The sequence below is a fragment of the Salinibaculum sp. SYNS191 genome (assembly GCF_037338445.1).
GTDB classification, from domain to species: Archaea; Halobacteriota; Halobacteria; order Halobacteriales; family Haloarculaceae; genus Salinibaculum; species Salinibaculum marinum.
Genome location: NZ_CP147838.1, coordinates 3,306,691 through 3,358,602, shown reverse-complemented (window position 1 = coordinate 3,358,602; position 51,912 = coordinate 3,306,691). Strand labels below are relative to the sequence as shown.

Below are 51,912 nucleotides of genomic sequence, written 5' to 3'. Positions count from 1 at the left end.
CGCTCGGCGTGTTCCAGAGCCTCCTCGGTGTGGCCGAACTCCCACAGCGCGTACGCGAGGTTGGTCTCGGCCGTGGCGGCGTGTTCCGAGTCCTCGTCGATGGAAAGCGCTTCTTGGTACGCGCCGATGGCGGCGTCGTACTCCTCCAGTTCGGCGTGGGCCGCGCCCTTGTTCACCCAGGCCTCCTGCTCGACCAGGTCGTCCTCGGCGTAGCGGGCGGCCCGCTCGAAGGCCTCCGTGGCCTGCTCGTGGCGGTTGATGCGGATGTACTCCAGTCCCACGTCGACCAGCGAGTCGGCGTCGACGTCCTCCGCGCCGACGTTGTGCTCGTCGAGCATGTCCGTCAGCACGCGGGAGTCGACCGGGTCGACCTGGTCGGGGTCGACCTCCAGTTCCGGCGGGTCGATGTCGAAGGCGTCGTAGGGGTCGTTGAACCCCTGGCCCTCCGAGAACTTGTGGTCCTTGGGGTCGTCGGTCATGTCCACCGTTTCGCGGGCAGGAAGGTTAAGGGCTACGTCCCGCGGGCGCTGGATTCAAGCGACGAGAGCGGGAACGAAGGGTATGAGCAAACGGCTGTTCGTCAGCGTCGACCTCGACGGCCTCGCCGAGGAGGTCGCGGCCGTCCAGGAGCTCCTCGCGGACGCCAGCGGACTGAACGTCACCGACCCGGCACAGGCTCACGTCACGATGAAGTTCCTCGGCGACACCGACCCCGACCGCGTGCCGGAACTGGTCGAAGAACTCGAAGCCGCCGTCGCCGACAGCGGCGTCGACCCGTTCACCGCCAAGTTCGGCGGCCTCGGCGTCTTCCCCAGCCTGGACTACATCAGCGTGGTCTGGCTTGGCGTCCGCGAGGGCAGCGCGGAGTTGACCCGCCTGCACGAGGCCATCGAGGAGCGGACAGTTGCGATGGGCTTCGACGCGGAGGACCACGACTTCACGCCCCACGCCACGCTGGCGCGGATGCAACACGCCGGCGGGAAGGAACTCGTCCAGGACGTGGTGGGGAACCGCGACCCTACCGTCGGGACGCTGCGCGTCGAGGAGATCCGGCTCACCGAGAGCACCCTGACCGACGACGGACCGGTCTACTCGACGCTGCACGCCGTCCCCCTGTGACTGCTTTAGGGTCGCCAAAAACATCAGTTTCGTGATAGTTATATGGCGCGGCGAACCTACCCTCGTACATGGTCGCGCTGGACAACCTCGCTCTCGTCTTCGTCGCCGGACTCCTGACGGCGCTGGCGACGGGCGTCGGTGCCCTCCCCTTCTTCGTCTTCGACGACATCAGCACCCGCTGGAATGTCGTCCTCTGGGGGCTGGCGTCGGGCATCATGGTGTCGGCGTCGCTGTTCGGACTCGTGCTCGAAGGGCTCGCCGTCGTCGACGGGACGTGGGTCGACGCCGCCGTCGCCATCGGTCCCGGCGTCGTCGCGGGCGTCCTCCTCGTCGTCGTCGGACACGAGGTGCTGGAGGGGGCGGAGGTGGACCCCAGACAGTACGAGGAGGCCGACTTCAAGAAACTCGTGCTCGTCCTCGGTATCCTGACCGTCCACAGCTTCCCGGAGGGCGTCGCGGTGGGCGTCTCCTTCGCGGAACTGGGCCTCCAGAACGTGCCCGCCGCCGACACGCTCGTGGTGGGCGGGCTGACGCTGCCGATTCTGGCCGTCTTCATGACCATCGCCATCTCCATCCACAACGTCCCGGAGGGCGTCGCCATCTCGATTCCGCTCCGGTCGATGGGCGTCAGCGAGTGGCGGATGGTCTGGTGGGCGGTGTTCTCCAGTCTCCCCCAGCCCATCGGGGCGGTCATCGCCTACTACTTCGTCACGCTGGCCAAGCAGTTCCTGCCCTTCGGGTTCGGATTCGCGGCCGGGGCGATGGTGTACCTCGTCCTGACGGAGTTCATCCCCGAGGCGCTGGACGACGGACAGGGCCTCCCCCGGAACGGCCGGCCGGAACTGGCTGCGGGGCTGGTCACCGGACTCCTCGTGATGATCCCGCTCGCGTTCGTCTAGGGCGAGAGTTCCTCAGAGCGGCGACTGCTCCTCGATGACCTTCAGATCGACGAAGGCCTGCAGCGGGTCGCCGTACTGCTCGACGGGGACGCCCGCGCCGTAGTTGGAGTGGTCGACGGCGAAGTAGTGCTCGCCCTCCGTGTCGATGCTCTCTCGCCCGCCGTCGCGGGGGACCTGGACGCCGAACTCGCCGTCGCGCTCGACGGCCGCCTGGCTGAGCGTCCGGTGTCCCGGGGGCATCCGTGGGGGGTCGCCCCCTGTCACGTACGTCTCGTAGTGCCCGAACGAGTCCGCACCGGTGAAGTAGTAGACGTCGAAGGGCTGTTCGGCGCGGACGGTGAAGGAGAGGGCACCGTTGCCGCCGACGTCGGGGAGTTTCGCCCACCACCCCATCCCCGGCTGGATGGTGACCGACTTCTGACGGTCGAGTACCACCCGTCCATCGCCGATACAGCCACTCGTCGCCGCCACGACACCGGCGGCTGCCGACAGGAACGACCGACGGTCCATACGCGGGGGTACGGAGTCGGTGGTTTAGTTCCCGTCGGCAAAAATCTCAGGCGTGATAATCGGATTGTGGCACGCACCGGGCAGTCACGCGGCGGGACCGCAGGTCGGTCGCATCCGGGGACGGCGGGCCGCTCCGGTAAAAGGAACACACATTTAAGCGCCGACGGGAAAGACGTGCACACCATGGGTAAGAAATCGAAGGCCAAGAAGAAGCGGCTGGGCAAACTGGAGCGACAGAACAGCCGCGTGCCGGCGTGGGTCATCCTCAAGACCGACCGGGACGTGCAGCGAAACCCCAAGCGCCGACAGTGGCGCCGGAGTGACACGGACGAATGAGCGCCGGAGACTTCGAGGAGCGGGTCGTCACCGTTCCGCTGCGCGACGCCAAGCAGTCCTCGAACACGCAGGCCGCCGATGTCGCAATGCGACTCGTCCGGGAGCACCTCGCACGGCACTTCTCGGTCGAAGAGGACGCAGTCCGCCTGGACCCCTCCGTCAACGAGGCCATCTGGTCACACGGCCGCACCAACCCACCGAGCAAGCTTCGCGTGCGGGCAGCCCGCTTCGAGGAAGAGGGCGAGAGCATCGTCGAAGCAGAGCCGGCCGAGTAACGTTGCTTCGCGCGGCCTTCTCCGGTTCGTCCTACGTCGGGGTGTTCGCACGGGCGACCGACGGGTGTCTGCTCGTCCGCCCCGACATCGACGAATCGGTCCGCGACGCCTGCGGCGAAGAGCTCGACGTACCGGTCGTCCCCACGAACGTCGGCGGCTCCGGCACCGTCGGTGCGCTGGCCGTCGGCAACAGCCACGGCCTCCTCGTGAGCGCACGCATCACCGACCGCGAGCGCGAGCGCATCGGGCGCGTCGTGGACGTCCCCATCACCGAACTCCCGGGGCGCATCAACGCCGCCGGGAACGTCGTGCTCGCCAACGACACCGGCGCGTACGTCCACCCGGACCTGCCCCGAAAGGCCGTCCAGGCCGTCGAGGACGGCCTCGACGTGCCGGTCGAACGCGGCGACCTCGCCGGCGTCCAGACCGTCGGGACTGCAGCCGTCGCGACCAACAGGGGCGTGCTCTGTCACCCCAAATCCACCGACGCGGAACTCGACCGACTCGAAGAGATTCTGGGGGTCCCGGCCGACATCGGGACCATCAACTACGGCGCACCGCTGGTCGGGTCGGGCCTCATCGCCAACGACACCGGCTACATCGTCGGCGATGAAACCAGCGGCCCCGAACTGGGCCGCATCGACTCCGCGCTCGGCTACGCCTAGGCTTTTTGTCCCATCGCGGGGCCACCCCCGCACGTGACCTGACGGCGACCGGCACGCGACAAGCGGGTGTGCGACAGCACGCGTGCCGGAGCGGCCCCGCCGAGTGCTGTCGCCTGCCAGCCCCAACCCGACGGTGTCCTGAAGCAACAGGGAACTGCGAGTATAGGAAGATTCTTCCGGCGTGGTCCCCCACCGGTGAACATGAGTAAATTCACGGTCAGCGGTCGGTGGCAAGCCCGCGACGGCTGGCAGACCTTCGAGAAGGAGATCGAAGCCGAGAACGAGGACGTGGCACGGGAGCACACCTACGCCGAGTTCGGCTCGAAGCACGGCCTGAAGCGCACGCAGGTCGAAATCGAGGAGGTCGGAGCATGAGCATGGGCGGTGGGAATCCCCAGCTGCAGGAGCTCGCACAGCAACTCGAAGAGATCGAAGAGCAGCAGGAAGCCCTCGAAGGCGAAATCGAGCGGCTGCAGGACGAGAAACAGGAGATCAACGAGGCCATCGACGCCATCGAGGGCCTCGAATCTGGCTCGACGGTGCAGGTGCCGGTCGGCGGCGACGCCTACGTCCGCGCCGAAATCGCCGACATCGACGAGGTCGTCGTGAGCCTCGGCGGCGGCTACGCCGCGGAGCGCGACCAGGACGGGTCCATCGAGACCCTGGAGACCAAGCAGGAGACGCTCGACGACCGCATCGAGGACATCCGGTCGGACATCGCCGAACTGGAGACCGAGAGCGAGAAGCTGGAGGAACGCGCCCAGGAGATGCAGGCCCAGCAGCTCCAGCAGATGCAGCAACAGCAGCAACAAGACGAGTAGGCGATGTTCGACGGACTGAAGGACAAGCTCAACAGCTTCACCAGCGACGTCGAAGAAGACGCCGACGTCGAGGAGGCCGAAGCCGAAGACGTCGAAGCCGAAGACGTCGACGAAGCTGCAGACGAAGCGACTCCCGGAGACAAACGACCGGAAGCGACCGCCACGGCAGAGGCGTCTGCACCGGACGCGACGGCCGAACCCGTCGCGGACGAACCCGAGGCGGTCGAAGCCGAGGAGGTCGAAGCCGAGGAGGTCGAACCCGAGAAGGTCGACCCCGAGACGGTGGACGCGTCGGAAGCCGACGTGGACAGTGCTGAGACCGCCGAGCAGGCCGAACCGGCGGGAGAGAGCGCGGCCGACGAGGCAGCCACAGACGACGAGACCGAGGACGACGAGGAGGACCGGAGCCTGACCGAGCGCGCGAAACTGTTCGCGACAGGCAAGACGGTCATCGACGAGGACGACCTCCAGTCACACCTCGACGACCTGGAGTTCGCGTTGCTGGGCAGCGACGTGGAGATGAGTGTCACCCACGAGATTCTCGACGGCGTGGAGGAGAACCTCGTCGGGGAGACCCGCCGGCGGCTGTCGAGTACGGGCAGCATGGTGCAGGACGCGCTCCGGGAGGCGCTGTACGACGTCATCAGCGTCGGGCAGTTCGACTTCGAGGAGCGCATCGCCGCGGGCGACAAGCCCGTCACCATCATCTTCACCGGCGTCAACGGCGTCGGGAAGACGACGAGCATCGCCAAGCTCTCGCAGTACCTCGAAGACCGGGGCTACTCGTCGGTGCTGGCAAACGGCGACACCTACCGCGCCGGCGCGAACGAACAGCTCGAACAGCACGCCGACAACCTCGGCACGAAGATTATCTCCCACGAGCAGGGCTCGGACCCGGCGGCAGTCATCTACGACGCCGTCGAGTACGCCGAGGCCAACGACGTGGACGTGGTGCTGGGCGACACCGCCGGGCGGTTGCACACCAGCGACGGCCTGATGGACCAGCTCTCGAAAATCGACCGCGTCATCGACCCTGACATGACCCTGTTCGTCGACGAGGCCGTCGCGGGACAGGACGCCGTCAACCGCGCGCGGGAGTTCAACGACGCCGCCGCCATCGACGGTACCATCCTGACGAAGGCCGACGCCGACCAGCAGGGCGGCGCGGCCATCTCCATCGCACACGTCACCGGCAAGCCGATTCTGTTCCTCGGCACCGGCCAGGACTACGACGACCTCGAACGGTTCGACCCGGAGCGCATCGTCGACGCGCTCCTGGGCGAAGAGTAGAGAACAGTCGCTTTTTTAGAGGACGAAGCCGGCCTGCAGCGCTGCGACCAGCACCGTCAGCGCGCCGATGCTCGCGATGGTGGTGACGAAGATGGTCGTGCTGAGGTACTCCGGGGCAGATATCTCGCCGGGCGTGACGTCCTCGGCGTACTCGATAGTCAGCGCCAGCGGCGTGACCGCTGCGGGCGCGGCCGATTCGAGGACGAACACCTTCGCGACCGTGGGGTCGGCGAAGCCAAGCGCCAGCGCGATTGCGATGGCGATGACGGGCGCGGCCGCAATCTTCAGCGCGGCGGGGGCGACCGACCGCGTGACGGCGGTCACGTCGGTCTCGTGGAGCTGGATGCCCAGCACGAGCAGCATGACCGGAATCGAGGCGTTGCCGACGAGGCCCGCGGTCTCCATGAGTGCCGAGTCGGCACCGGGCGCGACGCCCAGGGCGCGGATGGCGACGCCGGCCATGACCGCGTAGATGAGCGGCAGCCGGAAGATTTCGACGAGGGCGTCCGTGAAGCCGCGGTCGGCACCGCTGGAGGCGATGTAGACGCCCAGCGTGTAGACGACCAGGCTCTGGACGGTCAGGTACAGGACTGCGGTGGTCCGGCCGACCGACCCGAAGGCGAACTCCGACAGCGGGATGCCGACGAACCCGGAGTTCGGGAAGGCCGCGGCCAGCATCAGCGCGCCCAGCAGCGCGCCGGACTCGCCGACGAGTTTGCCGACGCCCCACGCGACGGCGATCATCACGACGGCGTAGGCGACGACGCCGAGGGCGAGTTTCGCCACCGCGCCGCCGCCCAGCGTCGTCGTGACGATGCTGTGGAAGGCAAGCGCCGGCAGCAGGACGTACAGCCCGGCAGTGTTCAGCGGCTCGACGTCGAGGTCGGTCAGCATCGCGAGCAGGTAGCCCACGACCGCGATACCGAGAATCGGCCCCACGGCCGACGTGAATGCTGTCGTCAGTCCCATCGACTCGATTCCTCCTGCGACCGCCGGGACGACGACGCTCCGTCGGACCCGCGGCAGTTGTGTTGGCTCATACACCACTACAGGACCCACACCCACTAATATTATTTCAATAAATTTTTCACTGCACGAAAGTCGGTCGGCGGGGGGAACGCATACGCGGCGTGAAACCCTTTCGGCAGGCGAAACCGACTTGACCGCGCCCGATGAAAGCGGGATATGGCCGAGTCGGACCCCCTGTCGGAGATAGAGTTTCTCGCGCGGTCGCCGAACCGCATCGAGGTGCTTGCGGCCCTCGCCGAAGGACCCCACACCCGACGGGAACTGGCGGCAGCGGTAGACGTCTCCCAGCCGACGCTGGGTCGGATTCTGCGCGACCTCTCCGAGCGGAAGTGGGTCGAGAAGGGCGACGGCGACGACTACCGGGCGACGGCGACCGGCCGGCTGGTCGCGACGGGCATGACCGACCTCCGGGACCGGCTGGCGACCGAGACGGAGCTTCGCGAGGTCATCGAGTGGCTCCCGACCGAGTCGATAGACGTCGACCTCACCCGCTTCAGCGGGGCGACCATCACGACGCCGACGCAGACGCGGCCGAACGCGCCCATCCAGCGGATGCTCGAACTCCTGCGCGAGACCGACCACGCACTGCTACTCTCGCACGCGTTCAACGAACAGAAGCTCCGGCTCATCCACGACCGGACCGTCGACGGCGACCTGACGACGCGTGGCGTCTTCGGCGAGGAGGCCATCGACGCGATCGCGGCTACGCCGGAACTCCGGGACGTGCTCGCGGACATCCTCGCCGCGGAGGACGCCGAGATACGCGTCTCCGCCGACGAGATACCGGTGGCCGTGGAGGTCACCGACGACCGGACGCACCTCCTCCTTCGCAACGACGAGGGCATCGTCCGGGCGTCGCTGGACACGGCCGACCCCGCGGTCAGGGAGTGGGCCGAGCGCATCCACGAGCGGTACTGGCAGGGTGGCCGGCCGGTGACGACGGCCGACCTCGACGGCTGACCGGCACGGCCAGCCGCGCCCGTTGAGCATACCGGAGACTCTTTCCGCTACCGCCGACGCGAACGTGTCCAGGGGGTGGTACCTGACGGGGGAAACCACCGGACTGCGGTCCCGCGCCAGCCAGTGTCCCACAGTGTGAGCAGCCGAAAGAATCGGCAACATCCCCCGGCAGAGGCGAAGTGGGGCGGTTTTCACCGTATTGAGGACGGTAAAGGGAGTCCGGCGTCAGTGAGTGACAAGAGCGGCAGGCGTCCCCAGCACTGCCGGAGATACGGAGGCTACAATGAATACAGTCGAAGAATGGAAACAGGAGAAACACCCGCTGGAGATGATCGAGCTGGTGGAGGAGTTCGCGGAGGAAGGACTCTCGTTCGACGAGATAGAGGAACGCGAAGGCGAGGGCGTCTGGGAGCGCATGAAGTGGACCGGTATGTACACCCACGGCGTCCAGCGCGGCTACATCATGATGCGCACGAAGGTGCCGGGCGGGTATCTGACGCCCGAGCAGGCCGAGGTCATCGGTGACGTCGCCACGGAGTACGCCACCGCGCCCGAGGAGTACGGCGGCGAGGAGCAGAACGAACTGTGGGGCGACGCGTACCTCGACATCACGACCCGCCAGGACATCCAGAAACACTGGATCGAGATCGAGGACGTCCCCGAAATCTGGGACCGCTACGACGAGGTCGGCCTGACGACAATCGGCGGCTGTGGCGACGGCGCGCGCAACGTGCTCGGCTGCCCCGCCGCCGGCCTCGACGACCACGAGTGCTTCGACGCGCAGCCGGTCATCGACGCCGTCTCCGACTTCTTCACGAACAACCGCGAGTACGGCAACCTCCCGCGGAAGTTCAAGATGACTATCAGCGGCTGCAAGCACGACTGTGGCCAGTCCCAGATCAACGACATCGGGCTGACGCCCGCGAAGAAGGAACTGGACGGAAGCTGGAAGTACGGCTTCCACGCGAAGGTCGGCGGCGGCCTCTCCGACGGCCCGCGGATGGCCTCGCCGCTGGACGTCTTCATCCCACCGGAGGACGCCGTGGAGTTCTGCCGCGCCGTCGCCCAGACGTTCAAGGAACTGGGCGACCGCAACAACCGCGGCGTCTGCCGGATGCGCTACCTCGTCGAACAGATGGGGGCCGAGAAGTTCGAGGAGGCCGTCCGCGACCGGACCCGCATCGACTTCCCGACCCGCGGCGTCGACCTCACCGAGGGGTACACCGGCGACCACGTCGGCGTCCACGACATGAGAGAGGACGGCCTGACGTACGTCGGCTTCAACGTCATCACGGGCCGGATGGGCGGCGACGAGTTCGCCGAGGCGGCCCGCGCAGCGCGTAAGTACGGCACCGAGGACGCGAGCATCCGGCTTGCGACCGACCAGAACTTCCTGATCACCCACATTCCCGAGGAGAACGTCGACGACCTGCTCGCCGAGGACTTCGCCGCGGACTACCAGCCCGACCCCGGCCCGTTCTCGCGGGGCGCGGTCGGCTGCACCGGGTCGGAGTTTTGCAACTACGGCATCATCGAGACGAAAAACCGCGTCAAGCGGTGGGCGCGCGAACTCGACGACCGCATCGACACCCCCGACGACCTGGACGTGGTGCGGATGCACATGTCCGGCTGCTCGGCCTCGTGCGCCCAGCCCCAGATTGCCGACATCGGCTTCCGCGGCGAGACGGTGCAAGTGGACGACGAGGGGAACAGCGAGGTGCGGAGCACCTCGGATAGCGCGAGTAGCGCGGAGCAAGGCTCCGCGGACAGTCGAGCGGCGACGCCGCACGACGACGGCGACGAGCCGCGAGCGGAGGACATCCCCGACGATGCCGAGGCGAGCGACTACGAGAACCTCGTCGAGGGCATGGACTTCGGGCTCGGCGGCGCGCTGGGCACCGACAACGAGTTCCTCGACTGGGTGGAGAGCGCCGTCCCCGCTCACGCCGTGATTCCGGCGCTGGAACAACTGTTCGACGCCTACGCCGACGAACGCGCGGAGGGCGAGCGGTTCTACGAGTGGTGCCGCCGCGTCGACAACAGCCGGCTCCGGACGCTGATGCAACAGGCCGACGCCAACGTCTCCGGGGGTGTCGCCCATGGCGACTGACGAGGAACCCGAACTGGTCGAGGACGCACCCGGACTGGCCGCCGACCCCGCAGTCGGCGAACAGCCTGCCGAGACGGAGACATCGGAGCCACTCCCGGGCGTCCCCGAGTCGGGAAGCGACGGGACGAGCGTCCCGCCGATTTCGCAGGGGAGCAGGGACAGGACGACCGAGCAGACGGAGTCCATTCCCGACGGCGAGCGCGCCGGCGAACCGGCCTCGGACGGCGGCGTCCCCGTCGCCGACGACGGGTGCAGCGACGGACAGTGCACCTGCGGGAGCGCGGGGCGAGCCGTCGCGGACGGTGCCGGCGCGGAGGCAGTCGGCGAGACACCGACCAACGTCACCGAGGACGGCGAACTGCGGGACCTGGAGTTCACCGAACCCGAGGAAGGCGTCAGCCAGCCGTTGCCCGGCGAGGGCCGCGACGACGCCGAGCGACCGGACGAGCGCGTCGGCGTCCCGGAGGGCGTCGACCTGGACACGCCGACGTACTCCATCCGGTCGGAGATGAACGACATCGAGACGCCCGACGAGAAGACGTGGTTCATGGAACTGGACGAGGCGGTCATCGACGACGGCCGCTGTATCCAGTGTGGGACCTGTGTCGCCGCCTGCCCGTCGGACTCCATCGGCATCGGCGACGACGGCCTGCCGGAACTCGTCAAGATGTGCACCGGCTGTTCGCTGTGCTGGGACTTCTGTCCCCGCGGCGGGATGCGCTACGAGCGCCAGTGGGTCATCACCGGCGGCGAGGACAACGTCAAGGGTGCCGGCGACCCCATCACGGAGTTCTCCGCCCGCGTCGAGGAGGACTGGCGCGAGGGCTCCCAGGACGGCGGCGTCGTGACCGGCGTGCTGGCCCACTTGCTCGACGCCGGCGAGATAGACGGCGCGCTCATCGCAACCGAGTCCGACGAGGACCCCTGGAAGGCCGAGGGCTTCATCGCCACCTCCGTCGAGGAACTCGTCGAGAACACGGGCACCATCTACAACCAGACGATGGCGCTTGGCCACCTCGACTTCTCGAAGTGGGAGGACAAATTCGAGAAGGACTGGGAGGACATCTCTCTTGCCCTCGTGGGAACCCCGTGTGAGATCGAGGGTATCCGTGCCTTACAGGATTTCGACTGGGAGTACGGCTCCCAGGAGGAGGGGGTGCGTGCCATCGAGTATACCATCGCACTGATGTGTACGAAGAACTTCAACTACAAGTCGCTCATCGGCGAGGAACTGCAGGAAAAGCGAGACATCGACATCGACGAGGTGGGCAAGATGGACGTGCTCCACGGCAAGCTGATGGTCGACGACAGGGCGGGCAACCGCATCCTGGAGGAGGACATCGAGAACTTCCACGACGCGGCGCTGAAGGGCTGTAACGAGTGTGCGGACTTCACTGGGTTCTGTGCAGACCTCACTGTCGGGTCGGTCGGTTCCTCCGACGAGTACTCCTCAGTCATCGTCCGGACCGAGCAGGGACTGAAGGCGTGGAATCTCACGAAGGCAGACCTCGATTACCACGACCTGGAGGACAAATCAGCCGTCGGGAAACTTCAGGGATGGGATAAGAAGAAGGCGTTCGAATCACTCGAACGGCCGTTCGACCCCGACGCCCCCCGGTTCATCGACTACGAGGACCACGCCGAGAACTACGGCACGGTCCTGAACCCCCACGACGCTGACCACTGAGCGCCGCGTCGGTCCGCTCGAACGCCCCGTGAGAAACACCCACTTACGCGGACACACGGGTTGCTTTCCGAAAATTGAGGGGCTTCCTGAATGTAATATGCAGTTTATAACTAATGTGGTGTAGGCATTCGTTGCGCCTGGGTGGCACCCGGCAGGTGTGACGGCACCGGCATCACTCACGTCCGTCGCAACACGCGGCCGTCGCCGTCCGGCGTCGTGCCCGGAGGGCGTTCCCCACCCGCTGTGCGGGGTCGCCGTCGCTGTCGTTCACCCCCCAAGCGACCCCACTTTATCGACAGCAGCGAGAAAAAGCCTTTAACGCCGTCCCGTCGTACGTCTCGCCAATGGTACTCGACAATCTCGGGAGTTCCCTGCGGAGCACGCTCGACAACCTCCGCGGGAAGTCCCGTATCTCCGAGGAGGACGTCGACGAGGTCGTCAAGGAGATACAGCGCTCTCTCATCCAGGCCGACGTCGACATCTCCCTCGTCCAGCAGCTCTCGGACAGTATCAAGTCCAGGGCGCTGGACGAGGACCCGCCCGCGGGGACCTCGCCACGGGACTGGGTGCTGCGCATCGTCTACGAGGAACTGGTGGCACTGCTCGGGGAGTCGACCGAACTCCCACTCGAAGGGCAGACCATCATGCTCGCCGGCCTCTACGGGTCGGGGAAGACCACCACCGCCGCCAAGATGGCCTGGTGGTTCTCGAAGAAGGGACTGCGCCCCGCCATCATCCAGACCGACACCGACCGGCCGGGCGCCTACGACCAGGCCAAGCAGATGGCCGGCAACGCCGAAGTCGACTTCTACGGCGACCCCGACGCCGACGACCCGGTGAAAATCGCCGAGGAAGGACTGGAGGCAACGGCCGACGCCGACGTCCGCATCGTGGACACCGCGGGTCGGGACGGCCTGAACCGGGAACTTATCGACCAGATAGAGGAGATTGAATCGGTCGTTAATCCCGACCGGAACCTGCTCGTGCTGGACGCGGCGATGGGCCAGTCCGCGAAGGACCAGGCCCAGGAGTTCGAGGACTCCATCGGCATCGACGGCGTCATCATCACCAAACTGGACGGGACGGCGAAAGGTGGCGGTGCGCTGGCGGCGGTCAACGAGACGGACTCGACCATCGCCTTCCTGGGGACCGGCGAGACGGTCAAGGACATCGAGCGCTTCGAGGCCAGCGGCTTCGTCTCGCGGCTGCTCGGCATGGGCGACCTGGAACAGCTCACCGAGCGCGTCGAGCGCGCGATGGTCGAGGCCCAGGAGGAGGACGAGGACTGGGAGCCCGAGGACATCCTGGAGGGGCAGTTCACCCTCAAGGACATGCGCAAGCAGATGGACGCGATGAACCGGATGGGCCCGCTCGACCAGGTGATGGACATGATTCCCGGCATGGGCGGCGGCCTGAAAGACCAGCTTCCGGACGACGCGATGGACGTCACCGAGGAGCGCATGCGCGACTTCGACGTGGTGATGGACTCGATGACCGAGGACGAACTGGAGAACCCCCGGCAGATCGGCCAGAGCCGCATCGAGCGCATCGCACGCGGGTCGGGCAAGCCCGAGGAGCGCATCCGCGAACTGCTCCAGCAGCACAAGATGATGGAGCAGACGCTCAAGCAGTTCCAGGGCATGGGCGACGCCGACATGGAGCGGATGATGAAGCAGATGCAGGGCGGCGGCGGTCCGGGCGGCCCCGGCGGCATGGGCGGGATGGGCGGCGGTGGCGGCCCCTTCGGCTGATTACGCCAGTTTTTCCTCGTTGTAGGCGTCGACGAGTGCTGCCAGGTCCTCGGTCTCGTGGTCGCCGTGTTCTATCGAGAGCGGCGAGACGCTTATTTCGCCGTCGACCAGCGCGCGCCGGTCCGTCCCGCGGGGGTAGCGCCGGCGGTGTTCCTCGGTCGGCGGAAACGGGTTCTCGAAGCCGACGGCCCCCGGCCACACCTCGTCGCGCATCCGGATTATCGTGCCGTCGTCGTCGCCGTCGACCTCGCCGTCGCGGCCGATGGCCTCGATGGCGTCGATGTCGTCGGGGTCGGCGTCTTCCTCGACATCGAGGTCGTAGTCGGGCAGCGGGCGGGTCCGGCGCATCGTGGGGTCGGCCACGTCCAGCGGGACGTTCACGTTCAGCAGCGTCCCCTCGGAGAACAGGCCGGCGACCTCCGCACGCCGGCAGATGTCGACGGTCACCCGCGCCGGCCGGCCGAAGTCGTAGGCACTGGCCGGTTCCGGGAAGAAGTCCTCGTGGTGGTAAGCAGAGACTGCGACGGCCGGCGTCCCGAGGAAGGCGGCTTCGATGCCGGCACCGACGGTGCCCGAGCGGCCGGTGACGTAGTTGCCGGCGTTGGGACCGTGGTTACAGCCCGAGACCACCAGGTCGAAGTCGGTGTCGAGCCCGCGGAGGGCGTAGGCGACGCAGTCGGCGGGGGTGCCGGAGAGGGTGTAGCCCCACGGGTGGTCGCGGCGGACGGCGGCGTGGGAACGCGTGCGACCGACGCCGCTCTGATTCTCCGCGGGGGCGACGACAGTCACGTCCCCGATTGCAGTCAGTTCCTCGTAGAGGCGAACCAGGCCGGCGGCGTCGATACCGTCGTCGTTCGTCAGCAGAATCGTCGGGCGGCTCATAGCCGCCGTTGCCACTCGGCAGGTGAAACGGTTTTGGAACCGCCGTGGGCGGTGAAACCAGACAGCGGGACGGTGGCGTAGAATAATTCCCGAGGTCTTGCGTTTCCCGCGATTCGACGAACAATTGCGTCCTGCGTGCCGTCGAAACCGTTCGAAACCGGCAGACGAGCGCAGTCTACAGTTCGCTCTCGACGAGCGAGGTCACGAATTCCCGACCCTCCACGACACTCGCCTCGCACCCTTCTGCGGATAACACGTCAGCAATTGCCTGTTCGGCGAGACTATCACTGACCAGGACGCCGATGGACTGGTCGTTCTGTGCGAGTTGATAGGCGACCCCAGCGAGCACGGCATTGGTCTTTTCGATTTCGTCTTCGGTGACGTCGTCAGCAGAGAGAGCGGCCATGCGCTCACGGGTCCTGTCGATAACTGTGGACACGGCGGGGGCATCGAATTTCGCCGAAACTGGGTGGACCCAGCCAGCGTCTCGCGCGGCTCGGAGACTCTCGTGCTGGTACTGGTAGGCGTCTGGCGACTCCCCCAGTTCCGACGCAACGTAGTCTGGAACCCGGACGGTGACGTCGTGTCGCGTCACGTACTGTTCGAGAGCGCGGTACTTTTCGTTGGCTGGGCTGCCGATGGCGATGACAACACTGGTGTCTATCACGACGACGCTCCCTGGCGGAATTGGGGCGCCGGTCATTCTACTTCTCGGACAGATACGGGTCGTACTCTACAGCGCTCTCGATGACCTCCAGAAGCGCGTCGAAGACGGTCATCGCCTCGACGGGGTGAACGTCGAGGCGAGATGCGGCAGTTCGCTGTGTCAGTTCGCCTGCTCGCACCCGGAACGTGTAGTGAAGTGCAGCACCGAGTTTCGCGACGCCGTGGCGGTCGACGAACACCGCGATATCGTCGTTGTCAGTTTGCTCTCCGATGGCGATGATGAAAACCGGCGTCGCGGCAATTTCGCCCTCGCCGGTTTCCAGCACGAGGCGCACCGGCTCGACCGTCACCGTTGCGGGGGTGGTATCGTCGTCCCGGTCGAGGACTCCCATCTCCTCTAACCGACCCACGTATTTGTACGCAGTCGAGTGTGGGACGTCCAGTTCTTCTTTGAGTGTCTCGACGGTCACAGGCCCGCGTTGCAAGATTTCTGCGTACAGGCGAGCGAGTTCCGGATTGGTGAGTAACTCCGCGTACGCGAGCAGGCCCGAGTATGCCTCTTCCGGCCCGGCGTCGGCACCGTCGGCTGAAACCGGCGAGGTTCCCATACTCGTACATAATACATGTATTCTGTATAAATCTCGTGGTCGGGCTCCGAACGCTCGACGGGTGACAGGACAGGTCGCGAGCGCATCGGCTGGTGCAGCAGTCTTGACCGGGGAAAATCTTGACCGGTGTGACCTCTCGGTCGCGCGCTACGACCGGTCGGCGTCGGGGTTCCCGAGCGTTCCACCGAGCGCCTTCAGCAGGTTCAGGGCGACACCCATGCCGGCCTTGACCTCGGGGTCCCGCAGCGCCTTCGCGAGGCCCACGATGCCGACGGGTTCCGCCTCCTCGCTGGTGGCGTCACCGACGGCGTAGAGGACGTCCTCCAGCCCGCCGGCGACGTCGTCGTCCGCGGCGGTGTCGGCGAGTTCGCCCAGGCGCGACCCGGTCTCGGTCAGCTTCATCACCATCTCGTCGTCCATCGCGGCCTGGAGCAGTGAGACGGTGTTGGCGAAGGCGGCCAGGTCGTCGAGCGTGCCGGTCTCCTGGAGCTGGACCACCGTCTCGACGCCCTCGGCGAGGGAGTCGGCGTTGTCACCGACCGCCTCCCCCAGGTTCGCGAGTTCCGGCGTCGCCGCGTTGTCGGCGGCCGCGCCCAGCGCCGAGCCGTCCTCCGTCAGGCGCATCACCATGCCGTCGTCCATCGCGGCGGTGGCGACCGCGGAGGCGTCCAGCAGGTCGTTGACCTGGTCCAAGTTCTGGACGAGACGGGCGACCTCCTCGGGGTTCTCCTCGACCGCCTGCACCAGTTCCGGCGGGACTGCCGCCTGGCCGGCCGTCTCGGCGGCCGACTCGCCGTTGCCCTGTTCGTTCTCGGCGGCCGACTCGCCGTCGCCCTGTCCGTCCATCTGCTCGGGTGACTGTTCGTCGCTCATGCTACCACCTCAGAGCAGCCCCCGGGCGGTCAGCCAGTAGGACTCGTTGTATCCGAGTTTCGCCCAGTGGACCGGCGTCGAGGCGGGCCGGACGGTCGGTTCGTTCCCGTAGGCGAACTCCACGAACGTCGCCTCGTCCATGCCAGCCTCGATGAAGCACACTGTCTTCCCCTCGTAGGTCGCCGTGGGGACCTGCCCGCGGACTTTGCTGGCGATGCGGTCAGCCACCGTGCCGGCCTCGTAGTGGGCGACGCTGCCGGCCTTGCTGGTGGGGACGTCGGCCACGTCGCCGATGGCGTAGACGTCCTCCGCCGCGGTGGCTTCCAGCGTGTGCTTGTCGACGTCGACCCACCCGCCGTCGCCGAGTCCGGCCTCGGTGACGAGTTCGCTGCCGGTGTGGGGCGGGATGCCGACCAGCAGGTCGTAGTCGAGTTCCTTGCCCTCCATCGAGTGCAGCACCTTCTCTTCAGGGTCGACCTCGTCGGCGTTGAAGAACGTCTGGACGTTGATGTCCTTCTCCTCGAACTCCTCGGTCGCCCAGTCCGCGACGGACTGGATGCCGTGGGCGCGCTGGATGGGGTAGGTGTACGTTATCTCGACGTCGTCGCGGACGCCGCGCTTGCGCAGCCAGTCGTCGGCCATCAGCACGAACTCCACGGGTGCGGCCGGGCACATGTGGGGCACGCCGATGACGCTCAGGACGAGGTGGCCTTCGGTGAACTCGGCCATCGCGTCGCGGAGTTCGGTGGCACCGTCCTCGCCGTAGAAGTGGTGGCCGCCCTCTTTCAGGCCGGGAACCTCGTCGGGGACGAGTTCGACGCCCATCGCGAGCGTGAGGTGGTCGTAGGCCATCGCTGGGCCGTCGGCCAGCGAGAGCTGCTTGTCGTCCGTGTCGATGCCAGTGACGCGGTCGTAGGTGATGTCGACGCGACGGTCGACCAGTTCTGCGACCGGACGCCGTGCGTCGGCCGGGTCCTTCTTCCCGAAGGGGACGTACAGCCAGATTGGCTTGTAGACGTGGTCCTGGCTGTCCGTGACCATCGTCACCTGGACGTCACCGCTGTCTATCTCCGCGCCGAGTTTGTCTGCGAGTCGATTCGCCAGTACTGTGCCGCCGGTGCCGCCGCCGACGATGACGATGTGTTCACTCATGGTAATCTCCGGGAACGAGCCCGTCGCGGGCTCAGGCCGTCTCCACGTACACGCTCCAGTAGTCGCCCTGGTCGACGACTTCGAGCAGGTTGTGGCCCGCTTCGTCCAGCCAGTCCGGGACGTCGCTCTTCGAGGAGTCGTCGGACGTCTGTAGTTCGATGACCGTGCCCGGGTCGGACTGCTTGACCTTGCCGATGAGGTCCATCAGCGGACCGGGACAGGTTGCACCGCGCGAATCGACCGTGATGTCGGGTTCCATAGTTTCACTCATTGTAATCACCTCAGACGAACATGACCTGCTTGTCGCGTGCCTTCGAGAGGAACCCGGCCACGCCGAGCACCTCGTCGAAGACGTCCACGTAGTCGTCGAGGTCGGTGTCCATGACGTCCATCGCCAGGGAGCAGGCGTACACCGACATCGGTCCGATTTCCTTGGCCTGCGCCAGTTGCTCGGTGAAGATGGGCATCTCGTCGCCCTCCGAAGTGAGCATCGCCTGGCCGACCGGGCCGGCGACGTCGAAGTCGCCGCCCTCGACGCGTTCCTTCTCGAAGGCCGTCAGCCCGTTCATGGTCACGAAGACCTCCACCGGTGTGTCCGAGGAGGCCGCTATCGAACCGATCATACTGACCGCCTGTACCCGTTCTAGCTCGCTCGATGCGAGTACGATTGCGTATCCTGACATTGTCGTCTCCCAGGTAACCCTTGGCCCCCGGATGTTATAATAGTGTGCAATTGTTCCAAGTCTGTGAGAATCGAAGTGTGAAATTGTGAAGTATAGAGCGGTTAGGGACGTTTGGTTGTTTTTTATTTTCGAACAACCAAACTGACAACTCGTCGGGGTGGTCGCGTGACGGTGTCTGGCCCTTTTTTACATCGCGGGTACGTGGCTCGAACTGATGACCGTCCGCGAGGTCGCTGTCGCGGCCTACCGAGAGGGGCTCCCGGCACTGGCGGCCAGCGCAGTCGGCGGCCTGCTCGCGGGCGTCGTACTTGGCGGGATGCGCGCGGAGTTTCGCGCCGTGCCCGGCCTGCTGGTGCTCGTCCCGGCGCTTTTGGCGACGCGGGGCAACGTCTACGGCTCGCTGGGCGCGCGCCTCGCCACCGGCCTCCACCAGGGCCTGGTCGCCCCGGAACTCCGGGGCGCGGACGCGCGCCTCTATCGGGCAGTGGCCGCCGCAATCCTCAACGGACTGCTCGCCAGTTCGGTCGCCGCCGTGGCCGCGGTTGCAGCGCTGACTGCGCTCGGCGGCGAGGCGGCCCCGCTGTCGATACTGCTGGCCATCGCCCTGCTGGCCGGCCTGCTCTCCGGTATCGTGCTCTCTGTGACCGTCGTCGTCGTCGTCTTCGCCGGCTACCGCCGCGGGTACAACCCCGACACGCTGGTCGGTCCCATCGTGACGACGGCCGGCGACGTCTTCGGCGTGGCCTTCCTCCTCCTCGCCGTCCGCACCGTGCTCTTTGCAGCGGGGGTCGGATAGATGCAGACCGAGTGGACCATCCGCGCGATATCGCGAGCGATGCTGCCCGTCCTGCTCGTGCTCACGCTCGTCGAAATCGGCAGCGGGCTCGTCCTGAGCAGTTTCGAGGCCGAACTGTTGCGCTCGCCGTCGCTGCTCGTGCTCGTCCCCGTCACTATCGGCACCGCCGGCAACCTCGGCAGCATCCTCGCCGCGCGGCTCTCGACGGCCTTCCACCTCGGGACCCTCTCGTTCGACCCCGGCGACGACATCCTGCTCGGCAACGCCGCCGCAACCGTCGCGCTGGCGGCGACCGTCTTCCCGCTCATCGGGCTGGGGGCGTGGATACTGGCGGAACTGACCGCCGGGGCCGCGCTCTCGCCGCTGACCGTCGCCACCGTCGCAATCACCAGCGGGCTGGTTCTCGCGGTGCTGGCAGTCGTCGTGACATTCATCGCGACCTACGCCGCCTACCGGTTCGAACTCGACCCCGACGACGTGGTGATTCCCGTCGTCACGAACGTCTGTGACGTCCTCGGGGTGCTCGTGCTGTTCGGCGTCGTGATGTGGCAGGTTTAAAGGACCAAATCTATGCGGGACGGTCTTCAGGGCAGTCCAGTCCTAACCCGGAGTCGGATGGTCGACCCAGAGCGGCACGCGATTGCTGAGGCGCTCACCGAGCACGGGCCGGCGACCGGCCCGGAGCTCGCGGCACTGCTCGACGCACACCCGGCCGCCGTCGAGCGACAGTGCCGTCTGCTACAACAGCGGGGCCGGATTCGCCAGGTCACCGGCGGCATGTACGCGCTCGTCGACGAGGGCGGCGTCCAGCCCCCGTCGGCCTCGGACTGACTCACTCGGCGGGGGGAATCTCGTCGGAGATGACGACCGCCTCGCCGTCGACCACCGTCTCGCCGTCGCTCCGGACGACGGCGGTCGAGAGCCGGAAGCGGTTGTTGCCGATGTTCTCGACGACCTCACACTCGGCCGTGACGCGCTCGTCCAGCGGGACCGGTCCGAGGTAGCTCACGTCCTGTGAGAGGTAGATGATGAGTCCCGGCAGGCGCGCGAGCGCGGAGGAGATGACGCCGACGACGAGCGTGCCGTGGGCGATGCGCTCGCCGAAGCGGGTCGTCGCGGCGAAGTCGGCGTCCATGTGGAGGCGGTTGGTGTCGCCGCTGGCCTCCGCGAAGGCTTCGACGTCCGCCTCGGAGAGCGTCTTGGTGAACTTGACCGTGTCGCCGACGTCTATCTGCGCCTCGTCGCCCAGGTACTCGAACGCCCAGTCGTCGTTCTCGTAGGCGGTGTCGACGCGGATGCTCGTCCGCTCGCGGTCCTCGTCAGGCGTGTCGCGTCGTCCCATCCGAATCAGGTGTGGCAGGTAGTTCGAGAGGTCCGTCGTGGTGACGATACCGACCACCTCGCCGTCCTCAACGACGGGGAGACGGCGGTAGGTGTGGTCACGCATCGTCTGTGCGGCGTCCTGGATGGAGTCGTCCACCTTGATGGTGAGCAGGGGGCTGGACATGATGTCCGAGACCGTCGTCTCGGCGGGGTCGAGCCCCTCCGAGACCAGGTCGGTCACGTCGACGTCGGTGACGATGCCGACGGGCGAGCGGTTCTCGCAGACGACCAGCGAGCCGATACCGGCCTCGCGGAGACGGGTCGCGGCCGTGCGCGCCGAGGCGTCTGGCGGAATCGTCTCGACCGGTGTCTGCATGACGTCGCGGACGGCAATGGGGGCAAGCATCGATACGTTGGCTGTCGCTCCACGACGTAATGAAACCCGCGACGACTGGCCGAGAGGTCCGGGGCTACCGGAGGAGACGGTAGCGGACGGCCCGTCTGTCTACTCCGGGTCGACGGGCTTGCCGTCCTCCGTCGGCGGCGCGATGTGGTCGACGAAGGCCTCGACGCCCGGCTCCTCGACGCGGACCCGGACGGTGATGGCCCCGAGTTCGCCGGGGTCGTCGACGACGAAGTTGACCACGCCCTGGAAGGCCGCCTGCTTCTTCACGCGGAAGGTGAAGGTGTCGCCCCGCTGATTGTCGAAGAAGACGCCGCGGGCGGTGTCGAGAATCTCCTGGCGGTGTAGCAGTTCGGAGAACTGCGAGAGGTCGTGGACCGTTCCGCGGAGTTCGCCGTGGCTGTGTTCGAGGTCCGCGCCGGGAAAGAGGTTGGTGACAGCGTCGGCCACCCGGTCCGTTACCTCCGTCTCGCGGACCGGGACCGTAATCTCGGCGTCGATGCTGTATATCATGACGCACCGTCCACGAGGGCCTCCGGCCCCTCGGTCAGCAGCGTCCGGACGCGGTCGTGGAAAGCCGCCAGCGTCCCCGTGTTCTCGATGGTGAGGTCGGCCTGCTCCATCGCCGCGCCCATGCCGAAGCCGAGTTCGCGCTCGTCGCGGTCGGCCAGCGACTCGCCGCCCTCCTCGGCGCTGGCATCGCGTCCACGCAGGTCCAGCCGCTGTGCGCGGGCCTCGAAGGGGGCCTCGATGCTCACGAGCGTGAACGCGTCGCCGAAGGCCTCCGCGAAGATGTCGACCTCGGTGTCCGACCGGATGCCGTCGACGACGACGGTGTCGGCGTCTTCGAGCGCGTCCTCGATGACGGGCAGCGAGCGCTCGGCGATGGCGCCGGGGCCGTTCTCCTCGCGCAGCGCCTGTGCGACCTCGCCGTGGTGGGTCGCCGGGTCTAGCCCCCGGTCGCGGCACTCCTCGCGGATGACGTCGCCCATCGTGACGACGGGGATGTCGAGTTCGGCGGCGACGGTGGCCGCCTCGCTCTTGCCGCTGCCCGGCAGGCCGACGGTACCGATGACGGTCATTGCGCACCACTTTGCGGACGGGCGGAATAAGGACTGCGCTCGGCGGGCGCTCAGAGCGCCGCCAGCACGACGACGCCGCCAGCGAGCAACAGAAAGAGCGCGGAGACGCCCACGACGAAGTGCCGCCGCGCCCGGTCGAATTCGACGTCCGGGTCCAGCGCGTGCGTGGTGGGATTCATCGCGAAGCCACCGCCGACGAGGGCGACGCCGAGCAACAGCAACACGGGGCCGGTGAACGGGTCCGCGCCGCCGGCCAGGGTCGCACCGAGGCGGATGGCACCGGCGAGAAACGTCACCAGCCCCAGCCAGATTGCGACCGGCCGAAGGCGCGGCCGGAGGGAGTCGGGTCGGTCGACGAGCGCTTCGAGTCCGAGTTCCATACACGACTGTCCCGCAGCCACTCCAAAAGGTGTTGTGGCTACTGCTCGCGGACGACGACGAACTCCGCGAGGTCCTGGAGGTAGTCCATCGCCTGGGAGTCCTCGACGTCGAGCGAGGCCAGCGCGGCCAGCGCCGCCTCAGACGTCTCGTGGGCCCGCTGGTTGGCCTCCTCCGGGGTCAGGTCCGTGACCTCGACCAGCGACGGGCGGTCCATCGCGGCGTCGTGACCCGTCGGCTTGCCGAGTTGCTCGGCGTCCGCCGTCGCGTCGAGCACGTCGTCGCGCATCTGGAAGGCGACGCCGACCCGCTCGGCGTACTGGCCGAATGCCTCGACGGTGTAGGCGTCGCTGTCGGCGGCGATTGCACCGAGTTCGGCCGCCGCCCGGAACAGCGCGCCGGTCTTGCGCCGTGCCAGGTCCAGGTACTCCTCCTCGGAGACCGGCTGGTCGACGAGTTCGATGGCCTCGCCCTCGCCGAGTTCGACCATCGCCTCGGCGACGGCCTGCATCGCCCGCTCGCTGGCCGAAAAGAGGGCGAACGCCTCGCCGAGCAGGCCGTCGGAGGCGATAATCGCGGGCCCGTGGCCGTACTCCATCCACGCCGCCGAACTCCCCCGGCGGAGTTCCGACTCGTCGATGATGTCGTCGATGACGAGCGACGCGTTGTGAACCAGTTCGACGCCCACCGCGTAGTCCACGGCCCGGTCGACGTTGCCGTCGAGCACCTCGCAGACCAGCACCGTCACCGTCGGGCGGACGCGCTTGCCGCCAGCCAGCGCCACGTGTTCGACCTCCTCGCGGAGTTCGACCGGCTCGACCTCGTCGAGGACCTCCCGCAACCGGTCCTCGACCCGGTCACGTCGGCGCTTCAGATACTCCATCGGCACGGGGTAGGTGTTTCCCCGGCAAGAGGGTGACGGTACCCGTTCGTCGGAGCGCGTATCTGGCGACGGCGCGCCGACCAGCGGTCGCCCAGGTGCGTCGACAGCGACACGGGCGGGATGGCGTCGGCGGGCACGACGAGCGAGCCCCGTCGGGCGGGGCTGCTGACGGGGTGAGACAGCCGGCGTATTTTTAACCCTCCCTTACCTACTGTCTGGTCATCCGATGTATGGAAATACGCCGTTTGGAGACGAGCCAGCGAGCCTGGAACTCACCGCGGACCAGCGGAAGACGCTCCGGCGCGACCTCTCCAGCATCGCCGCACGAACCCGCGAACTCCTGCCCAGCGAGTTCGTCGTCGGTTCGGAGATAACCCAGGGCAACAGCGGCCCACGCGCGACAGTCGCAGTTCAGCCGCCCGTCGGGTCTGTCGTCTCGGCGGACTACACCCCGGAAGGCGACATCACCATCGAGGAGGCCGAGCGCGAGGACCTGGCGATGGGGCTGGCCGCGAGCGCCGCGCTCCAGATGAAGCAGGCGATGCCCGAAGACCCTTCGCCGACCGCACAGTAACTTACACTGGCGGATTGTAGAACAGCGCGTACCCGAGTCCACCCGTCGCCGGCACGCTTCCTGCGCCGAGTGCAACCACTGTCCCCACCGGCAACAGCGCGGCGGCTACCGAGGCGAGCAGCAACGGGAGGGCGATGACGAGGAGTGAGAGGTCGTGTCGCGAGAGCGACGCCGCTCGACTCATCCTGTTCGAACAGTCAGTCGCGAGGTAATTAAATATTATTACTGCCGCAATCACTTGCCCCAGAACGGGTCGCGCTCGCGGTGTTTCTCCAGGTACATCGAGAGGACTTCCCGCTCGTCGGCGGAGATGTCCTCGGTGAGTTCCTGTTCGAGAATCTTGGCGTGTTTCTCGGGGATCTCGACCCACAGTTCGTCGCCCTCCTCGATCTGGCGACCCACTGTGGGACCGTCGATGGAGACGGCGACGCGCTCGCCGGTGCGGGCCTCGTCGACGTCCTCGCCCTCGTCCTGGATGGTCTTGAGCATCCCGACGCGTTCGGGTTCCGCGCCGTCGAAGTTGACGATGCGGGAGTTCCGCCGCAGGAGCCCGCCGCGAATCTCCACGCCAACGACGGCAGGGTCGGACTGGCGGAAGGTGTGGTCCTGCAGAATCTCGAAGCGGGCGGGCCGGGTGATGTTCTCCAGCACCTGCTCCTGCTGGGCCTCCTGGATGGCCTCGACGTGGTCCTCGTAGCCCTCGATGAGCCGGTAGATGACGTCGTGTTCGAACAGTTCGACGTCCTCCTGCTTGGCCAGGCGGCGGGCGTCGTCGAGCACGTCGACGTTGAAGGCGAGGATAGCGCGGTGTTTGGGGTCGCCGGCCGTCTCGGCGACGCGGACGTCACGCGGCGCGACGTCGCCCACCTCGGCGCGCATGATGGGAATCTCGGCGTCTTCGAGCGTGCTCGCGAGCGCTTCCAGGCTGCCCAGCGTGTCCGCCTTGACGGTGACACCCTCCTCCGCGGTGGAGACCTCGATTTCGGCGAGTTCGGCCTCGACCTCCGCGATGACCTCGGCCTCGTCGCGGTCGCGGACGACGCGGATGGGTGCGCCGGCCATCGCGTCGTCCAGGTCCGGCGCGGCGATTTTCACGCCGTCGGCCGCGGTCACCTCGTCGACATTCTCGAACTGCTTGTCGGTGCGAATCTCCGAGAGGGGCTTGGGTTCGAGCAGTGCGCGCACCTCGGTGACGATGGAGCCGTTCAGCCCGCCGACGACGATCTTGTCGTCCTCGCGGACCGTCCCGTCGTAGATGACCGCGTCGATGGTCGTCCCGAAGCCCTGGGTGTCCTTCACTTCCAGCACCGTCCCGGCACCGGGGCCGCCGACGTCGATTTCCATCTGCTCTTTCATGTACCGCTGAGACAGCCCCATCAGCACGGTCAGGAGGTCCGGGACGCCCTCGCCGGTCTCGGCGGAGACGGGGACGACGCCGATGTTCTTCTGGAAGTTCTGGACGCGCCAGTACATGTCCGCGGAGAAGTCCTCGTCCGACAGCTGGCCGATTATTTCGTAGAGGTTCTCGTTGAGGTCGCGCTGGACGCGGTCGGACTGGGCCTCGATGGCCACCTTCGACGGGCGGTCCTCGACCGGGTTCCAGCCCGGGACCGTGTCGATCTTGTTGGCAGCGACGATGAACGGCGTCGACGTGCGCTTGAGGATGTCGACGGCCTCGTGGGTCTGTGGCTGGAAGCCGTCGTTGACGTCGACGACGAGGACGGCGATGTCGGCGAGTGCGCCCCCGCGCGAGCGCAGCGTCGAGAAGGAGTGGTGACCGGGCGTGTCGATAAAGAGCAGTCCCGGCAGGTCGAAGTCGTCGGGGTCGACCAGGTCACCCGCGATGGTAGAGATGATGTCGAGCGGGACGGCCGTCGAGCCGATGTGCTGGGTGATGGCCCCGGCCTCGGCCTCGCTGACTGCCGAGCCGCGAATCTTGTCGAGGAGACTGGTCTTGCCGTGGTCGACGTGACCGAGGACGGCCACGATTGGCGTGCGAAGCGTCGCCGGCGCCGTGTCGTCTTGTTCCTGTTCGGACATCCCTTCTCACCCTGAGAATAGTTACATCCAGTTTCCTACGGCAGTTAAGTACATCGTCTTCCCGACGAGCGCTCACTCCGTGACGGTGAACGAACCGGTCATGCCGGCGCTGCGGTGTGGGTCGCAGTAGTAGGTGTACTCGCCGGCGACCTCGAAGGTGTGCTCGTAGACGTGGCCCGCGTCGTAGACGTACTGGTCGTCGGCGGTGGTGCCCTGCCAGGACGACGCCGACGGGATCTCGTTCGGCGTCACGTTGTGGTTGTCGCCGCGCCACTCCCAGCGGACGGTGTCGCCGACGGCGATGGTGAATGACTCGGGGCGAAAGCGGAGTCCGTCCGCGCCGACCGTGACCAGTTGCGTCTGCGGACCCGTCGCCGTTGCCGTTGGTGTCGCTGCCGGAGTCTCGGTGGCCGTTTCGGACGGCGTCTCCGTCGGCGTCGCCCCGGCCGTCGGCGTCCCCGTCTCAGTCGGTGACGCCGTCACTGTCGGGGTGCCCGTGGGCGTTGCTGTCGTCGTCTCGGTCGCTGTCGTTCCGTCAGTGGGCGTGTCGCCGCCGTCGCCGCCGCCGCATCCGGCAATGCCGGCCGCGAGCGCCGCGGCAGCCGTCCTGAGGACCTGTCTTCGGTGCACACTCGTCAGACGTTTGCCACGCAGTTATACCGTTGGGTCAGATGGCGGGGGAGTACGCCACGCGTCCGACGGCCCGTGGCGTTTATATTGGTCGACTCGGAACAACGACTCATGGCAGAGATACTCGCGGAGAACCTCTCCGGAAAGGCCGTCATGGGAACTGACGGGGCGGAACTCGGCATGCTGTACAACATCACGATGGACCTGGACTCCGGCCGTCTCCAGGACCTCCTCGTCGAACCGAACGACCAGCGGGGTCCCGAGACGGAGTTCGAGACCGACCGCGCTGGCCGGCTCCGCATCCCCGTCGGGCGGGTGCAGGCAGTGAAAGACCACATGATAATCCAGCGCTGACAGCCTGATTCTGATGTACGTTCTCGATTCGTCTGCTTTCATCAACGACTATCACACCGACGAGCGCATCGCGACCATCCCGCTCGTGCGCGAAGAACTGGAAGACGAGAGTGCCTACCGCTTCGACGCGATGGAGGGGTCGGGCATGTACCTCCACATCCCCGACGAGGCCACCGTCGAGCGCATCGAGCGCGCGGCCCGGGAGACGGGCGACTTCGCCGAACTCTCCCGGACCGACATCCGTCTGGTCGCCGCGGCCTTCGAACTGGACGGCCACCTGGTGACCGACGACTACGCCATGCAGAACGTGGCCGACAAACTCGAAGTCCCGGTGGAGTTCATCGCGCAGGATGGCATCACCGAACAGCGCGACTGGACGTTCCAGTGCCAGGGCTGTGGCCGGGAGTTCGACGAGAATCACGACCGCTGTCCCATCTGCGGGAGCCAGCTCTCCCGGAAGAACCCCGCCTAGACCGTCGCTCCGTCCTCGGTCTCGGTCAGCCCGAGGTCGATGAGTTGGCGGAGTACCTCCTCCTCGGTGAGGTCGTACTCGCGGGCCAGCGTCTTGACGTCCCGAGCCAGGTCGTCGTCGCAGACGACCGTGAACCTGGTCGGCATATGGTACAATACCGCTTCACAATCGAATAAACCCCCGTCAGACGCCAGTCTGACGGTCAGGCCGCGACCTGTCCAGTCACGCGGAGGTACTGGAGGTAGAAGATGACGGCGTTGTAGACGCCGTGGACGAGTATCGGGACCAGCAAGTTCTGCGTGCGCTCGTAGAGCAGGCCCAGGAGGAGTCCGAGCACCGCAGCGACCGCGAGGTAGGCGAACTTGCTCCCCTGGCCACCCAGCGCGAGGTAGTGCGAGACGCCGAACAGCGCCGACGCGATGACGACGCCCGGGAGCACGCCGTAGGCCCGCCGGAACAGGCCCTGGACCAGGCCGCGGAAGATGAGCTCCTCGGCCGGGGCGACGAACAGCAGCGTCACCGGGATGAGATACAGCAGGTAGACCGGCTGGCGCTCGCCCTGCGTGATTGCCTCGTTGGCCGCGGCCTCGATGCCGAACTGCTGGAGGGCCGCGCCGAGCACGTTCAACACGACGAGCAGTGAGACGATGCCGGCGATGACCCAGCCGATGTCACGCAGCGACGGCCCCGAGAGGTCGAACAGCGACCGGTCGCTGTCGTACCACTGGAGATACAGCCACCCGACGGCGATGAAGCCGACGAACTGGAGGGCGTTCCCGAACGCCTGGATGGAGGCGGGGATGTCGCTGACCGTCTCGTAGGTGAGCCCGAACAGACCGGCCACCGAGAAGCCGGCGAGCGTGAAGATGATGCCGACGGCGAAAGCCCCGATGATGAGGCCCACCGAGTGAGTGATGCTGCGGACCCGCTCGTCGAAGTCACCGTAGCGGTATGTGTCGGTTCCCATTCCGAAGTGGCCGCCCCTACGCGGCGTGACCGTAAGACAACACCGATTACTCCACGACGAGTTCCGCCTTCTCGTCGACGGCCGCGGCCTCCTCGAAGTCGCCGCCGCCGAGCAGTCCGCGGGCGGCGCGCTTGCCCCACTCGACCGCGGGCTGTGTGAACGTCTCCACGCCGTAGAGTTCACCGGCGAGGATGCAGGCGGCCTCCATCGCGTAGAGCAGTTCGCCGATGCCGTGGGCGTCCAGCCGGTCGAGTTCGACGCGGACGTTGGGCCGTCCCGCCGCGGCCAGACTCGCCTCCGTGGCCTCGAACTCCGCGTCCAGCAGGTCGCCGAGGCCGGCACCGCCGAGATAGGCCAGGTCTTCGACGTCCGTCTCGGGAATCGTCCGGTCCTCGCGGTCGGTCGCGCGGACGAGCGTGACCAGCTTGTCCCGCGGACCGGCGCGATAGAGCTGGAGCTGTGAGTGCTGGTCGGTCGCGCCGAGCGCGCGAGCGGGCGTCTGGCCGAGGCCGTCCTTGCCCAGGCTCTCCGCCCAGAGCTGTGCGAACCACTCCGCGAAGGGCTCCAGGCGCTCCGCGTAGGGCATCACCGCGTTGACCGACGCGCCGCGCTGGTCGAGCGCGTACGCGATGGCCCCGTAGGCGTAGGCGGGACAGTCGTACAGCGAGCCCGAAAGCGAGTCCATCGCGTCGCGGCCACCCGCCAGCACGCCCTCGACGTCGTGGCCCTGGATGGCCGCAGGAACGAGACCAACAGCAGAGAGCGCCGAGAAGCGCCCGGGGACGCCCTCGGGAACCTCAAGCGCGGGCAGGCCGTGTTCCTCGGCCAGCGCGCGCAGCGGGCCGCTCTCGCCGGTCGTGACGACCGTCCGCTCGGTCCAGTCGACGCCTGCGTCCTCCATCGCGTCGCGGACGACGAGGAAGTTCGACAGCGTCTCCGCCGTGGTGCCCGACCGCGAGACGACGTTGACGGCGGTCGAATCCAGCGGCAGGTCCGCCAGCGTCTCGGTGACGGCCTCCGGGTCGACGTTGTCCAGCACCCGGTGGTCGACGTCGCTCGGGCCGAGCGCGGTCGAGACGGTCGCCGCGCCGAGCGCGCTGCCGCCGATGCCGACGGTCAGGACGGCGTCGCTGTCGGCGAGCGGTTCGACGGCCGCCTGGATAGCCTCGGCGTCGGTCGTCTCGGGGAGCGAGAGCGAGGCGTAACCGAACTCGTCGTCGGCCATGCCCGCGGCGATGCGGTCGTGAGCGGTCGCGACGCGGTCGTCGAGCGCGTCGAGGGCCTCCGCGCCGATGCCGGGGTCGGCGACGGTGCCGAGTGCGTTGCCGATGTCTACCTTCATGTGCGGTCGCTCGCGCGGCGGGCGCATAGGTGTCACGACTGGCCGCGGGGTGGGGCGACTGGACAGCGGGACGGGACCGCGTCGCTTATTCGGGCGAGCGCCCAAGACCCGGACGATGAGCGACGCCGGCACAGCGACCGCAGACGACGCGTCCGAGGCCGGAGACGACGGCTACAGCGGCGTGCTCGGGACCTACCCCTACGCCTTCCGACAGAGCGAGTCACGGCTGCTCCGGAGTTACGTCGTCCTCGGCGGCCTCTTCACGCTGTTCGCCGGCTTCCTCTTTACCTTCGCGTTCGTCACGACCGTCGCGGGGACGCTCGGCGCGGCCGGCGGGACGTTCACGTTCGTCCGCTCGTTCGTGCTCTTCGTCGGGATGGCCGTCGTCTTCCCGCTGATGGCCCCCGTCATCCTCGTCGCGCGGCGACACCGCCGGTCGGTGTCGACGCTGGCCTACGACCGCGCGCTCGCAGCCAGCGGCTACCTGCTCGCCGCGTCGGTGTACCTGATGCTGGTCATCAGCGCCCCGGCGGAACTCCGCGATACGCCCTCGGGCGCGACCGCACCCGTCGTCGAGGTGCTGTACGACCTGCCGCCGGTCGCGAGCGTCGTCCCGCCGCTCGCGGTCATCCTCGTCGGCTACCTGCTGCACCGTCGCTACCGATAGTCGAAACGGGCAAGAGCGCGTCGCGCCTACGGCCGGCGATGACAGACGGCGCGACACAGGGGACCTTCGTCGTCGCCAGCGCGGACGAGGCGACGGCGGTCCTGCAGAACGTACAGAGCGGGCAGGTCCACACGCTCGCAGAGAATCCCGGCGTCGAGGCCGGGGAGATACTGGAGGCGACCATCGAGCCACAGCCACCGATGGAGGCGGTCTGGACGGTCGTCGACCTCTCCGGCCAGCGGACGATTCCGGTCGAGCGCAGCCCCGAACCGCCGACCAAGCAGGCGAGAGACATCGCCGCCGACCAGGCCGTCGGCGAACTGACGACGCGTGAGCGCGCCGGTGAGGGCGAACTCCACGTCATCACCGTCCCGGATGAGCAGACGGACCAGGCCGCCGAGGACGTCGTGGCCGACGACGCGACGGTGACCCGCGCGGCGCGACTGGGCGTCGACCGCGTGGAGGTCCGCGCCGCCGAGGGCGTTCTCAGCGTGCGCTACCTGCCCTCGTGACCGGCCGCAGTTTCCCGACCGCCCTCAGTGCTCCGGCGGCCCGGCGGCGCTCTGGACGCCCCACCCGCCGTCGATACCGCACGCCTCGCGGACGGTGAACTCGAATGTCGTCCGCTCGGTCAGTTCGGTGCCGCCCTCGACGGCTTCGACGCGGAGCGGGACGTCGAGGGAGTCGCCACAGCAGCCGACGCCGACGAACTCGGCCCACTCCTCGCCCTCGCTGGCGGTAGGGTGAGCTTTCCGCAAGTACGCCCGGAACGGCGAGTCCTCGACGATGTCTCTGCCCCACTGGGAGAGATCCGCGGGGTAGGAGACGACGACCCGGCTGGCTGAGCTGTCGGATGCCATACGAATACGTTGGTTACCAAGCGGTATAGGGATTGGCCGGCCGCGGACGGCGCGGACACAGCCGGGAGTGCTGCCGGCTGGAAGTCGTCAAAGGGAAGGCTTATTCGGGCCGCTGCCACACCCATCCGCATGGTCGACTTTGAGGTATCGGACATCGATTACGACAAATACTCCAACCGTCAGTTGGCGGCAATCCCACTGGCAGTACTGGCGCTGGCCCTCCTCATCATCGCCGCGTGGTACGTGATGACCGGTGTGCCAGTCGACCTGGGGCTGGCCTTCACTGGCGGGACGGAAGTGCGGTTCACCGCCGACGACCCTATCGAGGACGTCCGGGCAACCTTCCAGGACGTGGACTACGAGTCTATCCAGTCCGCGGCCAGCGGCAACACCTACATCCTGACGACGCAGGCGACGCAAGGCACTGCTCCAGGTGAAATCGAACAGATACGGACAGCAGCGGGAGAGGCTGGCTACGAGATTGACCAGGAACAGGGCCGCTCGGCGAGTTTCGGCGCGAGTTCCCAGCAGCAGGCGCTTCTGGGACTCGCCATCGCCTTCGGCGGCATGGCAGTGCTGGTCTTCATCCTGTTCCGGAGTTTCATCCCCTCCATCGCGATCGTCATCTCGGCGTTCTCGGACATCGTCATCCCGCTCGCGCTGATGAACGTCTTCGGCATCGAACTCACGCTGGGAGCGGTCGCCGCCCTGCTGATGCTCATCGGGTATTCGGTGGACTCGGACATCCTGCTGAACAACCACATCCTCCGGCGACGGGGCGGCTTCTACGAGAGTGCCTTCCGCGCGATGCGGACCGGTATCTCGATGACGCTGACCTCTATCTCGGCGATGATAGTCATGGCAATCGTCGCGACGCTGTTCGGGATTCCGCTGTTGCCCGAAATCGGGCTCATCCTCGTCTTCGGGCTGACGGCCGACCTGATGAACACCTACATGCTCAACATGAGTCTGCTTCGGTACTACAAGTTCGAGGGGGTCAAGGGATGAGCGAGCGAGAATCGGGAGGTGAGCGATGATGGACCTCCGCGAGAACTGGCGCATCGGCGTTCTCATCGTCCTCGTCGTGTTGAGCGGCGTAGCGCTGTTCATCCCGACCGGCGGGGCCAGCGCCGACACCGGCAACGGGACCGACGCCGCCAACGCCACCAACGTCTCCGACGGCGGCCTGACGAACCTCCAGTACGGGCTGGAACTCTCCGGGGGCACCCGAATCCGCGGCCAGCCCATCGGCGTCACGGCCGAGGAGGTCAGCCTGCCCTCGGAGACACAGGAACTGAGCGCCTTCCAGGCGACGCTGGCCGACGAACTCGGCACCGACCTCATCAACATCTCCGTCCGCCGGACCACCCAGTCCGCTGGGACGGTCGAGGTGTTCACCGAGACGGTCAACGAGACCGACCTCCAGGCCGCACTGTCGGCGACCGGGCGGGACGTCTCCCTGGACCAGATACGCGAGGGCGTGACCGAAGAGACGCTACAGACGACACAGAGCGTCATCACGAACCGCGTCAACGCGGTCGGTATCAGCGGCGGTGGCGCGAGTATCGTCCGCTCGGCGACCGGCCAGGACTTCGTCGTCGTGGAGGTCCCCAACAGGGAGATCTCCGAGGTGGAGAACGTCATCACCGACCGCGGGACCGTCCGCATCGTCGCGCGGTACCCCGTCGAGACGGCTAACGGGACCGAGTACCGCAACACCACCGTCCTCGAACAGGACGACTTCGCCGGCATCAGCCCCGCCCAGCCGTCGGGTGAGGGCAACCCGCCGCGCGTGCCAGTCTCGCTGCGGCCCGCCGCTGCGCAGTCGTTCGCCCAGGACATGCAGGAGTTCGGCTTCACCGACCAGGGCGTCCAGAACTGTCGCGCCGAGGTCAATCCCGACAACCCCGGCTGGTGTCTCTACACCATCGACGACGGTGAGGTCATCTACAGCGCGGGCATCTCCTCGGGACTCGCGGGCGACATGGTGTCGGGCACGTTCGCCAACAGCCGGAGCTTCGTGCTCGAAACCCGGAGCTTCGAGCAGGCACAGGCGGTCCAGGTCAGCCTCGAATCCGGCGCGCTCCCGACGACGCTCGACGTGCAGTCGACGTACTACCTCAACCCGAGCCTCGCCCAGTCGTTCAAGCCGCTGGCGCTGCTGACCGGGCTGGCCGCGTGGATAATCGTCAGCACCGTGGTCTTCTACCGCTACCGCGAAATCCGCATCGCCATCCCCATGCTGTTGACCGCCGGCGCGGAGGTGTTCATCCTGCTCGGCTTCGCCGCGACGGTCGGGCTCGCGCTCGACCTCTCGCACATCGCGGGGCTCATCGCCGTCATCGGGACGGGGGTGGACGACCTCATCATCATCGCGGACGAAATCCTCCAGCAGGGGAAGGTCGCGACCGGGCGCGTCTTCCAAAACCGCTTCCGCAAGGCGTTCTGGGTCATCGGCGCGGCCGCCGCGACGACCATCATCGCGATGAGCCCGCTGGCCGTGCTCAGCCTCGGCGACCTGCAGGGCTTCGCCATCGTCACCATCGTCGGCGTCCTCATCGGCGTGCTCATCACCCGGCCCGCCTACGGTGACGTCCTCCGGAACCTCCTCATCAGCGAGGACTGAGACGGCCCCCGTTTTCCGGCGTTGCGCGTTCACACCACGATTCTCATGCGATAGTGACGCGCAAATAGCATTAACAAGCTAACGGGAGACAGTCTACCTGTATGCCGCCCGAACAGCTCACGGAAGCCCAGATGGACGACCTGCTAGACGCGACAGAGGGCATCATCGACGGTCACCTTCGGAGTATCACGCACTTCACCGAAGACAGCGTCGAGCAGATTTACCTCCAGGACTACCTCGAAGCCAACGCCGACCTGGAGAGTTTCGCGACGGCAGAGCGGCCGGGACTCGACAACAGGATGGACCACCGCAACACCGAACTCGGCGGGTACGAGTGTTCCATCCGGGTCTTCGAGCGCGGGTACCTGGTCAGCGTCGTCGCCGACGGCCACGGCGTGTTCGTGACAGCCGACAAGATGGAACTGGAGCGGTTCGAGGAACTCGGCGAGGCGCTGCGGGAGACGCTCGAAGAAATCGCGGTGTCGTGAGGGTCGGTCCGGGCGTTACTCCAGCACGCCGGGCAGGAAGCGGTCCTCGTGGGACTCGATGACGTCAGCGTAGTTCGTCAGCGACGCCAGCACGTCGTGCATGCCGCTCTCGAAGTCCTGTTCCTGCCCGTCGATGAGGTCGAGATAGCGGGCGTTCTCGATCTCCATCTTGTGTGTCTCGTCCTCGTCGCGGGGGTTCTCGAAGTGTTCGACGTCGACGTCGAGGTCGTACTCCGCGCCGGCCTCGGCGATGGTCTCGGCGATTTCGACGATGCTGATGGCGCGGGTAACCTGGTTGTAGACCGTGAGGTCCTTCGGCCGGTCGTCGGGGTCGGCGAGCGCGAGTTGTGCCAGCCCCTCGACAGCGTCCTCAAGCGAGATGAAGGGTTTGCGCTGTTCGCCCTTGCCGTAGACTGTGACCGGATAGCCGGCGACGGCCTGGGCGCAGAAGCGGTGGGCGACCGTCCCGAAGTAGTAGTCGAAGTCGAAGCGGGTCTTCAGCCGCTCGTCCGCGCGGGTCTCCTCGACCTCTGTGCCGTAGGTGATTGCCGTCCGGACGTCCGAGATGGGGATGTCGAACTGCGCGTTCGCCAGGCGCATGTTCCCCGCGTCGAAGCTCTTGGTCTGGTGGTACCAGGACCCGCCCATCGCCGGGAACGGCACGCCGTCGTGTTCGCCCTGGTTCTCCATGACAGCGCCACCTTCGGGGATGGGGAACTCGGGGGCGCCGTAGACGCCGGTCGTCGTCGTCTCGATGAAGTGGGTGTCGGTCAGGTCGTGCTCTTCGAGACCCCACAGCAGGTTCCGCGTGGCCTGCAGGTTGTTGTGCTGGGTGTAGTTGGCCCGCTCGCCGTTGATCTGCGAGTACGGCGCGGAGGGCTGGGCAGCGGCGTGGACGATGGTCTCGGGTTCGTGGACCGCCAGCAGTTCGTCCGTGAAGTCCTTCTCGGCGAGGTCACCCTCGACGAAGGAGATGTTGTCGATACCGTGGACCTCCTCGGCCGCGGCGATGCGCTCGTCCATGTCGGCCACGGGCGTGGCGCTGGTCGCGCCGACTTCCTCGACCCACTCGCGGCGCGCGAAGTTGTCGACGAGCAGCACACGGTCGTCAGTCCGGTCTGCGATGCGTAGCGCGGCCGGCCAGCCGAGGTAGCCGTCACCGCCAGTCACGAGTATCGTCATAGTTACTCACTTTCTGAATAACTACGCAGCGGCAAAAGTTTTCTGGGTCGACCCGCGGCCCACCCACCACCGACAGCACCCGCTTTGGCTGGTCGGTACTCGACACAGAGAGGCAGAAACGGCAGTATTCGGTACGCAACGCGGCGCAGACACCCACCGCAGCCTCACGAAGACGGAGGGCGAGCCCTCGCGTCAGTCCGCGTTCGGGGACTCGGTCTCGTTCCGCTCGTCGGAGAGACGCTCCCAGATCTCCGTACAGCCGGCACCGCTTTCGAGGCCGTCGAGGTGTTCGCGTGCGCCGTCCTCGCTTCGCGCAGAGTTACTCATATTCTTAGTAACCACATGACCAGTTATAAAATTCCCGATTGGTGGCAACAATCGTATCTTCCAGGGGAGACGGTCCCCGCTCGTCGAGGTGAAACGGCCGGTATTTACAATCCGCGAGCGAGGATAGGGATAGTAATGGCGCCGTCCAGGGACCCCGGACAACTCCTCGACGAACTCGAAATCACGGAGTACGAGCAGACTGCGCTCAGGTATCTGCTCGAACTCGGACGCACGACGGCCCCGAATCTCTCCGACGCGACGGGCATCCCGAAGGCGCGCATCTACGACGTGTTGAGTCACCTCGCAGACGCCGGCTACATCAAGGTGATTCCGGGACGACCCAAGGAGTACGAACCGAAAGCGCCGGGCGAGATTCTCGACAGGGCAATCGAGAACCAGCGGCAGTCCTACGAATCGTATCAGGCCGACATCGAAGCAGTCCGCAGGGAGTTCGAGGCGACGTTCGGGCCGATGTACGAACAGGCCGACGACGAACTCACACCGACGGAGGAGCTGTTTCACGTCGTCGATGTCGGCGAACCCAGCGAGTCCGAGACGCGGACGCTCTACCAGGAAGCCAGCGAGTCGCTACTGGTGTTGACCAAGAGTTTCGAGTACTTCGACAGCGTCGCGCCCGCCTTCGAGAGCGCCTACGAACGCGACGTCGACATCCGCATCCTCTGTGTCCATCCCGACCATCTGACAGCCGAGAACCGGACGGTACAGGAGGAGATTATCGCCGCCATCGAATCGGAGTATCCCGACATCGGGCTTCGCTACAGCAACGAACCCCTGCCCTGGCGGGGGACGATTATCGACCCGAGCATGGACTACGACACCGGGAAGGCCATCTTCCTCGTCGAGGAGAAGGACATCCCCCTGCACATGCGCCAGGCCGCCGTCACCGAGAACGGGTCGTTCGTCGCGGGGATGGGTCGGTACTTCGACCTCATCTGGGAGTCCGACAGCGTACCGGACCCCGGGTAGTGGAGTCGTCGGTGTGAGAGCACCGTCGGCAGCGGCCCCCGTCACTCCCGAATTTCCAGGTCGACGGCGTTCATCTCCTCGTCGAAGGTCAGACGCAAGTCGTCACCCTCGTAGCGTATCGTCACGAGAACACGCGGGGGGTCCGTCGCGACGAGTGTTTGCTCGTGGTCACGGAGGAGAGACAGAACGCGCTGGCCACCCTCGAATCCGTCGATGGTGTAGCCGACGTCGACGCCGTGGTCGTGGTAGAAGGCGGTGACCGCCGGATGGGCTATCGCAGCCACACACGGCGGGGCCTGTCCGCGGTACTTGCAGACGGTACAGGCCCATCTGACAGCGACCTCGTACTGCCGGCGGCAGGTGGAACACACCGTCCCTTCCCGGGACTCGTGGGCGTCGCAGATCTCGAACGTGGACGCGACGACCCCGGAACAGCGTGGGCAGATGCCACCCATCTCCATCGCGAATGCCTGTCCCATCCTGAACACGGCCGCCGCGAAGACCGCTTCGAGAGTCCGGTTCGAGAGTGCAGCCGGAGGGAGTGCTTGCGAGAAGAGGATACCCTCCGGCTCGTCCGTCCCACCCCGGAAGAACCCCTCACAGTCGGTACAGACGTAGTAGAGCCATCCGTCCTGGTAGCTGAGAGCGGTCTCGCCGCCGCAGCGGAGACACGCCCCGCCGATATCGGTGGGCGGAATCGAGGCAGTCTTCGTGCCGGTCCCCGCGATGACCGTCTGGACGAGGTGAAGACCGGTCGGGTGAAGTTCGTAGCCACCCGCAGTTTTCCTGACGAACTGGCCGGCGAGTTTGCCGAGGTGGTAGTTGAACTGGCCGGGGTCACGAACGCTGACACGCCTGCGCAGTTCCGAGAAGGGGACTGCGTTGTCCTCCGCGTACGGGTCGTAGGCCTCCCAGAGTGCCAGCAGTATCGCCAGGCGGGTTTCGTTGCCCACGATAGCGAACGCCTGGATAGCGTCCGCTCCAGCCGACTTGGCGGCCGCCTCGAGTGACGAGGTAGACGAGCCTCTCCCGGTCATTCGTACAGATACGGCGGGAGCCCCAATAAACCGGGAGGCCGAACTCACGTAAGACGAACTAGAGAAAACGAGTTCGGTACGCGTTCGAGCAGAAATGTCATTCTACAAATGCTTAATCCCTCGAAGCTCCTTCGGAAAGGTGTGATGAAAACAGTAACGAAAGCAGACGTGAAGACGACGCCCCTGTACATGCAACACCCGGTTCCGGTCGGAGTGACCCCCGTTCCCAAGTACGAGACGTGGGACGAACACCGTGCGGCACTGCGTCGTGCGGCCGCAGCGACCCGGAAGAAGGTCATGGAAAACAACTTCAAGAAAACCGCGAACTGAGAACTCGCAGCGACCGACTGTCAAAACGGTATCGAGCGAGCCCATTTTGTACGCAGCAGTTACGCAGCAGTTACCCACTGGTCGCCAGCGCGATCGCTGGAAGGTACCACACCCTGGTGATTTCACGAGCTATCAGCGGGTCTCGTCGGGAAAGCCACCCGACCCATCGAAGCACAGCGAGCGCGGGGCAAACACAGCGAGCGCGGAACAAAACGAGCGCGGAACAAAAGCCGGAGACGCTAGAAATCGGCCAGTGACGACTGTTCTGCGGCCGCGAGTGCGTCCTGGCTGGTCTGCCACGACGCGCGTGCGCAGTCGGGCAGGCAGTCGTTGTCGGCCACGTACGCCCGCAGGAACTCCCGCGTGGTGGGGTCGCTCGGGTAGCCGCTGCCGACGTCGCCGTACTCGGCGGTGAGACTGGCGACGTGAGCGTCTCGACGGACTTTGGCGACGATGGAGGCAGCGCCGACGATGGGATAGGTCGCATCGGCACCGTGTTCCGCGCGGAGGTCGACGTCTGCGGGAACGCCGTCGGCGACGTTGCCCTCGAAGCGAACGGCGTTGGTGTCGCCGGCGTCGACGTATCCGGTGTCGCCGTCCTCGGCGACGCCGGAGAGGGCCTCGACGTGGGCGGCGACGGTCAGCGCGTTCATGTCGGTGTCGTCGGCGTCGATGCGCTCGACGGGGATCTCGGCGACGGCGACGGCGTCGGCGACGTCGTGGATTTCGACGGCCAGTTCCTCTCGGCGCTCCGGCGCGATGTCCTTGGAGTCGCCGACGTCGGCTGGCAGGCGCTCGGGGTCGGCCCTGACCGCGGCGGCGAACATCGAGCCCAGTACGGGTCCCTTGCCCGCCTCGTCGACGCCGAGTTGCATAGCTATCCGGTCCACGCGTCGCATAAAAACGGTTGTGCTTGCCCGCCCTAGTCGTCGGCTATCTCGGGCTCCTCGATGGTCGGCTCCTCTATCTCCGGTTCCTCCATCTCTGGGAGGTCCATCTCCTCGGCTGGCTCGGACTCCTCGTCCTCGGCTTCTTCGGGTTCCTTCCAGCTGGTCGCGTGGGGCTCACGGAAGTGGCACATGGGGTCTCACCCGGACCATGATAAGGACTTGCACACAAAAGACGTTTCGGCGTTTCGGGTGCGTGGTAGACGCGGTGTCGTTACATCTATTACAAAAGATTACAGTAGTTACAAACGTGCCAATCGACATCGATCGGTTCGAGGAGAGCGAACCGAGAAAATTACGCGCCGAGACGCCGACGAACGGCGAGAAGATACTCGGATTTCTCGCCTCGCACGCCGACAAGGCGTTCACGCCGAAGGAGATTCACGAGCGAACCGACATCGCGCGAGGCAGCGTCGGTGTCGTGCTGTCACGCCTCGAAGACCGCGGTCTCGTCCGTCATCGTGGGTCGTACTGGGCAATTGATGACCCGGAAGAGGTCGACGCGACACTGACTGCGATAGCGACGGCACGCGCTGCAACCGACAGGTTCGGTCCGGAAGACCCCGAAGAGTGGGGACCGGGCGTCGAGTCGGGTGACGAATGAGCTACGCCCGCGGCGAAGTCTGGTGGGGTCCGGCACCTCACAAGTCCGGTCCGGCGTATCGACCGTGGGTCGTCGTTACCGGGTCGTCACACCCGTTCGCCGAAACCGAGTGCATTGCGCTGGCGATGACGACACAGCGACACAACGCTGGCATCACAGTCAGAGACGGGGACTGGCTAGAGGGAGGAGCAAACAAACAGTCCTACATCTCACCCTGGTACGTCACCACCATCAAGCACAGAGACTTCGACCGACATCAGGGGACCTTGGCCGAATCAGTAGTCACAGAGGCAGTCAACCAACTTCACCAGCACACGACGCTTTCTGAGTCCTGAATACCTCAGGACGAACGAAAGAACGCCTCGTCCTCGAACGGTTCCTCCTCGCCCTCGACGTCGAGAACGTCCAGCGCGGTCACTTCTGCGCCGACGCCGAGCAGACCGGCGAGGCTCGGCTCCGTGCGGCCCTCGTCGCTGCTGACCAGTTCCTTCACGTAGAGCCCGCCCGCGCCGTGGACTTCGAGTTCTGCGGTGGTCTCGTCGTGGAGCGTGCCCTCGATGCTGTAGACCTCGCGGACGCGGGTCTTGGCGGCTCGCCGATGTGAGACGCGCTGGGGGGTGTCCTGGTGGATGGTCGCGCCGTCGAGTTCGGCGAGGGCGGCGTCGAAATCGGCCTGCTCGACCGGGCCGTCGAAGGTCACGTCCATCCGGTAGGTCTTGCTCGCGTCGTGTTCCTTGACGCGCTCGACCATGTCGTGGGTGGCGAGACGCAGTCCCTCCACCTCGACCTTGCCGTCGGCGAAGTCGTTGACGTCGGCCTCCAGCTGGTCGGTGTCGACGTTGCGCCGCCGGGGTTCGTCCACCTCGATGACGAACGGCCGGCCGCCGCCGAGCATCAGCGCGTCGACGTCCTCGCGGCCGGCCCCGTGGAAGGTGGCGCTGGTGCCGTCCATCGCCTCCTTCACCACCGGCGCGGTCAGTTGCTCGACGCTCTCGTCGTAGCGATAGCCCGTGCCGTCGCAGCCGTCGCAAATCTCGTCGCGCTGTCGGCCGGTGCCGTTGCAGTCGCGGCAGGGCCACTCCGTCTGGGGGATGTCGCGTTCGAGTTTGCGGTAGCGGCCGTAGACGAACGCGGAGTTGACCTGGACCTCCACCTCGTCGGTCGAGAGGTCACAGAGAATCATCACGTCGGGCCGTTGGAAGTCGACCTCCGTGTCGGTGAGCGACCCGAAGCGCTTGCCAATCTCGCGGTTGAACTCGGATTTCATCAGTTCGCCGGCCTCGGAGTCGAGGCCGACCTCCTCGCGAAGCAGCAGGTCGTTCTCCTCCAGCAGCGGCGGGACGCGCGTGCCGATCTGGTAGGTGGCAAAGTCGTAGCCCTGTACGGCCGCGGCGGCGTTTTCGGCCCACCAGTCGTAGCGGTCGCACTCGCCCTCACAGACCCAGCAGTCGTCGGGTTCGTCCTCGAAGGGCTCGTCGTCGTCCAGCGCGACGGCGACGCGGAGGCTGTGGCCCCGCTCGTCGTTGGTCAGGCCGAAGCTCCGGTCGGCGACGAGGCGACCGAGACAGGGGTCACAGAGCGGGCCCGAATCCAGCGCGGCGCGGGCCGTCTCCAGCAGTGTCATTGCCCGCATCGACGCGGGGCCGGCGTAATTCCCTTTCGAAGCGCCAGGGCGTTTCACTCCCGGTCGGCAGCCTCGGCGAGCGAGACGGCCAGCGACGCCGCCTCCTCAGCGGACGTCCCGAGGACGTACAGGACGGGTTCGATGCCGAAGGCACCCCGGTGGTAGACGACGCGTGGAACGGCACCGCGCTCCTGAAAGCGCCCCCGGAGGCGAGCGCCCCGCTCGTCGTAGCCGGCGTCGACTTCCAAGGGATCGATACCGCGGTCGCGGGCCGCATCGAGGAGCGCATCGTCCGTCACGAGGTTGAGCGCGCCGCGCAGACTGCTGTCGACGGTCATCGCCGCCAGGATGAGCGAGGCGACGTACTCGGAGGCACCGAACTCGGGGTTCGCCGGGACGCGGACGCGGTCGCCCATCGCGTAGATGCGACCCGGAATCGCGGCGACGTCGTGGGTCCCCTCGGGGTCGGGCAGGGCCATCCCGACGTTCGTCCCCACCTTCGGGATGAACTCGGCCATCCCCTCCGCGGTCGAGAGCGTGCGGGCGGCCCGCCGGACGGTCGCGAGCGTCTCCCGCTCGGTGGAGAGGTCGTCGTCGGTCCCGCGGACACAGAGGTCACAGCCGAGTCCCTGCAAGGCCGGCATCGCCTCCTCGTGGAGGTCGCAGATTGGCCCGCGGTCTTCGAACTCCCTGATGAGCGCGAGCAGTTCCCCGAGCGCGTCGTAGCTGTCCATCCCGCCGGTGGCGAGGCCCTCCGCGATGCGCTCGACCGTCGCCTGCGTCCGGTGGTCACCGGCGATGGGGCCCTCCGGCCCCTGCTCGTCGGCGAGATACGAACTGACGGCGGCCTGTGTCACCCCCAGGTGGGCCGCAATCTCCTGCTGGGTGAGGTCGCGGGCCGCGAGTTCGCGGGCCAGCATCGCGCGCACCGTCGGGAGCACCTCGTCGACGACGAGTTCGCCTGGTAACACCAGCGACATGCCACAGCATGCGTCGACGGTCGTGAAAAGTGGGTCGGCGACGGAGATATAAGCCGGTTATATCGGTAAGTTATAACTACCGGGAGCGACGCACTACGGGTATGAGTTTCACAGACGACCTCACGGACATCGGCGACCCGATATGGGACGCCATCCTCGACCATCCGATGGTCGAGCAGTTGGGGGAGGGGACCCTCGACGAGGCGCCGTTCCGGTACTGGGTGCGCCAGGACTACGTCTACCTGGTGGAGTACGCGCGACTGTTCGCCTACGGGGCCGCGAGCGCGCCCGACCTGAAGCGGATGGGGACGTTCGCCGAGTTGCTCGACTCGACGATACACACCGAGATGGACCTCCACCGGGCCTACGCCGCGGACTTCGGCATCTCCGAGGCCGAACTGGAGAACACGGAGCCCTCACCCACCACGCGGGCGTACACCGACTTCCTCATCCGGACGGCGACGACCGGGTCCTTCGGGGACCTCGTCGCTGCACTCCTTCCCTGTATGTGGGGATTCAACGTCACCGGGAAGCGCCTCGCAGAGGGCGGACTACCCGACCACGAGGGCTACGCCGACTGGATAGAGATGTACTCCGGCGAGGAGTTCACCGAGCTCACGGAGTGGTGCAAGGACCTGATGGACGACGTGGCCGCCGCGTCGACGGAAGCCGACCGCGAGCGCTACCGCGACCTGTTCCGGACCTCCGGTCAGTACGAGTACCTGTTCTGGGACGCCGCCTGGCGAGAAGAGGAGTGGCCCGCATGAGCGGAGAGGGTGAGGCGAGCGAGTCCTACCGGGAGCACGCCGCCGGCGAGTCCGACCCGCGGTTCTCGGAGTGGCTGAGACGGCGGTCCGAACCCGACTGGACCGCGGCGACCGAACATCGCTTCACGCAGGAACTCCGCGCAGGAACGGTCGACGACGAGGTGTTCGGGCGCTATCTCGTCCAGGACTACGCGTTCGTCGGGACGCTGGTCGGCGCGTTCGGCCGCGCCGTCGGGGACGCGCCGACGATGGCAGCGAAGTCGCGCCTGTCGGACTTCCTCGGCGTGCTCACCTCGGACGAGGACGACTACTTCGCGCGCTCGTTCGAGGCGCTTGACGTGCCCGAGTCGGAGCGAACCGACCCCGCGCTGACTCCCGCGACACGGGCCTTCGAGGACCTGCTGGGGCGGGCCTCGCGGGAGGGCGGTTACGCCGAGACGCTGGCCGTGCTCGTCCCCGCGGAGTGGGTGTACCTGTCGTGGGCGACGCCGACACCGGACGACCCGCCAGAGCAGTTCTACCTCGCGGAGTGGATAGACTTGCATGCCAACGAGGGGTTCGTCTCCTTCGTCGAGTGGCTGCGGTCAGAACTCGACCGGGAGGGGGCCGCAGCCTCGTCGCGCCGACAGCGGCGTCTGGAACGGCTCTTTCGTCGGACCGTCGAACTGGAAGCGGCGTTCTTCGAGTCGGCCTACGGCGAGGAGTCGGCAGCGGCAGGGGGTGGCGAGTCGTGGTGAGTTCCGGCGTCGCGCTGGGGCTGACCGTCCTCACGCTTGCGGTGTTCACCGCGCTCGGCGTCTGGTACTCCCGGGGACAGGTCCAGTCCGTCGAGGACCTCATCACCGCCCGCAACTCCGCGGGCCGCGGGCAGATGACCGCGACGCTGGTCGCCTCGGTGATGGGCGTCTGGATTCTCTTCGCCGCGCCCGAGGCCGGAGCGAGTTTCGGCATCGCGGCCGTCGTCGGCTACGCCATCGGCGAGGCTGCGCCGATGCTCGCCTACGCCAAGATTGGCCCGCGCCTGCGGTCGGTCGTCCCCGAGGGCCACTCCCTGACGGAGTACGCCCACGCCCGCTACGGCGACGCGATGTACGCCTTCGTCATCGTCGTCAGCATGCTCTACATGTTCGTCTTCCTCGCCGCGGAACTGACGGGCATCGCCGGCGCGCTGTCGCTCGTCGCCGGCGTCCCGCAGTGGCAGACGGCCGTCCTCGTCGGCGGATTTGTCCTGCTCTACACCGGCTACGGCGGCCTCCGCGCCAGCATCTTCACCGACACCGTCCAGGCGCTTCTGGTCCTGCCGCTGCTGGTCGTCGCCTTCGCCGGCGCAATCTTCGCACTCGGTGGGGCTGGCAGCGTCCACGAGAGCATCGTCAGCGCCAACCCGTCGCTTCTTGACCCCGGATTCACCGCTGGCCTCCAGTTCGGGCTTGCCCTCTCTTTCGCCATCCTCGGTGCCGAACTCATCAACCAGACCTGGTGGCAGCGCATCTACGCCGGCCGGGACAGCGAGACGGTCCGCAGCGGCTTTCGCAGCGCGGCCGTGACGAACGGTCTCATCGTCTTCCTCGGTGCCCTGTTCGGCATCGTCGCCGTCGGTCAGACCGAGATCGTCACGGCACTCGGCGCGGAGTACAACGCCGACATCGCCTTCTTCCTGCTGTTGCAGTCGGCGTTCCCCGAGTGGATCGTGCTCGCAGTCGTCCTGCTCGCGCTCCTGCTCGTGATGAGTTCCGTCGACACGCTGTTCAACGCGCTGTCGAGCGTCGTCACGGCAGACCTGCTCCGGTTGCTCTCGGACCCGGACGACCGGACGCTGAAACTCGGCGCGCGGGCGCTGACCGTCGTCGTCGCGGTTGCGGCCATCTACGTCAGCCTCCGCGCCCAGAGCGTCCTCCGACTCTTTTTCTTCGCCGACCTGCTCGGCGCAGCGGTTGCCTTCCCGCTGGTCTACGGCCTGTACTCCCGGCGACTCACCGGCACCGGGGCACTCGTGAGCAGCGTCGTCGGCCTGGCGTTCGGCCTGGCGTACTTCCCGGACTTCCGGGGCGTCATCACGGGGCTCCCGCTGGTTGGCGACTTGCTGCCCGCCGCCGACCCACTGTATCTCACCTCCTTCGGCGGCGCGTTCCTCGTCTCGACCGGGCTGGCGCTGCTGGCCGCGCGTCTGTCCTCGACAGAGCACGACCTGGACGACCTCTCGCGGAACATCCGGAGCCTCGACAGGACCGCGACCGACGGTGGCACTGCGAGCGGCGAGGACGTCGCTCCAGCGGAGGTGCGCGAGTGATGGCCGTCATCGGCGCGACACTCTTTGCGGTCATCCTCTGGGGTGCGATACTCGGCGTCGCGCTCGTCTTCGCCTACGAAGTGTACGTCATCGCGAGCGAGCGGCGGGCAGTCGAGACGACGTAGAGCAAAAGTAGGGAGAACAGGATTTGCAAGAACGGTGAGTTCGGAAGCTAGCCGTCGTAAACAAACGCATCGACGTCTTCGGGACGTTCGATTGACTCGCGGAAGTCCTCGATAGCCTCCGCACGTGCGGTTTCCACCTCGTTCATCTCGCGCGGATGGTCGTGATAGTACGCCAGCGCGTGGTAGACGTCGGCGACGTCGAGGTCGTACCGGTCGGCGACGGTCTCAGGGGCCACATCTTGCTCGTCGACGAGTGCGTACACCTGGCGAACACTGACTCGCCGCCCCGCGATGTGGGGTTCGCTCATGAGTTCGTGGCCGATGCGACGTGCATCCCGCTTTGCCATACCACTCGTTACCGCCCGCTGTCGCAAAAGGGTTCGGCCGCGGATTCGAATGAAGACTATCAGTTCGTCCAAACGAGAACGAAACGGGTGAATCAGACCAGGAGCCCGAAGCAGTTCACGTCTCCTCGCTCCCGCCGTCAGTCGTCGCTGACGCGTCCTCGGAGAGGTCGACAGGGAGGTTGTCCTCGACGTCGGTGTCGGCGACGCGCAGCGAGCGCTGCGGGAAGGGGATGTCGATGCCCTCGGCGCGGAACCGGTCGTATATCTCCCGGAGGAGTGCGTCCTGGACCCGCTCGCGCAGTCGCGGGTGGTCTATCCAGCAGAGCAGGTTGAAGTTGATGGCGGAGTCGCCGAACTCCTTCATGAACACCCGGGGCGTGGGCTGTTGCCGGACGGTGTCGGTGTCGTCGGCGACCGACAGCAGGATGTCCTCGACTTCGTCGACGTCGGTCCCGTAGGCGACGCCGACGGGCACGGTGATGCGCCGGTAGCGCTTGGGGTCGGACTCGTTGACGACGGCGGCGCTATTGAGCCGCGAGTTGGGTATCGTCACGAGGATGTCGTCGCGGGTGCGGATGACCGTCGATCGGATGGAGATGTCCTCGACGCGGCCGCGTTCGCCGGACTCCAGCACGATGAAGTCACCCACCGTGAAGGTGCCGTCGGCGTACAGCGCCAGCGACCCGAAAAAGTTCGCGATGGCGTCGCGTGCGGCCAGGCCGGCGACGATGCCGACCACGCCCGCCGAAGCCAGAAGCGGCGTGACGTTGATACCCCAATAGGAGAGGAGCAGAAACAGCGAGAAGCCGCCGACGACGGCGTACCAGATGTTCCGGAAGATGGGGACGACCTGCCGGTCGAGGTAGCTGCTGGACGTGACCTCCTCCAGCACGTCGGGGGCGGTCCGCACGAACGTCCAGGCCCAGATGAGCGTGATGGCACTCAGCGTGGTCGCGTGGACCGGACCGTGAATGCTCGGGGGAACGTCGAGTTGCGTCGTTCCCAGATACAGCCCGGCGAGCCCGACAGACGACCAGATGGCGACGTGGGCGTTCATCAGGACGATGTCGTCGACCTGCCCCGGGATGCGCGCGGTGAGTCGCCGGAGGACGACGTCGCCGCCGACCTGGATGAGTCCCGCGACGAACAGCGACGTGCCCACGATGAGCAGGAACGACTGCCAGTCGGGCAGTGCAGTCACCCAGTCCCCGACGGCGACGAGTTGGTCGACGAGCGTTTGCATCGGCGGCCCTTGTGCGTCACCGGCCTTAACTACTGTCGCCGAGGACGCGAACCGACCCGCTTTTTGCCACGGACTGTGCCCTCCCGATATGGTCGAGTGGCTGGTCGCCGTCGTGCTCGGGGTGATTCAGGGCGTGCTGGAGTGGCTGCCGGTCTCCAGCGAAGGTGCGGTCTCGCTGGGACTGACGTTGCTCGACGCCGCACCCGACAACGAGGCCCAGTTCGCGCTCTTTCTCCACGCGGGCACCGGCGTGGCCGCGCTGGTCTACTACCGCGACGTCCTCGCCGACGTCCTCCGGGACGTCCCGTCGTGGCGACCCGCGAACGCCTTCGGCCGCGAGACGGCCGAGATATCCTTCTTCGGTATCGCGACGGCCGTCTCGGTCGTCGTCGGTTTCTCGGGCTATCTGGTGCTCGAAGAGATTGCCTCGGCAGTCGCCGGCGGCACCTTCGTCGCCTTCATCGGGGCACTCCTCGTGGCGACGGGCATCCTCATGCGGACTGCGGAGACGCGGGCGGTCGCCCGCCGGGAGTTGCCCACCGCGGTCGACGCCGTCCTCGTCGGCGCGCTGCAAGGGCTGGCCGTGTTGCCGGGTATCTCGCGGTCGGGAACCACCGTCAGCGCGCTCCTGTTGCGCGGCCACGACGGCCCCGAGTCGCTGCGGCTGTCGTTCGTGCTTTCGATTCCCGCCGCCTTCGGTGCGGGGCTGCTGGTCCTGCTCGACGAGGGGCTGCCGAGCATCGACCCGGGTCCGGCCGCGCTCGCGCTCGCGCTGGCGGCCGTCGTCGGCTACCTGACCGTCGACGCGCTGGTTCGTGTGGTCGACCGGGTCGCCTTCTGGCGGGTCTGCGTCGGCTTCGGCGCGCTCGCCGTGGTCGGCGGTGGACTGCTGGTGCTGTGAGGGGGCGCCGCAGAGCACTGGTGTCGGCCCGGAACGCTGCGCTACGAAGGTACTTATATGGCTTCGCCTCACTACTCCCGGACGACAGACGGCCATGAGCGAGGGAGAACAGAAGCTCGTCGATACCTCCGGTGACTACCGGTACGCCGTCAAGAACGGCCAGCCGGTGGGGGACGCCGACTGGCGTTCCTGCCGCATCGTGTTGACGAGCGAGCGGATGGTGCTCGCCACCAGCGGCGGCAAGCAGGCCATCCCCCACGCCCGCATCATGGTTCCCGAAGACCCCGACGGGGTGCTCCCGGAGGGCGTCGACGCCGCCGCCTCGACCGCGCTCGAAATCGGCGACAACGTCATTCTCATCGACGCCCAGGCCGTCGACGACTTCGAATCGGAGTACTGCCGCGCTGCACTCCACGACGAGGTCATCCTCGTCAAGCACCCCGCGGTCGTCGGCGGCGTCATCCAGGACGAAGCGACCTGGTCGAAGTGCCAGTTCCGCCTGGACGACGACACCGTGACCATCGGGCTGCCGGGCGGGGAGACGCTCACCTTCGACATCGGGAACGTCGGGACCATCGACACCGACGACCAGCAGGTGATGGGCGAGGCACGTACCGTCGTGAAGGTGGAACACACCGACGACGAGGACCGCAGCGTCGAGACACACTTCTCGGGCATGGCCTGGCACTCCCGCGCGCTGGGGTCGCTGTTGCGGACGGTCATCGACGAGCGCCAGGACGACTACGAGCTCTCGGAGACGGAGCGCCAGGTGCTGATGGCGCTGTACTCCGGGGTCTCGCCGTTCGAAATCTCGGATTTCGTCGGCATCGACGTCGACCAGGTCGAGGAGATATACCAGCGGCTGCTCGACGTCGGGGCCGTCGACAAGGTCCGCGAGCGGACCGAGGTGACGCTGAACGCACAGGGTCGTAACATGGCGAGTGAGGCGATGAGCGAGGAGTAACGAGCGGTGAGCGACGGTCAGTCGTCACAGGGCGGGCTCACCGACGACGAGGCATCCGTCCTGCGCCTCCGGCGTCGAATCCGCTGGAGTTCCGCGCGGAGCGTCTGCCGTTCGATCAGCAGGAAGCCGACGATCACGACGAGGAAGCCGCCGATAGTCCCGGCCGAGACAGCCGAGCCGAGCAACAGCCAGCCCAGCAGTGCCGCGACGACGGGGACCGCGTAGGCCACGAGATTCGCCCGGACCGGGCCGACCCGGTCGATCAGTCCGAAGTAGATGGCGTACGCGACCGCAGTCGACGGGATGGCGACGGCCAGGAGACTCGCGACCGTCACGAGACCGATGTCCAGCGCGCGGGCGGGAGACTCGCCGAGTGCGAGACTGCCCGCGTGGAGCAGCACTGCACCGCCGGCCATTCCCCACGCGGTGAGCGACAGGCTCCCCAGGCGGGGCTCGACGCGCTGGAGCAGGACGCTCCCGAACGCGCCCGACGCGGCAGCGCCCAGGACGAGCGCCTGTCCGAGCGCGCTCGCGTCGGTGAACGTCGACGGCGACGGCTGGACGATGAGGATGACGCCGCTCAGCGCCACGCCGATACCGAGCGCACCGACGCGGGAGAGCCGGTCACCGAGGAGCCACCACGCGAACACCGGCGCCAGCACGGGGTTCAGTCCGTACATGACCGACGCCGCTGCGGGCGTGGTCGTCCCCTGCCCGACGAACAGTAGCCCGCTGTTGAGCGCGACCAGAAACGACGCTGCGGTACCGATCCACAGCAGGTCGCCACGGGTGCGCGGCAGCCACGCCGACCGCGACTGCGTGACGATGACGTAGCCCAGCAGTGCGACCGCCGCCAGGTCGAACCGGAGGCTGGCGAACAGCACCGGCGGCAGCTCGCGGAGACCGGTCTTGATGGCGACGAAAGAACCACCGAACAGGACTGCGAGCAGGACGAACAGCGCGGCGTCGCGATAGCGTGCGGGGACAGTCGACGTGGATGGAATAGACGGGAAGTTGACAGACCAGTTCAGCAGAACCTCCTCCTGGAGAGAGTTTTTCGCATTACCTGTGTAAGGGCCCGAAATGTGAAGAAGCCTGCGCGAGAGGTGGTGCCACGGGCCGGAGCACCAGTGAGCGGCCGCTTCGCTCGATCTGCCAGGCGGATGACGAACAGACGCAACACCTAATTGAACGTATCGAGAACGTTTTCGCAACGACGCGTCCCGTCCATGAGCAACTCAGAGAAGAAAATCGAGGACACGCAGGGCAAGTTCATGCGTGCTGTCAAGGCAGGCCAGGACCTGACAGACGCCTCCTGGCAGCAGTGCCGGGTCGTGCTGACGAACGAGCGACTCGTACTCGTCGGCGACGGGAAAATTACCGTCCCGCTGTCGGACATCGACGAGATGGGCGAGCGCTACGACGTGAACCAGGCGGCCACCAGCGAGTCGAAGTACTCGACGCTGTACGTCGGCGAGGACGTCATCCTGGTGTCGGTGGGCGACCACGAGACGTTCCGGACCAACTTCTACCGGGCCATCCTCGACAACGCCGTCATCTACGTGCAACATCCCGCCGTGAAAGGCGGCGTCGTCCAGAACGCCGAGTGGCAGCGCGGCCGCCTGAAGGTGACCGAAGACGCCGTGCGGATGGTGCTGGAAGACGGCCAGAAGTTCGTCATCGACCGCGACGACATCGGCGAGTTCGACACCGACGAGAAAGCGGTCGCTGGCGAGGAGCGCGCGGTCATCGAAGTCGAACACACCGACGACGACGGGACCAGCGTGGAGACCCACCTCTCCGGCCGCGACCACCACATCTCCGTGCTGAAACAGCTGCTGGAGGAGGGAGCCGAGCGCAACCGCGCCGACCTCGACCTGGATCCCGTCGAGCGCCGCGTCGTGATGGCGCTGTACTCCGGGGTCTCGCCCTTCGGCATCTCCGAGTTCGTCGGCATCGACGTCGAGAAAGTCGAGGAGATCTACGACCGCCTCATCGAACTCGACGTCGTCGAGGTGGTCCGCGAACGGAAGGAAGTCGGGCTGACCGCCCAGGGCCGGAAAGTCGCTGGGGAAGCGATGGGCGAGCGGTGAGTGTGAGGGAAAGTACCGACGGGAAAATTCCGTTTGTAGATATAAAGTTAGTGAGTTGGGCCTCATCTTACCGACAATCTAATTCTTTCTTTCGGTAATGAGCATACTTCCCCACCAAAAGAGGATATAATCTCCATATTGGTGTCGGATATAGGCCATTACAATTCCTAAAAATCTTTTTAAGTCAATAGTTTGCTTTTATCCCCCTGTATTGAGATATATAGCGTTATTTTAGGTTTGTATTGGAGTGAAGCGTCGTTGTATTGGTGTTCGGTAGTCATCGCTACAGTAGTCACTCTCCCGCTCTAATCTGGTGACGGAAACCGACCAGACACAATTACACACATAGTCCTGTAAGTGCTTGTCGAATCAGGTTAGTTGTACCGAACTGTGGTGATTAGCGAGTGAGAAGTAACTTGCAAAAACGTGGCAAAGAAACATATACATCAGAGATAGGTCACATAAATAGAGGGGTAAATCACCCCCACTGTTAGCGGGTTCCTTCGTTTAATCGAGGGTTATTGTCGTCCCATCGACAACGTCAGCTTCGCTCACCGTCACTGTGCGCTCTCCCAGGCGGTACGTTCCAGGCTGCGCCAGGGTGACCGTGAAAGTGCCGTCGTCGGACGGGTCAAGCAGGCGCGTGTAGGTGAAAGTGGCCCCGTCGATAGACAGGTCGGCGGTAATCCGGTCGACAGCTGGTGGTGCAGTGCCGGTCACCGTCGCGCCAGGGACCAGCGTGAAGACCTTGTACGCACCTTCCGGGCTCGAATAGACCGCGCGGTAGTGGCCGACACCTGCTCCATCAGCAGCACTCCCGAGATGCCGGTGCAACCGAGCGTACAGCCGCGATGGTGGCGTATCACGGAAGTTCTCGAAGTCTCGCGTGACGACGAACCCCACTCTGTCGCGGAAGCGCTCGTACCAAGCTGTCTCGTCGGTCGAGAGCAGGAAGTCGACGTA

67 protein-coding genes (2 of these 67 cut by a window edge) are annotated in these 51,912 nt (G+C 66.5%); 34 read left to right on the top strand and 33 right to left on the bottom strand.

The features are described from left to right. Positions 1-479, bottom strand: partial view of a tetratricopeptide repeat protein gene (locus WDJ57_RS17360; protein WP_338902182.1) — the 5' portion only. It extends 250 nt beyond the left edge of the window; 479 of the gene's 729 nt are visible here — the first part of the coding sequence; the start codon lies at positions 477-479; the stop codon falls past the left edge of the window. A gap of 82 nt (positions 480-561) precedes the next feature. Between WDJ57_RS17360 and thpR the strand changes: the two genes are divergently transcribed. Next, the gene (gene thpR / locus WDJ57_RS17355) at positions 562-1,119 is read left to right on the top strand and encodes an RNA 2',3'-cyclic phosphodiesterase (protein WP_338902181.1); all 558 of its coding nucleotides are present in this window, start codon (positions 562-564) and stop codon (positions 1,117-1,119) included. 68 nt (positions 1,120-1,187) lie between these two features. Beyond that, positions 1,188-2,018, top strand: a complete 831-nt coding sequence (locus WDJ57_RS17350; RefSeq protein ID WP_338902180.1) for a ZIP family metal transporter — start codon at positions 1,188-1,190, stop codon at positions 2,016-2,018. A 12-nt stretch (positions 2,019-2,030) separates the two neighbouring features. Here the strand turns inward: WDJ57_RS17350 and WDJ57_RS17345 are convergent, their stop codons facing one another. Continuing rightward, positions 2,031-2,528 (bottom strand): twin-arginine translocation signal domain-containing protein, encoded by a 498-nt coding sequence (locus WDJ57_RS17345; RefSeq protein WP_338902179.1) that lies wholly within the window; start codon positions 2,526-2,528, stop codon positions 2,031-2,033. A gap of 183 nt (positions 2,529-2,711) precedes the next feature. Here WDJ57_RS17345 and WDJ57_RS17340 point away from each other — a divergent pair, with 183 nt between their 5' ends. The 6 genes from WDJ57_RS17340 (at position 2,712) to ftsY (ending at position 5,915) form a co-directional block, all read left to right on the top strand. Beyond that, on the top strand, positions 2,712-2,864 hold the full coding sequence (locus tag WDJ57_RS17340) for a 50S ribosomal protein L39e (protein ID WP_338902178.1): 153 nt from the start codon (positions 2,712-2,714) through the stop codon (positions 2,862-2,864). Beyond that, the gene (locus WDJ57_RS17335) at positions 2,861-3,139 is read left to right on the top strand and encodes a 50S ribosomal protein L31e (RefSeq protein WP_338902177.1); all 279 of its coding nucleotides are present in this window, start codon (positions 2,861-2,863) and stop codon (positions 3,137-3,139) included. The genes WDJ57_RS17340 and WDJ57_RS17335 overlap by 4 nt, the downstream gene beginning before the upstream one ends. Before the next feature lie 2 nt (positions 3,140-3,141). Next, on the top strand, positions 3,142-3,804 hold the full coding sequence (locus WDJ57_RS17330) for a translation initiation factor IF-6 (RefSeq protein WP_338902176.1): 663 nt from the start codon (positions 3,142-3,144) through the stop codon (positions 3,802-3,804). 201 nt (positions 3,805-4,005) lie between these two features. Continuing rightward, positions 4,006-4,179 (top strand): 50S ribosomal protein L18Ae, encoded by a 174-nt coding sequence (rpl18a, locus tag WDJ57_RS17325; RefSeq protein ID WP_338902174.1) that lies wholly within the window; start codon positions 4,006-4,008, stop codon positions 4,177-4,179. Beyond that, positions 4,176-4,625, top strand: a complete 450-nt coding sequence (gene pfdA, locus WDJ57_RS17320; protein WP_338902173.1) for a prefoldin subunit alpha — start codon at positions 4,176-4,178, stop codon at positions 4,623-4,625. Before rpl18a ends, pfdA begins: the two co-directional genes overlap by 4 nt. Before the next feature lie 3 nt (positions 4,626-4,628). After that, positions 4,629-5,915 carry a signal recognition particle-docking protein FtsY gene (gene ftsY / locus WDJ57_RS17315; RefSeq protein WP_338902172.1) on the top strand — a complete coding sequence of 429 codons (1,287 nt, stop codon included), beginning with the start codon at positions 4,629-4,631 and terminating at the stop codon, positions 5,913-5,915. A 15-nt stretch (positions 5,916-5,930) separates the two neighbouring features. Here ftsY and WDJ57_RS17310 read toward each other — a convergent pair whose 3' ends face one another. Further along, positions 5,931-6,884, bottom strand: coding sequence for an AEC family transporter (locus tag WDJ57_RS17310; protein WP_338902171.1), 954 nt, complete (start codon positions 6,882-6,884; stop codon positions 5,931-5,933). Between the two features lie 216 nt (positions 6,885-7,100). Here WDJ57_RS17310 and WDJ57_RS17305 point away from each other — a divergent pair, with 216 nt between their 5' ends. The 4 genes from WDJ57_RS17305 (at position 7,101) to WDJ57_RS17290 (ending at position 13,452) form a co-directional block, all read left to right on the top strand. Further along, on the top strand, positions 7,101-7,904 hold the full coding sequence (locus tag WDJ57_RS17305) for a helix-turn-helix transcriptional regulator (protein ID WP_338902170.1): 804 nt from the start codon (positions 7,101-7,103) through the stop codon (positions 7,902-7,904). 283 nt (positions 7,905-8,187) lie between these two features. Beyond that, positions 8,188-10,014, top strand: a complete 1,827-nt coding sequence (locus WDJ57_RS17300; protein ID WP_338902169.1) for a nitrite/sulfite reductase — start codon at positions 8,188-8,190, stop codon at positions 10,012-10,014. Beyond that, the gene (locus WDJ57_RS17295) at positions 10,004-11,701 is read left to right on the top strand and encodes a Coenzyme F420 hydrogenase/dehydrogenase, beta subunit C-terminal domain (RefSeq protein ID WP_338902168.1); all 1,698 of its coding nucleotides are present in this window, start codon (positions 10,004-10,006) and stop codon (positions 11,699-11,701) included. Before WDJ57_RS17300 ends, WDJ57_RS17295 begins: the two co-directional genes overlap by 11 nt. A gap of 344 nt (positions 11,702-12,045) precedes the next feature. After that, the gene (locus WDJ57_RS17290; RefSeq protein WP_338902167.1) at positions 12,046-13,452 is read left to right on the top strand and encodes a signal recognition particle protein Srp54; all 1,407 of its coding nucleotides are present in this window, start codon (positions 12,046-12,048) and stop codon (positions 13,450-13,452) included. On the opposite strand, the gene surE is transcribed toward WDJ57_RS17290, so the two are convergent. The 7 genes from surE to WDJ57_RS17255 form a co-directional block, all read right to left on the bottom strand. Continuing rightward, positions 13,453-14,334, bottom strand: coding sequence for a 5'/3'-nucleotidase SurE (gene surE / locus WDJ57_RS17285; protein ID WP_338902166.1), 882 nt, complete (start codon positions 14,332-14,334; stop codon positions 13,453-13,455). It abuts the gene before it with no gap. 175 nt (positions 14,335-14,509) lie between these two features. Beyond that, a complete protein-coding gene (locus tag WDJ57_RS17280; protein ID WP_338902165.1) occupies positions 14,510-15,037 on the bottom strand; it encodes a hypothetical protein in 528 nt (175 codons plus the stop codon). Between the two features lies 1 nt (position 15,038). Next, positions 15,039-15,608, bottom strand: coding sequence for a DUF7437 domain-containing protein (locus WDJ57_RS17275; RefSeq protein WP_338902164.1), 570 nt, complete (start codon positions 15,606-15,608; stop codon positions 15,039-15,041). 147 nt (positions 15,609-15,755) lie between these two features. Continuing rightward, positions 15,756-16,481, bottom strand: coding sequence for a DUF1641 domain-containing protein (locus WDJ57_RS17270; RefSeq protein WP_338902163.1), 726 nt, complete (start codon positions 16,479-16,481; stop codon positions 15,756-15,758). Positions 16,482-16,490: 9 nt separating this feature from the next. Beyond that, the gene (locus tag WDJ57_RS17265) at positions 16,491-17,633 is read right to left on the bottom strand and encodes an NAD(P)/FAD-dependent oxidoreductase (protein WP_338902162.1); all 1,143 of its coding nucleotides are present in this window, start codon (positions 17,631-17,633) and stop codon (positions 16,491-16,493) included. 31 nt (positions 17,634-17,664) lie between these two features. Next, positions 17,665-17,904, bottom strand: coding sequence for a sulfurtransferase TusA family protein (locus WDJ57_RS17260; protein WP_338902161.1), 240 nt, complete (start codon positions 17,902-17,904; stop codon positions 17,665-17,667). A gap of 10 nt (positions 17,905-17,914) precedes the next feature. Further along, a complete protein-coding gene (locus tag WDJ57_RS17255; protein WP_338902160.1) occupies positions 17,915-18,316 on the bottom strand; it encodes a DsrE/DsrF/DrsH-like family protein in 402 nt (133 codons plus the stop codon). A gap of 214 nt (positions 18,317-18,530) precedes the next feature. Between WDJ57_RS17255 and WDJ57_RS17250 the strand changes: the two genes are divergently transcribed. Genes WDJ57_RS17250 through WDJ57_RS17240 form a run of 3 tightly spaced genes read left to right on the top strand, consistent with a single transcriptional unit; the run spans position 18,531 to position 19,943 of the window. After that, complete coding sequence (locus WDJ57_RS17250) at positions 18,531-19,112, top strand: magnesium transporter (RefSeq protein ID WP_338902159.1); 582 nt, start codon at positions 18,531-18,533, stop codon at positions 19,110-19,112. Further along, a complete protein-coding gene (locus WDJ57_RS17245) occupies positions 19,113-19,670 on the top strand; it encodes a magnesium transporter (RefSeq protein ID WP_338902157.1) in 558 nt (185 codons plus the stop codon). A gap of 57 nt (positions 19,671-19,727) precedes the next feature. Beyond that, entirely contained in the window at positions 19,728-19,943 is a 216-nt protein-coding gene (locus WDJ57_RS17240) for a hypothetical protein (protein WP_338902156.1), read from the top strand. Position 19,944: 1 nt separating this feature from the next. On the opposite strand, the gene WDJ57_RS17235 is transcribed toward WDJ57_RS17240, so the two are convergent. The 5 genes from WDJ57_RS17235 to WDJ57_RS17215 all read right to left on the bottom strand — a co-directional run bounded on the left by WDJ57_RS17235 (position 19,945) and on the right by WDJ57_RS17215 (position 23,181). Beyond that, on the bottom strand, positions 19,945-20,841 hold the full coding sequence (locus tag WDJ57_RS17235; protein WP_338902155.1) for a CBS domain-containing protein: 897 nt from the start codon (positions 20,839-20,841) through the stop codon (positions 19,945-19,947). A 99-nt stretch (positions 20,842-20,940) separates the two neighbouring features. After that, entirely contained in the window at positions 20,941-21,351 is a 411-nt protein-coding gene (locus WDJ57_RS17230) for an RNA-binding domain-containing protein (protein ID WP_338902154.1), read from the bottom strand. Further along, complete coding sequence (locus tag WDJ57_RS17225) at positions 21,348-21,920, bottom strand: AAA family ATPase (protein WP_338902153.1); 573 nt, start codon at positions 21,918-21,920, stop codon at positions 21,348-21,350. The genes WDJ57_RS17230 and WDJ57_RS17225 overlap by 4 nt, the downstream gene beginning before the upstream one ends. A gap of 50 nt (positions 21,921-21,970) precedes the next feature. Continuing rightward, complete coding sequence (locus tag WDJ57_RS17220; RefSeq protein WP_338902152.1) at positions 21,971-22,300, bottom strand: hypothetical protein; 330 nt, start codon at positions 22,298-22,300, stop codon at positions 21,971-21,973. 38 nt (positions 22,301-22,338) lie between these two features. After that, entirely contained in the window at positions 22,339-23,181 is an 843-nt protein-coding gene (locus WDJ57_RS17215) for a polyprenyl synthetase family protein (RefSeq protein WP_338902151.1), read from the bottom strand. A gap of 226 nt (positions 23,182-23,407) precedes the next feature. On the opposite strand from WDJ57_RS17215, the gene WDJ57_RS17210 reads away from it, so the two are divergent. Further along, positions 23,408-23,755 (top strand): DUF5811 family protein, encoded by a 348-nt coding sequence (locus WDJ57_RS17210; protein WP_338902150.1) that lies wholly within the window; start codon positions 23,408-23,410, stop codon positions 23,753-23,755. A gap of 1 nt (position 23,756) precedes the next feature. Here the strand turns inward: WDJ57_RS17210 and WDJ57_RS17205 are convergent, their stop codons facing one another. The 3 genes from WDJ57_RS17205 to WDJ57_RS17195 form a co-directional block, all read right to left on the bottom strand. Beyond that, positions 23,757-23,939, bottom strand: coding sequence for a hypothetical protein (locus WDJ57_RS17205; protein WP_338902149.1), 183 nt, complete (start codon positions 23,937-23,939; stop codon positions 23,757-23,759). Positions 23,940-23,989: 50 nt separating this feature from the next. Beyond that, entirely contained in the window at positions 23,990-25,795 is a 1,806-nt protein-coding gene (infB, locus tag WDJ57_RS17200) for a translation initiation factor IF-2 (protein WP_338902148.1), read from the bottom strand. Positions 25,796-25,867: 72 nt separating this feature from the next. Beyond that, positions 25,868-26,425 carry a plastocyanin/azurin family copper-binding protein gene (locus tag WDJ57_RS17195; protein ID WP_338902147.1) on the bottom strand — a complete coding sequence of 186 codons (558 nt, stop codon included), beginning with the start codon at positions 26,423-26,425 and terminating at the stop codon, positions 25,868-25,870. A gap of 111 nt (positions 26,426-26,536) precedes the next feature. Between WDJ57_RS17195 and WDJ57_RS17190 the strand changes: the two genes are divergently transcribed. Further along, the gene (locus WDJ57_RS17190; RefSeq protein WP_338902145.1) at positions 26,537-26,779 is read left to right on the top strand and encodes a PRC-barrel domain-containing protein; all 243 of its coding nucleotides are present in this window, start codon (positions 26,537-26,539) and stop codon (positions 26,777-26,779) included. A 13-nt stretch (positions 26,780-26,792) separates the two neighbouring features. Further along, on the top strand, positions 26,793-27,251 hold the full coding sequence (locus tag WDJ57_RS17185) for an NOB1 family endonuclease (protein ID WP_338902144.1): 459 nt from the start codon (positions 26,793-26,795) through the stop codon (positions 27,249-27,251). Here the strand turns inward: WDJ57_RS17185 and WDJ57_RS17180 are convergent. The 3 genes from WDJ57_RS17180 to WDJ57_RS17170 are packed head-to-tail and all read right to left on the bottom strand — an operon-like array spanning position 27,248 to position 29,560. Then, positions 27,248-27,397: a CopG family transcriptional regulator gene (locus WDJ57_RS17180; RefSeq protein ID WP_338902143.1), complete on the bottom strand. Its 150-nt coding sequence runs from the start codon at positions 27,395-27,397 to the stop codon at positions 27,248-27,250. The genes WDJ57_RS17185 and WDJ57_RS17180 overlap by 4 nt on opposite strands. 56 nt (positions 27,398-27,453) lie before the next feature. Next, complete coding sequence (locus tag WDJ57_RS17175) at positions 27,454-28,218, bottom strand: CPBP family intramembrane glutamic endopeptidase (RefSeq protein WP_338902142.1); 765 nt, start codon at positions 28,216-28,218, stop codon at positions 27,454-27,456. Positions 28,219-28,264: 46 nt separating this feature from the next. After that, on the bottom strand, positions 28,265-29,560 hold the full coding sequence (locus WDJ57_RS17170; protein WP_338902141.1) for a glucose-6-phosphate isomerase: 1,296 nt from the start codon (positions 29,558-29,560) through the stop codon (positions 28,265-28,267). A gap of 115 nt (positions 29,561-29,675) precedes the next feature. Between WDJ57_RS17170 and WDJ57_RS17165 the strand changes: the two genes are divergently transcribed. Both WDJ57_RS17165 and WDJ57_RS17160 read left to right on the top strand, forming a co-directional pair. Further along, entirely contained in the window at positions 29,676-30,227 is a 552-nt protein-coding gene (locus WDJ57_RS17165; RefSeq protein ID WP_338902139.1) for a hypothetical protein, read from the top strand. A gap of 38 nt (positions 30,228-30,265) precedes the next feature. Further along, positions 30,266-30,739 (top strand): DUF5812 family protein, encoded by a 474-nt coding sequence (locus WDJ57_RS17160; protein ID WP_338902138.1) that lies wholly within the window; start codon positions 30,266-30,268, stop codon positions 30,737-30,739. A 24-nt stretch (positions 30,740-30,763) separates the two neighbouring features. On the opposite strand, the gene WDJ57_RS17155 is transcribed toward WDJ57_RS17160, so the two are convergent. Then, on the bottom strand, positions 30,764-31,087 hold the full coding sequence (locus tag WDJ57_RS17155) for a hypothetical protein (RefSeq protein WP_338902137.1): 324 nt from the start codon (positions 31,085-31,087) through the stop codon (positions 30,764-30,766). A 129-nt stretch (positions 31,088-31,216) separates the two neighbouring features. Between WDJ57_RS17155 and secF the strand changes: the two genes are divergently transcribed. From secF to WDJ57_RS17140, 3 genes are all read left to right on the top strand, one after another. Further along, positions 31,217-32,095, top strand: a complete 879-nt coding sequence (gene secF / locus WDJ57_RS17150; protein WP_338902135.1) for a protein translocase subunit SecF — start codon at positions 31,217-31,219, stop codon at positions 32,093-32,095. Positions 32,096-32,123: 28 nt separating this feature from the next. After that, complete coding sequence (locus WDJ57_RS17145; protein WP_417750488.1) at positions 32,124-33,713, top strand: preprotein translocase subunit SecD; 1,590 nt, start codon at positions 32,124-32,126, stop codon at positions 33,711-33,713. 101 nt (positions 33,714-33,814) lie between these two features. Next, entirely contained in the window at positions 33,815-34,201 is a 387-nt protein-coding gene (locus tag WDJ57_RS17140) for a DUF7522 family protein (RefSeq protein ID WP_338902132.1), read from the top strand. 15 nt (positions 34,202-34,216) lie between these two features. Here WDJ57_RS17140 and WDJ57_RS17135 read toward each other — a convergent pair whose 3' ends face one another. Then, positions 34,217-35,383: an NAD-dependent epimerase/dehydratase family protein gene (locus WDJ57_RS17135; protein ID WP_338902131.1), complete on the bottom strand. Its 1,167-nt coding sequence runs from the start codon at positions 35,381-35,383 to the stop codon at positions 34,217-34,219. Positions 35,384-35,575: 192 nt separating this feature from the next. Further along, the gene (locus tag WDJ57_RS17130) at positions 35,576-35,710 is read right to left on the bottom strand and encodes a hypothetical protein (RefSeq protein ID WP_338902129.1); all 135 of its coding nucleotides are present in this window, start codon (positions 35,708-35,710) and stop codon (positions 35,576-35,578) included. 135 nt (positions 35,711-35,845) lie between these two features. Here WDJ57_RS17130 and WDJ57_RS17125 point away from each other — a divergent pair, with 135 nt between their 5' ends. After that, entirely contained in the window at positions 35,846-36,697 is an 852-nt protein-coding gene (locus WDJ57_RS17125) for a TrmB family transcriptional regulator (protein WP_338902128.1), read from the top strand. Positions 36,698-36,738: 41 nt separating this feature from the next. On the opposite strand, the gene WDJ57_RS17120 is transcribed toward WDJ57_RS17125, so the two are convergent. Beyond that, entirely contained in the window at positions 36,739-37,734 is a 996-nt protein-coding gene (locus WDJ57_RS17120) for a DUF7351 domain-containing protein (RefSeq protein ID WP_338902127.1), read from the bottom strand. 144 nt (positions 37,735-37,878) lie between these two features. Here WDJ57_RS17120 and WDJ57_RS17115 point away from each other — a divergent pair, with 144 nt between their 5' ends. Further along, a complete protein-coding gene (locus tag WDJ57_RS17115) occupies positions 37,879-38,064 on the top strand; it encodes a hypothetical protein (RefSeq protein WP_338902125.1) in 186 nt (61 codons plus the stop codon). A 239-nt stretch (positions 38,065-38,303) separates the two neighbouring features. On the opposite strand, the gene rnhB is transcribed toward WDJ57_RS17115, so the two are convergent. After that, positions 38,304-38,939, bottom strand: coding sequence for a ribonuclease HII (gene rnhB, locus WDJ57_RS17110; RefSeq protein ID WP_338902124.1), 636 nt, complete (start codon positions 38,937-38,939; stop codon positions 38,304-38,306). A 47-nt stretch (positions 38,940-38,986) separates the two neighbouring features. Next, positions 38,987-39,145, bottom strand: a complete 159-nt coding sequence (locus WDJ57_RS17105) for a hypothetical protein (protein WP_338902123.1) — start codon at positions 39,143-39,145, stop codon at positions 38,987-38,989. Positions 39,146-39,261: 116 nt separating this feature from the next. Here WDJ57_RS17105 and WDJ57_RS17100 point away from each other — a divergent pair, with 116 nt between their 5' ends. Together WDJ57_RS17100 and WDJ57_RS17095 are read left to right on the top strand one after the other, a co-directional pair. Beyond that, positions 39,262-39,615, top strand: coding sequence for a MarR family transcriptional regulator (locus WDJ57_RS17100; protein ID WP_338902122.1), 354 nt, complete (start codon positions 39,262-39,264; stop codon positions 39,613-39,615). Continuing rightward, on the top strand, positions 39,612-39,950 hold the full coding sequence (locus WDJ57_RS17095) for a type II toxin-antitoxin system PemK/MazF family toxin (RefSeq protein ID WP_338902120.1): 339 nt from the start codon (positions 39,612-39,614) through the stop codon (positions 39,948-39,950). Before WDJ57_RS17100 ends, WDJ57_RS17095 begins: the two co-directional genes overlap by 4 nt. 5 nt (positions 39,951-39,955) lie before the next feature. On the opposite strand, the gene WDJ57_RS17090 is transcribed toward WDJ57_RS17095, so the two are convergent. Continuing rightward, on the bottom strand, positions 39,956-41,239 hold the full coding sequence (locus tag WDJ57_RS17090) for a tRNA pseudouridine(54/55) synthase Pus10 (RefSeq protein WP_338902119.1): 1,284 nt from the start codon (positions 41,237-41,239) through the stop codon (positions 39,956-39,958). A 53-nt stretch (positions 41,240-41,292) separates the two neighbouring features. Continuing rightward, positions 41,293-42,219 carry a thiamine-phosphate synthase family protein gene (locus WDJ57_RS17085; RefSeq protein ID WP_338902118.1) on the bottom strand — a complete coding sequence of 309 codons (927 nt, stop codon included), beginning with the start codon at positions 42,217-42,219 and terminating at the stop codon, positions 41,293-41,295. 101 nt (positions 42,220-42,320) lie between these two features. Here WDJ57_RS17085 and tenA point away from each other — a divergent pair, with 101 nt between their 5' ends. Genes tenA through WDJ57_RS17065 form a run of 4 tightly spaced genes read left to right on the top strand, consistent with a single transcriptional unit; the run spans position 42,321 to position 45,401 of the window. Next, positions 42,321-42,986 (top strand): thiaminase II, encoded by a 666-nt coding sequence (tenA, locus tag WDJ57_RS17080; RefSeq protein ID WP_338902117.1) that lies wholly within the window; start codon positions 42,321-42,323, stop codon positions 42,984-42,986. Then, on the top strand, positions 42,983-43,723 hold the full coding sequence (locus WDJ57_RS17075; RefSeq protein WP_338902116.1) for a TenA family protein: 741 nt from the start codon (positions 42,983-42,985) through the stop codon (positions 43,721-43,723). The genes tenA and WDJ57_RS17075 overlap by 4 nt, the downstream gene beginning before the upstream one ends. After that, the gene (locus tag WDJ57_RS17070; protein ID WP_380630026.1) at positions 43,717-45,276 is read left to right on the top strand and encodes a sodium:solute symporter family transporter; all 1,560 of its coding nucleotides are present in this window, start codon (positions 43,717-43,719) and stop codon (positions 45,274-45,276) included. The genes WDJ57_RS17075 and WDJ57_RS17070 overlap by 7 nt, the downstream gene beginning before the upstream one ends. Further along, the gene (locus WDJ57_RS17065) at positions 45,276-45,401 is read left to right on the top strand and encodes a hypothetical protein (protein ID WP_338902113.1); all 126 of its coding nucleotides are present in this window, start codon (positions 45,276-45,278) and stop codon (positions 45,399-45,401) included. Before WDJ57_RS17070 ends, WDJ57_RS17065 begins: the two co-directional genes overlap by 1 nt. A gap of 47 nt (positions 45,402-45,448) precedes the next feature. Here WDJ57_RS17065 and WDJ57_RS17060 read toward each other — a convergent pair whose 3' ends face one another. After that, on the bottom strand, positions 45,449-45,748 hold the full coding sequence (locus tag WDJ57_RS17060; protein ID WP_338902112.1) for a DUF433 domain-containing protein: 300 nt from the start codon (positions 45,746-45,748) through the stop codon (positions 45,449-45,451). Between the two features lie 115 nt (positions 45,749-45,863). Beyond that, positions 45,864-46,991 (bottom strand): mechanosensitive ion channel family protein, encoded by a 1,128-nt coding sequence (locus WDJ57_RS17055; RefSeq protein WP_338902111.1) that lies wholly within the window; start codon positions 46,989-46,991, stop codon positions 45,864-45,866. A gap of 88 nt (positions 46,992-47,079) precedes the next feature. Here WDJ57_RS17055 and WDJ57_RS17050 point away from each other — a divergent pair, with 88 nt between their 5' ends. Together WDJ57_RS17050 and WDJ57_RS17045 are read left to right on the top strand one after the other, a co-directional pair. Beyond that, entirely contained in the window at positions 47,080-47,892 is an 813-nt protein-coding gene (locus WDJ57_RS17050; RefSeq protein ID WP_338902110.1) for an undecaprenyl-diphosphate phosphatase, read from the top strand. A gap of 94 nt (positions 47,893-47,986) precedes the next feature. Next, the gene (locus WDJ57_RS17045) at positions 47,987-48,856 is read left to right on the top strand and encodes a CheF family chemotaxis protein (RefSeq protein WP_338902108.1); all 870 of its coding nucleotides are present in this window, start codon (positions 47,987-47,989) and stop codon (positions 48,854-48,856) included. Positions 48,857-48,873: 17 nt separating this feature from the next. On the opposite strand, the gene WDJ57_RS17040 is transcribed toward WDJ57_RS17045, so the two are convergent. Further along, positions 48,874-49,860: a DMT family transporter gene (locus tag WDJ57_RS17040; RefSeq protein WP_380630070.1), complete on the bottom strand. Its 987-nt coding sequence runs from the start codon at positions 49,858-49,860 to the stop codon at positions 48,874-48,876. Between the two features lie 225 nt (positions 49,861-50,085). On the opposite strand from WDJ57_RS17040, the gene WDJ57_RS17035 reads away from it, so the two are divergent. Further along, positions 50,086-50,949, top strand: a complete 864-nt coding sequence (locus WDJ57_RS17035) for a CheF family chemotaxis protein (RefSeq protein WP_338902107.1) — start codon at positions 50,086-50,088, stop codon at positions 50,947-50,949. Positions 50,950-51,456: 507 nt separating this feature from the next. On the opposite strand, the gene WDJ57_RS17030 is transcribed toward WDJ57_RS17035, so the two are convergent. Then, a protein-coding gene (locus tag WDJ57_RS17030; RefSeq protein WP_338902106.1) for an STT3 domain-containing protein crosses the window boundary here: on the bottom strand, positions 51,457-51,912 show its end. The gene runs 1,617 nt beyond the window's last position; 456 of the gene's 2,073 nt are visible here — the last part of the coding sequence; its start codon lies off the right edge, out of view — the gene reads right to left on this strand; the stop codon is at positions 51,457-51,459.

Coding starts and splice junctions, on each gene's coding strand:
- thpR (WP_338902181.1), top strand. CDS start 562: ATGAGCAAACGGCTGTTCGTCAGCGTCGACCTCGACGGCCTCGCCGAG.
- WDJ57_RS17350 (WP_338902180.1), top strand. CDS start 1,188: ATGGTCGCGCTGGACAACCTCGCTCTCGTCTTCGTCGCCGGACTCCTG.
- WDJ57_RS17345 (WP_338902179.1), bottom strand. CDS start 2,528: ATGGACCGTCGGTCGTTCCTGTCGGCAGCCGCCGGTGTCGTGGCGGCG.
- WDJ57_RS17340 (WP_338902178.1), top strand. CDS start 2,712: ATGGGTAAGAAATCGAAGGCCAAGAAGAAGCGGCTGGGCAAACTGGAG.
- WDJ57_RS17335 (WP_338902177.1), top strand. CDS start 2,861: ATGAGCGCCGGAGACTTCGAGGAGCGGGTCGTCACCGTTCCGCTGCGC.
- rpl18a (WP_338902174.1), top strand. CDS start 4,006: ATGAGTAAATTCACGGTCAGCGGTCGGTGGCAAGCCCGCGACGGCTGG.
- pfdA (WP_338902173.1), top strand. CDS start 4,176: ATGAGCATGGGCGGTGGGAATCCCCAGCTGCAGGAGCTCGCACAGCAA.
- ftsY (WP_338902172.1), top strand. CDS start 4,629: ATGTTCGACGGACTGAAGGACAAGCTCAACAGCTTCACCAGCGACGTC.
- WDJ57_RS17310 (WP_338902171.1), bottom strand. CDS start 6,884: ATGGGACTGACGACAGCATTCACGTCGGCCGTGGGGCCGATTCTCGGT.
- WDJ57_RS17305 (WP_338902170.1), top strand. CDS start 7,101: ATGGCCGAGTCGGACCCCCTGTCGGAGATAGAGTTTCTCGCGCGGTCG.
- WDJ57_RS17300 (WP_338902169.1), top strand. CDS start 8,188: ATGAATACAGTCGAAGAATGGAAACAGGAGAAACACCCGCTGGAGATG.
- WDJ57_RS17295 (WP_338902168.1), top strand. CDS start 10,004: ATGGCGACTGACGAGGAACCCGAACTGGTCGAGGACGCACCCGGACTG.
- WDJ57_RS17290 (WP_338902167.1), top strand. CDS start 12,046: ATGGTACTCGACAATCTCGGGAGTTCCCTGCGGAGCACGCTCGACAAC.
- surE (WP_338902166.1), bottom strand. CDS start 14,334: ATGAGCCGCCCGACGATTCTGCTGACGAACGACGACGGTATCGACGCC.
- WDJ57_RS17280 (WP_338902165.1), bottom strand. CDS start 15,037: ATGACCGGCGCCCCAATTCCGCCAGGGAGCGTCGTCGTGATAGACACC.
- WDJ57_RS17275 (WP_338902164.1), bottom strand. CDS start 15,608: ATGGGAACCTCGCCGGTTTCAGCCGACGGTGCCGACGCCGGGCCGGAA.
- WDJ57_RS17270 (WP_338902163.1), bottom strand. CDS start 16,481: ATGAGCGACGAACAGTCACCCGAGCAGATGGACGGACAGGGCGACGGC.
- WDJ57_RS17265 (WP_338902162.1), bottom strand. CDS start 17,633: ATGAGTGAACACATCGTCATCGTCGGCGGCGGCACCGGCGGCACAGTA.
- WDJ57_RS17260 (WP_338902161.1), bottom strand. CDS start 17,904: ATGAGTGAAACTATGGAACCCGACATCACGGTCGATTCGCGCGGTGCA.
- WDJ57_RS17255 (WP_338902160.1), bottom strand. CDS start 18,316: ATGTCAGGATACGCAATCGTACTCGCATCGAGCGAGCTAGAACGGGTA.
- WDJ57_RS17250 (WP_338902159.1), top strand. CDS start 18,531: ATGACCGTCCGCGAGGTCGCTGTCGCGGCCTACCGAGAGGGGCTCCCG.
- WDJ57_RS17245 (WP_338902157.1), top strand. CDS start 19,113: ATGCAGACCGAGTGGACCATCCGCGCGATATCGCGAGCGATGCTGCCC.
- WDJ57_RS17240 (WP_338902156.1), top strand. CDS start 19,728: ATGGTCGACCCAGAGCGGCACGCGATTGCTGAGGCGCTCACCGAGCAC.
- WDJ57_RS17235 (WP_338902155.1), bottom strand. CDS start 20,841: ATGCTTGCCCCCATTGCCGTCCGCGACGTCATGCAGACACCGGTCGAG.
- WDJ57_RS17230 (WP_338902154.1), bottom strand. CDS start 21,351: ATGATATACAGCATCGACGCCGAGATTACGGTCCCGGTCCGCGAGACG.
- WDJ57_RS17225 (WP_338902153.1), bottom strand. CDS start 21,920: ATGACCGTCATCGGTACCGTCGGCCTGCCGGGCAGCGGCAAGAGCGAG.
- WDJ57_RS17220 (WP_338902152.1), bottom strand. CDS start 22,300: ATGGAACTCGGACTCGAAGCGCTCGTCGACCGACCCGACTCCCTCCGG.
- WDJ57_RS17215 (WP_338902151.1), bottom strand. CDS start 23,181: ATGGAGTATCTGAAGCGCCGACGTGACCGGGTCGAGGACCGGTTGCGG.
- WDJ57_RS17210 (WP_338902150.1), top strand. CDS start 23,408: ATGTATGGAAATACGCCGTTTGGAGACGAGCCAGCGAGCCTGGAACTC.
- WDJ57_RS17205 (WP_338902149.1), bottom strand. CDS start 23,939: ATGAGTCGAGCGGCGTCGCTCTCGCGACACGACCTCTCACTCCTCGTC.
- infB (WP_338902148.1), bottom strand. CDS start 25,795: ATGTCCGAACAGGAACAAGACGACACGGCGCCGGCGACGCTTCGCACG.
- WDJ57_RS17190 (WP_338902145.1), top strand. CDS start 26,537: ATGGCAGAGATACTCGCGGAGAACCTCTCCGGAAAGGCCGTCATGGGA.
- WDJ57_RS17185 (WP_338902144.1), top strand. CDS start 26,793: ATGTACGTTCTCGATTCGTCTGCTTTCATCAACGACTATCACACCGAC.
- WDJ57_RS17180 (WP_338902143.1), bottom strand. CDS start 27,397: ATGCCGACCAGGTTCACGGTCGTCTGCGACGACGACCTGGCTCGGGAC.
- WDJ57_RS17175 (WP_338902142.1), bottom strand. CDS start 28,218: ATGGGAACCGACACATACCGCTACGGTGACTTCGACGAGCGGGTCCGC.
- WDJ57_RS17170 (WP_338902141.1), bottom strand. CDS start 29,560: ATGAAGGTAGACATCGGCAACGCACTCGGCACCGTCGCCGACCCCGGC.
- WDJ57_RS17165 (WP_338902139.1), top strand. CDS start 29,676: ATGAGCGACGCCGGCACAGCGACCGCAGACGACGCGTCCGAGGCCGGA.
- WDJ57_RS17160 (WP_338902138.1), top strand. CDS start 30,266: ATGACAGACGGCGCGACACAGGGGACCTTCGTCGTCGCCAGCGCGGAC.
- WDJ57_RS17155 (WP_338902137.1), bottom strand. CDS start 31,087: ATGGCATCCGACAGCTCAGCCAGCCGGGTCGTCGTCTCCTACCCCGCG.
- secF (WP_338902135.1), top strand. CDS start 31,217: ATGGTCGACTTTGAGGTATCGGACATCGATTACGACAAATACTCCAAC.
- WDJ57_RS17145 (WP_417750488.1), top strand. CDS start 32,124: ATGGACCTCCGCGAGAACTGGCGCATCGGCGTTCTCATCGTCCTCGTC.
- WDJ57_RS17140 (WP_338902132.1), top strand. CDS start 33,815: ATGCCGCCCGAACAGCTCACGGAAGCCCAGATGGACGACCTGCTAGAC.
- WDJ57_RS17135 (WP_338902131.1), bottom strand. CDS start 35,383: ATGACGATACTCGTGACTGGCGGTGACGGCTACCTCGGCTGGCCGGCC.
- WDJ57_RS17130 (WP_338902129.1), bottom strand. CDS start 35,710: ATGAGTAACTCTGCGCGAAGCGAGGACGGCGCACGCGAACACCTCGAC.
- WDJ57_RS17125 (WP_338902128.1), top strand. CDS start 35,846: ATGGCGCCGTCCAGGGACCCCGGACAACTCCTCGACGAACTCGAAATC.
- WDJ57_RS17120 (WP_338902127.1), bottom strand. CDS start 37,734: ATGACCGGGAGAGGCTCGTCTACCTCGTCACTCGAGGCGGCCGCCAAG.
- WDJ57_RS17115 (WP_338902125.1), top strand. CDS start 37,879: ATGAAAACAGTAACGAAAGCAGACGTGAAGACGACGCCCCTGTACATG.
- rnhB (WP_338902124.1), bottom strand. CDS start 38,939: ATGCAACTCGGCGTCGACGAGGCGGGCAAGGGACCCGTACTGGGCTCG.
- WDJ57_RS17105 (WP_338902123.1), bottom strand. CDS start 39,145: ATGTGCCACTTCCGTGAGCCCCACGCGACCAGCTGGAAGGAACCCGAA.
- WDJ57_RS17095 (WP_338902120.1), top strand. CDS start 39,612: ATGAGCTACGCCCGCGGCGAAGTCTGGTGGGGTCCGGCACCTCACAAG.
- WDJ57_RS17090 (WP_338902119.1), bottom strand. CDS start 41,239: ATGACACTGCTGGAGACGGCCCGCGCCGCGCTGGATTCGGGCCCGCTC.
- WDJ57_RS17085 (WP_338902118.1), bottom strand. CDS start 42,219: ATGTCGCTGGTGTTACCAGGCGAACTCGTCGTCGACGAGGTGCTCCCG.
- tenA (WP_338902117.1), top strand. CDS start 42,321: ATGAGTTTCACAGACGACCTCACGGACATCGGCGACCCGATATGGGAC.
- WDJ57_RS17075 (WP_338902116.1), top strand. CDS start 42,983: ATGAGCGGAGAGGGTGAGGCGAGCGAGTCCTACCGGGAGCACGCCGCC.
- WDJ57_RS17065 (WP_338902113.1), top strand. CDS start 45,276: ATGGCCGTCATCGGCGCGACACTCTTTGCGGTCATCCTCTGGGGTGCG.
- WDJ57_RS17060 (WP_338902112.1), bottom strand. CDS start 45,748: ATGGCAAAGCGGGATGCACGTCGCATCGGCCACGAACTCATGAGCGAA.
- WDJ57_RS17055 (WP_338902111.1), bottom strand. CDS start 46,991: ATGCAAACGCTCGTCGACCAACTCGTCGCCGTCGGGGACTGGGTGACT.
- WDJ57_RS17050 (WP_338902110.1), top strand. CDS start 47,080: ATGGTCGAGTGGCTGGTCGCCGTCGTGCTCGGGGTGATTCAGGGCGTG.
- WDJ57_RS17045 (WP_338902108.1), top strand. CDS start 47,987: ATGAGCGAGGGAGAACAGAAGCTCGTCGATACCTCCGGTGACTACCGG.
- WDJ57_RS17035 (WP_338902107.1), top strand. CDS start 50,086: ATGAGCAACTCAGAGAAGAAAATCGAGGACACGCAGGGCAAGTTCATG.